The following is a 57,671-nucleotide window of genomic DNA, read 5'->3' on the forward strand; positions in this document are numbered from 1 at the left end:
GGCGCGGGGAACTGCGCGACCAGGGCACGACGTCCGTGCACGGTTGATCGCGCAGTTCCCCGCGCCCCTGCTGTGGTTGCCCGTGAGCTCACAGCCCCGCGGCCCTGCGGTGGTTGCCCTGGGCTGTACAGTCCCGCGGCCCTGCGGAGCTACTGAGCGGCTGCGCGTTGGAGCGCGCTGGCGAGGAGGGCCAGGTCGGTGGGGCCGTTGCCCAGTTCCCGGACGGGGCGGCGGGTGGGCGGGGCGCCCAGTTGGGAGCGGTCGACCGCGACGACCGTCGGGCGCAGTGTCGCGGTGCGGGGGATGCGGCCGCTGACCCGGGCGGTCTGGAAGGCGGTGACCCCGCCGTCGGGGCGGCGGAGGTAGCCGCGGCCGGGGGTCCCGTCGGCGAGGGCGGCGGCGTCCGAGAGGTGGATCAGCAGGTCGGAGTCGGCGGGTTCCGCGGTGCGCAGCGCGATCCGCAGGAGCGCCGCCTCGTCGACCTCGCTGCCGGCCGTCTCCTCCGGGGCGCCGGTCGCGGCCACCAGGTGGATCCCGAGCCGTCCGCCGCGCTGGGCGACGGCGGCCAGCGCGCGGGCCAGCGGGCGCCCGGCGGGGGAGGTCGGGGAGAGCAGGACGTCGTAGTCGTCCACCACCACGACCAGCCGGGCGGGCGCCTCGGCCCGGGCCTCCGCTGCCTTGCGCGGCCCGGTGACCCGGACCGCCAGGCTGCCGACGGCGGTGCCGCCCGCCGCCACCAGCGAGGATGCGGGGGCGGTCCGGAGCTCGCGGACGGAGTGCCAGGAGGCGAAGTCGAGCTCGCCGAGCAGTTCCTCGCGGTGTGCCAGTTCGTCGAGCAGGGCTTCCGCGGTGAGCAGCGCGCGCCGGGGGTCGGCCGCCGCGTCCACGTGGGTGGTGACGTGCGGCAGGTCGGTGCAGCCGTGCAGGCCCGCCGGGTCGTCGGGGCCGTTGGAGCCGCGGCCCTCGATGACGGTGACGGTGAGCCGCTCGGGGCGTTCGGAGACGGCGAGCGAGGCGATCAGGGTGCGCAGCAGCTCGGTCTTGCCCGCGCCCTTGGCGCCGCCGATCAGCAGGTGCGGCCCGCCGCTCTCGCCCGGTGTGCCGAGGTCGGGGTCGGCGAGGTCGATGGTGCAGAGGTCGTCGCGGGTGGTGCCGAGCAGGGCCGTCGCGGTGCCCGGGGTGACGGGCAGCGCCGCCCAGCGGGCGGAGAGCTTGGCGGGTGTGACGGTGTCCAGGTGCAGCAGGTCGAGCAGGCGCAGGGTGCCGGGCAGCGGGCCGCGGGTGCTGGGGGTGGCTTCCCGGAGCGGGGCGAGTACCCGGGCCAGCCGTTCGGCCCAGGCGGCGGAGACGGCGTCGAGGGCTATGTCGGTCGCCGCCTCGTGCCCCGGCCGGGTGAGGGTGAGCTGGGTGGAGACCTCGCCGGTGATCACCGCCGTCGCGCCCAGCCCGGCGGGCAGTTCGTCGGGGTGCTCGGCGAGGCAGACCGGGAAGACGCCGAGCGCGGGGCCCGCGGTCAGCAGCCGCTCCAGTGCCTGGCGGGCGGCCGGGCTGCCCGGGTCGCCGTCCAGCAGGACGACGGTGGCGGGCGGCCGGGCGGTGGTCTCCGGTGCGGTCAGTTCGGCGAGCCGGGCCTCGGCCTGGGCCGGGTCGAGGCCGACCAGCAGCCGGCAGTCCTGCCCGTGGGCGGGCCGCAGGTGCGGCAGCCAGAGCGCCCAGGGCCAGTCGGCGGCCCGGTCCTCGTCCGCGCTGATCAGGACGGTGCTCAGGCCGCTCGGCGGGTGCAGGGCGGTGAGCTGCGCGAGGACGGCGCGGGCCAGGCCGAGCAGGCGTTCGCGCGGGCCCGCCAGGCCGAGGCCGCCGGCGGTCCGCAGGTCGACGGTGACGGGGACGCCGGGCAGCAGGGTGCCGGGCGTGGTGCCCGGGCCGCCGGGCAGGTCGGCGGTGCCGAGCCGGACGGTCAGTGCGTCGGGGTGGCCGGGGCCGCGCTCCCAGAGCCGGGCGCCGGGGCCGAGGGCGGTGAGCAGCAGGGCGGCCGGGTCGGGCCAGCGGTCGCGCTGGGCGGCGGCCTGCCGGGTGCGGGCCGCCGCGTGCTGCTGGGTCGCGGTGGGCTGGGCCTGCTCGGGGGAGCGGCCGAGGCGGCGGGAGAGCAGGGCCCGGGCCCGCCCGGGGGCGGGCGGCTGGGGCGCGGGCTCGGGTGCGGGCAGGGCGGGGGCCGTCCTGGCGGGCGGCGCCGGGGCGAGCTGGAGGTGGCCGAGGCCGTCCGGTGCGGCCTGCCGGGGGCCGGCCGGGTCGGGCGGTGCGACCAGCAGGGTGGACTCGCCGACCCGCAGCAGGCCGCCCTCGGGGAGCTCGGCGCCGGTGTCCCGCAGGAACCGGCCGTCGAGCGTGGTGCCGTTGGTGGAGCCGAGGTCGCGGACGGTCACCCTGCCGTCGGGGCCCAGGTGCAGCGAGAGGTGCAGCCGGGAGACGTCCGGGTCGTCGAGCGGGACGTCGGCCTCGCTGGAGCGGCCGACCCGGATCTGCTCGCCGTGCAGCCGGTGCACGCCGCCGGCGTCCGGCCCGCCCACGATCCGCAGCTCGGCGGTGGCGGGGTGGACGGTGTCGTCGGCGTCCGGGTCCGGCTCGTTCAGGGAGAGGACGGCGCCGTCGAGCAGCGGGGGGTGGCCGAGCAGCGCCTGCTCGTCGACCCGCCGGGTGCCGGCGAACAGGTGCACGTGGGTCGCCGAGCGCGGGCCGCGTACGCCCACTGCGCCCGCGAGCGCCCCCGCGACGGTGCCCAGTGTCGTCCCTATCGGGGCGGTGACCAGCACGTCGGTGGAGGATCCGGCGGCTGCCGGGCCGCTGCGCGGTCGGAGGACGGTCAGCCGGATCTGCATCTCGCCCGTGGTCCCTTCTGGCTCTAGGGCCTGTCTGACAATTCCCGCCGGGTCCGGCCCGCCCGGCCTGATCCGACGCGAATTGTCAGACAGGCCCTGCCGCTGTGTCCCAAGGGGCCACACGTGTGGTTCTGCCATCCTGCCACCCGGTACCGACCGCCCGCGCCCGGTACCGGATTTGACGATCTTGCGATGATCGCCATGGTGGAGCCGACGGGCAGTCAGGTCAACCCGGCCTCCCGGGAGCCGCTCCGAGGGCACGGAGGCCGTACCTCGGAAAGCGTGCCCCGCACGGTTAGAGTTGCCGGAACATGGGTCCGGCATGCGCCGCGAGCCACTGTTGAGGCTCGCGGCGACAATCAGGAGTTCACAGGTGCGGCCAGTCGGCAGCAAGTATCTGCTCGAGGAGACCCTCGGGCGCGGAGCCACCGGCACCGTATGGCGTGCCCAGGTGCGCCCGGACGTCCAGGTGCCCGGGATCGAGCCCGGCCGGCCGGTGGCGATCAAGATACTGCGTGAGGAGCTGGCGGCCGACCCGGACGTCGTGATGCGCTTCCTGCGCGAGCGCTCCGTGCTGCTGCGGCTCACCCACCCCAACATCGTCCGGGTCCGGGACCTGGTGGTCGAGGGCGAGCTGCTGGCCCTGGTGATGGACCTGGTCGACGGCCCCGACCTGTTCCGCTACCTGCGGAGCAACGGGCCGTTCAGCCCGATCGCGGGCGCCCTGCTGATGGCCCAGATCGCCGACGCGCTGGCCGCCAGCCACGCGGACGGCGTGGTGCACCGCGACCTCAAGCCCGCCAACGTGCTGCTCGCCTCCACCGAGGTGGACGGCGGCGAGCAGATGCACCCGATGCTCACCGACTTCGGGATCGCCCGGCTCGCCGACTCCCCGGGCATCACCCGGACCCACGAGTTCGTCGGCACCCCGGCGTACGTCGCCCCCGAGTCCGCCGACGGCCGGCCGCAGACCGCGGCCGTGGACGTCTACGGCGCCGGGATCATGCTGTACGAGCTGGTCACCGGCCGCCCGCCGTTCCAGGGCGACAGCCCGGTCGCGATCCTGCACGCGCACATCGCGCAGGACCCGGAGCGCCCGCGCACCATGCCCGAGCCGCTCTGGACGGTGATCGAGCGCTGCCTGCGCAAGAACCCGGACGAGCGCCCGAGCGCCGTCTCGCTGGCGGGCGCCCTGCGGGTGGTCGCGGCGGGTGTCGGCGTGCACGCCTCCCCGGCGGCGGTGGACGCGGCGCTCGCGGTCGGCGCACTGCTGCTGCCCGAACCCCGCCCGGTGCCGCAGCCGGAGCTGCTGCAGACCTGGTCCGACCCGACCCAGGTGCTCCCGACCGGCGGCTACGACCCGGCGGCCGCCACCCGGATGTTCGAGGGCGCCGAGGACCGCACCCAGCTGATGGGCTCCCAGCAGCCCGCGCCGGACCCGACCAGGATGATGCCGCCGGTGCCCGCCGCGCCCGCGGTCGCCCAGAGCGAGGCGCCGCACCCGTGGCAGACCCAGCTCCGGGCCGCCCGGGACCGCAACCAGCAGACCGAGGTCGGCTACTTCGACGCGCAGGAGCTGGGCCCGCCGCAGGTCGCCCCGCGCCCGTACCAGCCGTACCAGCAGCAGGCGCCGCAGCCCTACCAGCCGTACCCCCCGCAGGACCGCCGGCCGCAGCAGCAGGGCCAGCAGGGACGCCGGCCGGACCAGGGCGGCTACGCCCAGCGCCCGCAGGCCGACCGGCCGCCGTACGGGCAGCAGCAGCCCCCGCAGGGCTACCAGGCGTACCCGCCGCCCGCCGCGCCCCAGCCCGCACCCGTGCGCCGCCCGGAGCCCGCGCCGCAGCACCGCCCCGAGCCGCCGGCCCCGCGCCCGCGCGAGCGCGCGCCGGAGCCGGTGCGGGAGAGGGAGCGCGAACGGGAGCGCGAGCCCCGGCGCCGCAGCCGGAACCGGATGTACATCCCGGGCCTCGGCTGTCTCAAGGGCTGCCTGATGGTGCTGCTGATCCTGGCCGTGGCCGGGGTCGCGCTGTGGAACTTCACGCCCCTCCCGCAGTACTGGGACGACGTGCACGGCTGGTACGACAGCGCCGTGACCTGGGTGAGGAGCGTCACCGGCAAGTGACCGGCCGGGCCGCCGCCCGCCGGTGTTTTTGCCGCTTTGTCGACTCTTCGCGATATTTCTCCGCAGCCGGTGCCGCCCGGAGGCCCTTCAGCGGCCCCCGGAGGGTCCCGGGGCGCGTAGGTTGGTGGCTGACGCACCGACACCGAGCGCACCGACGGCCGTGCGCTCCCGCCGCCTACGGAGCATGAGCTTTGGCACGCAAGATCGGCAGCCGGTACACCGTCCACCAGGTGATCGGCCGGGGTTCCGCCGGGACCGTGTGGCTCGGCGAGGGGCCGGACGGGCCGGTGGCAGTCAAGCTGCTGCGCGAGGACCTGGCCTCCGATCAGGTGCTGGTGGGCCGCTTCGTCCAGGAGCGCGCCGCCCTGACCAGCCTCGACCACCCCCGGGTGGTCGGCGTGCGCGACATGGTGGTGGACGGCGACGACCTGGCGCTGGTGATGGAGCTGGTCCAGGGCACCGACCTGCGCTCCCGGCTCGAACGGGACGGCGTGCTCGCCCCGCAGGACGCCGTCTCGGTGATCGCCGACGTCGCGGACGGCCTCGCCGCCGCGCACGCGGCCGGGATCGTGCACCGCGACGTCAAACCCGAGAACGTGATGCTGGACCTGGCCGCGCCGCCCGGCCAGGGCGGCGCCCCGCGCGCCAAGCTCACCGACTTCGGCATCGCCCGCCTGGTCGACGCCCCGCGCCGGACCAGGGCCACCCGCATCATCGGCACCCCCGACTACCTCGCCCCCGAGATCATCGAGGGCCTGGAACCCCGGGCCGCCGTCGACATCTACGCCCTCGCCACCGTGCTGTACGAGCTGCTCACCGGCTTCACCCCGTTCGGCGGCGGCCACACCGGCGCGGTGCTGCGCCGGCACGTCACCGAGAGCATCCCGCCCGTCCCGGGCCTGCCCGACGGCCTCTGGCGGATCATCGCCGAGTGCCTGGCCAAGGCCCCCGCCTCCCGGCTGCGCGCCGCCGAGCTGGCCGACCGCCTGCGCGAGCAGCTCCCGGCGCTCGCCGGACTGCCCCCGCTCGCCGTCCCCTCGCAGCGCGCCCCCGCCGAGGAGGTGCCCACCCCGGGCGAGGCCGTCTACGCCGAGGCCGACGCCGGCACCGGCACCCACCGCCGCCGCCGGGGTCCGGCGGTACCGCTCGTCCCGTCGCCGTCGCCGGACTCCACCCGGGACACCCACACCAGCCTGCGCCGCCCGTCCCCGCACGAGCTCGCCTCCTACGCGGCCGAGTCGCAGGCCCAGCGCAGCGCGGCGCCCGCGGTCAGCCACCGCCGCCGGACCCTGGTGCGCCGCCGCCGGATGATCGCGGTGCTGCTCGCCGTGGTGCTGCTGGTGGCGGGCGCGGCGGCGGCCTACGCGGCGTTCGGCGGCGGGGGCCGGGAGGGCCGGCACGGCCCCGCCAGGGGGTTCGTCCCGCACTCCCGGACCTCTCCCGGACCCCCGCTGTAGCCGAGCTCCCTCCCGGAGCCATTAGGCTGGTCATGTGGCAGCCGTCGATCCTTCCGAAGAGCTCAAGTCCCTCGAAACGACCATGGGGTCGATCGAGGCCGTCCTCGACCTGGACAAGATCCGGGCCGACATCGCGTCCCTGGAGGAGGAGGCAGCCGCTCCGAACCTGTGGGACGACCTCGCGAACGCGCAGAAGGTCACCAGCCGGCTCTCCTTCCTGCAGGGCGAACTGCGCAAGGTCCTGCACCTCCGCGGCCGGGTCGGCGACCTCGCCGTGATGTTCGAGCTGGCCGCCGACGAGAACGACGCGGACACCCTCGCCGAGGCGCTGACCGAGCTGACCTCCGTGCAGAAGACCGTGGAGGAGCTGGAGGTCCGTACCCTCCTCTCCGGCGAGTACGACGCCCGCGAGGCCCTGGTCAACATCCGGGCCGAGGCCGGTGGCGTGGACGCCGCCGACTTCGCCGAGCAGCTGATGCGGATGTACCTGCGCTGGGCCGAGCGGCACAACTACCCGACCGAGGTGCTCGACACCTCGTACGCGGAAGAGGCCGGCATCAAGTCCGCGACCTTCTCCGTGAAGATCCCGTACGCCTACGGCACGCTCTCGGTCGAGCAGGGCACGCACCGCCTGGTGCGCATCTCCCCGTTCGACAACCAGGGCCGCCGCCAGACTTCCTTCGCGGGCGTCGAGGTGCTCCCGGTCGTCGAGGTCAGCGACCACGTCGAGATCGACGAGACCGAGCTGCGGATCGACGTCTACCGTGCCTCCGGCCCCGGCGGCCAGGGCGTCAACACCACCGACTCGGCGGTCCGGATCACCCACCTGCCGACCGGCGTGGTGGTCTCCTGCCAGAACGAGCGCTCGCAGATCCAGAACAAGGCCTCCGCGATGAACGTCCTCCAGGCCAAGCTGCTGGAGCGGCGCCGCCAGGAGGAGCGGGCCCTGATGGACTCGCTCAAGGGCGAGGGCAGCTCCTGGGGCAACCAGATGCGGTCCTACGTGCTGGCGCCGTACCAGATGGTCAAGGACCTGCGGACCGAGTACGAGGTCGGCAACCCGCAGGCCGTGCTGGACGGCGACATCGACGGCTTCATCGAGGCGGGCATCCGCTGGCGCAAGCAGCGCGAGACCGCTGCCGAGTAAGCAGCGCCGAGCACGACAAGGGGCGCGGGGAACTGCGCGAAGCGGAGGTCGTAGCCTTCCGGATTCGCGCAGTTCCCCGCGCCCCTGTTGTGCTTGCTCGTACGCGGAAAAGTGTCAGGCCAGCGCCTGGCGGGCGATCAGGGCCACCGCCAGCAGGGCCACCAGCAGCGCGATGAGGGTGGCCGGGGACAGGGCAGCGAACGGGCCCTGCTGCTCCTGCAGCCGGGCGCGGTTGGCGCGGCACACCGGGCAGCGGCCGTCGCTCACGCGGCCGTTGCAGTTGGCGCACACCAGTTGGTCGCAGGTCATGCGATCTCCTCCTTGCTGCTACAGCCAACGCACCGGGTGGGCATCTGGTTCCTGCCCATGCCCTGTGCGGGGTAGCGGCCAAACCGAGCCGCTCTGCTGCTACCACTGCCACCTACTGTGCCAGGTTCGCGCGAATCCGGCTGCCGGGCGGGGGGAGCAGGGGGCCGCCGGGGCTTGGAAAGCAGGGGTGGCGGCTGTGAAATGGCTCGCATTATTCGGGTCATACCGGGACATGCTTCGCCAATTGCCCGGGTGTTCGGCGGGTGGCACCTGCGAGCGCGAGCGGGATTCGCGTATGGTCCCTGGCTGGAGGGGTGGCAGACGGCCGCTCCCGCCGTCCGCTCCAGGCCTGGTGCAGGGGCGGTACCGACCGAGGAACGGCGCCGCGCGGCCGCGACCTCCGGCCTCGAAGTAACGATCGGGTCACGGAAGTTCGGCAGGGTGGTCCGCCATTCCGCCTAGGATGGCCTCCGTGATGCAGCCGTGATCAGATTCGACAACGTCTCCAAGACCTATCCCAAGCAGAACCGTCCCGCCCTGTCGGACGTCTCGCTGGAGATCGAGAAGGGCGAGTTCGTCTTCCTGGTCGGGTCCTCCGGCTCGGGCAAGTCCACCTTCCTGCGGCTCTGCCTGCGCGAGGAGCGCCCGAGCACCGGCGAGGTGCACGTCCTGGGCAAGGACCTCGGCAAGCTGTCCAACTGGAAGGTGCCGCACATGCGGCGCCAGCTGGGCACCGTCTTCCAGGACTTCCGCCTGCTGCCGAACAAGACCGTCGCGCAGAACGTCGCGTTCGCGCTGGAGGTCATCGGCAAGCCGAAGAGCGCCATCAACAAGGTCGTCCCCGAGGTGCTCGACCTGGTCGGCCTCGGCGGCAAGGAGGGCCGGATGCCCGGCGAGCTCTCCGGCGGTGAGCAGCAGCGCGTGGCGATCGCCCGGGCGTTCGTGAACCGCCCGATGCTGCTGATCGCGGACGAGCCGACCGGCAACCTCGACCCGCAGAACTCCGTCGGCATCATGAAGCTGCTGGACCGGATCAACCGGACCGGCACCACCGTCCTGATGGCCACCCACGACCAGGCCATCGTCGACCAGATGCGCAAGCGAGTGATCGAACTCGACAAGGGGCTGCTGGTCCGCGACCAGGCCCGCGGTGTCTACGGCTACCAGCACTGAGCCGGCCCCCGGCTCCGAGCTGCTGCCGCCGAGACACCCCGTCCGCCGGATCGCCCCACCTGCATTGACCCTGGAGTGAGAAAAGCATGCGCGCCCAGTTCGTTCTGTCGGAGATCGGTGTCGGTCTCCGCCGCAACCTGACGATGACCATCGCGGTGGTCGTCAGTGTCGCGCTCTCGCTCGCCCTCGCCGGTGCCAGCCTCCTGGTCCGGGACCAGGTCAACTCGATGAAGGGTTACTGGTACGACAAGGTCGAGGTGAGCATCTACTTCTGCACGAAGTCCGACGCCAAGACCTCCGCCCAGTGCGCGAACGGTGTCGCCACCGACCAGCAGGTCAAGGACGTCAAGACCCTGCTGGACAACATGACGCCGCTGGTGCAGAGCTCGACCTTCGAGAGCTCGGCCGACGCGTTCAAGCGCTGGAAGGACACCAACCCGGACAACCCGCTGCTGGCCGCCGTCGGCCCCGAGGCGATGCCGCAGTCCTGGCGGGTCAAGCTCGACGACCCGACCAAGTACGACGTCATCCAGAGCGCCTTCGCCGGGAAGCCGGGGGTGAAGTCGGTCGAGGACCAGCGGAAGATCCTGGAGAACCTCTTCGGGCTGCTCAACGGCCTCCAGACGGCGGCCTTCGTCATCATGGTGCTGATGCTCTTCGTCGCCCTGCTGCTGATCGTCAACACCGTCCGGGTGTCGGCCTTCAGCCGACGGCGTGAAACCGGCATCATGCGCCTGGTCGGTGCTTCGAACTTCTACGTGCAGATGCCGTTCATCGCGGAGGCCGCCTTCGCCGCGCTGCTGGGCGCCGTACTGGCCTCCGGCCTGCTGCTGCTCGGGCACTACTTCGTGCAGCACTTCCTCGCCCAGCGGGTGCAGTTCATCCAGTTCATCGGGCTCTCCTCGGTGCTCGCGGTGATACCGCTGCTGATCGTGGTGGGCATGGCGATGGCCGGCGTCGCGGCCTTCTTCACCCTCCGCAAGTACCTGAAGGTCTAGGAACCGCCCGGGAGCTCCGGGAGCTCACGGGACGCTTCGGCCTCGAACAGCCCCGGACGGCACTGCGCCGTCCGGGGCTGTCGTGCGCCTGCTGCGCCCGTTTCGGCGTCCGTCCGGAGCGCGCCCTCTAGACTCCGGTCCATGCCAGCAATGCCGTGCCAGGTACGTCAGGGAGCCACGCTCACCTTGGTGTTCGGTGCGGTGCTGCTCGCCGGGGCGGCGACCGGGGCGTGGGGCGAGCCCGCGTCCGACCCGAGGCCGCCGTCCTCGGACAGTGCCGTGGCGGGCCTGCCCGCCGGGCGCGACCCGGCCGGCGCCCAGCTCTCCCGGCAGCAGGCGGAGCAGCTGGTCAGCTCCAGCGGCGACCCCTGGGCCGCCTACTACAGCCCGCAGGCGTACGCCGACTTCACCAGCGGCCAGTACCTCGGGGTCGGGCTCTCGGTGGACCGCGCGCAGGACGGCAGCACCGACGTCTCGCAGGTCCGCGCGGCCGGCCCGGCCGCCCGGGCCGGAGTCGCGGTCGGCGACCGGCTGCTGCACATCGACGGGATCCGGGCCGACCGGCTGCCGGTCACCGAGGTGGTGGCCCGGCTGCGCGGCGGGCCGCAGGGCCTGCCCGAGGGTTCGACCGTGGCGCTGGCCGTCCAGCGGGCCGGCGGGCCGGTGCGCGAACTGGTGCTGCGCCGCACGGTGCTGGACGCCGAGGAGGTGACGGTGGACCACCCGGCCCCCGGCATCGCCCGGATCGCGGTGCACGGCTTCACCAGCGGGGTCGCCGCGCAGGTCCGGGCCGCCGCGCGCGGTGCCCGCGGCGTCCTGCTCGACCTGCGGGGCAGCTCCGGCGGGCTGGTCGAGGAGGCCGCCGGGACCGCCGCGGTCTTCCTGGACGGCGGCCCCGTGGGCTCGTACGAGGCCAGGGGCGTCTCCCGCCGGCTGACCGCGCCCCCGGGCGGTGACACCGCGACACCGCTGGTGGTGCTGGTGGACGGCGGCACCATGAGCGCCGCCGAACTCCTGGCGGGCGCGCTCCAGGACCGCTGCCGCGCGGTGCTGGTCGGCTCCCGCACGTTCGGCAAGGGCAGTGTCCAGCAGCCGAGCCGGCTGGCCGACGGGTCGGTGCTGGAGCTGACGGTCGGCCGCTACCGCACCCCGGCCGGGCGGTCCCCCGACGGCACCGGGCTGGCGCCCGACGTGCCGGCCCAGGACCCGTCCGGTGCGACGGAGTTGGGCCTGCGGGTGCTGGCGGGCCTGGGAACGCGCGGCTAAGACCGACCGGCACATGGAGGGCGAGAGCCATCGGCCCTCGACGCCGCCCTCCATGTGCCGGTCGGTCTAAATAGGGCTGCCCGGCACGCCGCCGGGATGCGACAATGATCGGCGCTATGGCAAAGGAAACCGGACAGAAGCTGATCGCGCAGAACAAGAAGGCGCGGCACGAGTACACCATCCTCGACACCTACGAATGCGGCATGGTGCTCACGGGCACCGAGGTGAAGTCGCTGCGCGAGGGCCGGGCCAACCTGGTCGACGGCTACGCGTACATCCAGGGGCACGAAGCCTGGATCGACAACGTCTTCATCCCGGAGTACACCCAGGGCACCTGGACCAACCACTCCGCGCGGCGCAAGCGCAAGCTGCTGCTGCACAGGCTGGAGATCCGCAAGCTGGAGGCGAAGACCAAGGAGACCGGCCACACCCTGGTGCCGCTCTCCCTGTACTTCAAGGACGGCAAGGTCAAGCTGGAGCTGGCGCTCGCCGTCGGCAAGAAGCTGTACGACAAGCGGCAGACGCTGCGCGAGCAGCAGGACACCCGGGAGACCGCCCGCGCGGTCGCCGCGGCCCGGCGCAGGCAGCGCTAGGCCGCGGGCGGCGCCGAGGTTCCGGGCGGCGCCGGGCTTAATGAGCTGGACCGCCGTCGGTCACAGCGCGTACCATGGCTCCAGCAACACCGGGTAGGGGTAGCCCTGCACGGAGATGTTTCTTAAAAAAACATGGGGATGATCGGTTTCGACAGGGGAAGTCGAAACAGGAGAAGCGAGCCGAGGAAGGCGACAATGATCTCGTAAACCATCTGTCGCAAAAAAATAATCGCCAACACTAAGCGCGATTCCTTCGCGCTCGCTGCCTAAGCAGCGAGTAGCGTGGTGTCAGCCCGGAGCGTTCCCGATCCGGATCCTGGCATAATTTAGGGAACTCAACCGTCCACCCGGGCTGCGAGGGTGGGCGGGAAACCAAACAGCAGCTGGGCCTGTTGGCGGCTTGTCCGCGTGACTGCCAGGGCCGAGAAAAGCACAGCGGACTGCGCTCGGAGAAGTCCTGAATCCACTCCACTGGACCCGGGTTCGATTCCCGGCATCTCCACCACCCCATGTTCAGCTCAACCATCGAGAGCCGCCCTCCGGACCGGAGGGCGGCTCTCGTGCGTCCGGGGCGTGCCGCGCGGAACGCCGCCGTGCCGAACGCCCCGCCGAGGCGCCTGTGCCGGGACGCCCCCCGGCGCCCCGCTCTCCGGCCTGACCCTTTTCGTACGCGGGGGCAGAGGCGCGGGCGGGGGTGCGGGGCGTAGGATCATCTGTCCGCTTCTTTCGGGAGGCGGCGATCCCACCACTCGCAGGACGCACCTCAGGGGGCTCTTTGGGCGCGCACGGCTCAGCCCAGCAAGACACCGCCGCAACCAACGAGGCCATGCACAGCACCGTCATGCAGACCAGCACAGTCACCGGCACCAGCGCCGGCACGCCAACCCCGGCCTCCCCGGGCGCGGACGCGGACACCGTCCGCGACCGCGAGATCGCCGAGGAGCAGCGCCACCTCGACACCGTGTACCACCGGCTGGAGGAGAAGCTCGCCGAGGCCGAGTACATCCTGGAGGACGCCGCCAAGCGGGTGCAGGTCGGTACCCCCGGCGCGCTCGCCGAGCGCGACGCGCAGGTGTATCGGGCCGGCGCGCACCTGCACCGGCTGAACAGCGAGTTCGAGGACTTCCTGTTCGGTCGGATCGACCTCCAGGCGCCCGATGCGCCCGAGGAGCACGGCATCCCGTCCAACACCCCCCTGGACGCCGCCGACCCCGCCGTCGCCGAGACCCTGCACATCGGCCGGCTCGGCGTGCTCGACGCCGAGTACGGCCCGCTGGTGATCGACTGGCGGGCGCCCGCCGCCGCGCCGTTCTACCGCTCGACGCCGCTGGAGCCGGGCCGGGTGATGCGCCGCCGGGTGATCCGCTCCAAGGGCCGCAAGGTGGTCGGTGTCGAGGACGACCTGCTCCGCCCGGACCTCGCGCCCACCCTGGACGGGGTGGAGCTGGCGGTGGTCGGCGACGGCGCCCTGATGGCCTCGCTGGGCCGGGCCCGCAGCCACTCGATGCGCGACATCGTCTCCTCCATCCAGAAGGAGCAGGACGAGGTCATCCGCGCGCCCGCCGCCGGGGCCACCCTGGTCACCGGCGGCCCCGGCACCGGGAAGACCGCCGTCGCCCTGCACCGGGCCGCCTTCCTGCTCTACCAGGACCGCCGCCGCTACGCGGGCGGCATCCTGGTGGTCAGCCCGACCGCCCTGCTGGTCTCGTACACCGAGGGCGTGCTGCCCTCGCTCGGCGAGGAGGGGCAGGTGGCGATCCGCGCGGTCGGCAGCCTGGTCTCCGGCATCGAGGCGGGCCGCTACGACACGCCCGAGACCGCCCACGTGAAGGGCTCGGCCCGGATGGTGCAGCTGATGCGCCGTGCGGCCCGCGCCGCGCTGGAGCTGGACGCGCCGACCGAGCTCAAGGTGTTCGCCCGCGGCGAGGCGCTGCGGCTGGACGCGGCCCGGCTCAAGACGGTGCGCGCCAACGTGGTCGGCAGCGGCGGTACCCCGCTCAACCTGCTCCGCCCGCGCGCCCGCCGCCTGCTGCTGGACGCGCTCTGGTCCGAGCTGGTCAGGCACCTGCCCAAGGCCACCGACCACTACGCCCGGGAGCAGCGCCAGGAGGAGAAGGAGGCCTTCGACGAGTACGTGTCGGACGAGGCGGCCTTCCTGGACTTCCTGGACGCCTGGTGGCCCGCCGTGACCCCGCGCAAGGTGCTGGCGACGCTCAAGCAGAGCCGGCACACCAACCGGATCGCCCGCCGCGCCGTCACCCCGGAGGAGGCCCGTCTGCTGGCCGCCTCCTGGCGCCACCTGTCGGACCGCGGCGAGGGGGCGCTGTCCGCCCACGACGTGGCGCTGGTCGACGAGTTGCAGCTGCTGCTCGGCGAGCCCGCCCGGCCGAAGGTCCGCGAGGTCGACGCCGTCGACCTGTTGAGCGGCCTGGACGAGGTCACCACGTACGCGGACCGCAACTCCCGGCAGCGCGAGCGGGGGCCGGTCGAGCGCACCGAGTACGCGCACGTGATCGTGGACGAGGCGCAGGACCTCACCCCGATGCAGTGGCGCATGATCGGCCGCCGCTCGCGGATGGCGACCTGGACGATCGTCGGCGACCCGGCGCAGAGCTCCTGGCCGTACCCGCAGGAGGCGCAGGCCGCGCTGGACGAGGTGCTGTCCGGCAAGCCGCGCCGCCGGCACACGCTGACCGTGAACTACCGCAACCCGGCCGAGATCGCCGAGGTGGCGGCGAAGGTGCTGGCGCTGGCCGCGCCGGGCACCGCCTCGCCGCGGGCCGTCCGCTCCACCGGCATCGAGCCGAGGTTCGCGGCGGTCACCTCCACCGACCCGGCGGCCTTCGCCGGGGCCGTCCGCGCCGAGCTGGCCCGGCTGCTGGCGGAGGTGGACGGCACGGTCGCCGTCGTCGTGCCGATGGACCGCCGGGCCGAGGCCGAGGGCTGGACCGAGGGCCTCGGCGAGCGCGTGGTGGCGCTCGGCAGCCTGGAGGCCAAGGGCCTGGAGTACGACGCGACGGTGGTCGCCGACCCGACCGGCATCGCCGGCGAGTCCGAGGCGGGCCTGCGGGTGCTGTACGTGGCGCTGACCCGCGCCACCCAGCGCCTGACGGTGCTCTCCGGGCCGGACGACCTGCCGGACGCGGACGGCGTCCCGGCGCTGCTGCACGGCTGACCTGACGGCCGGTCACGGCGAAGGCCCCCACCGCCTGGTGGGGGCCTTCGCGTTACGTAGGTGACACCGACCCGCCATGCTCGCCTCGCGGCAAGTGGTCGCTCGAAGCGACTAAGGTTGGGCCCGGGGGCTTGGATCGAGCCGGTGTCTCGTCCAATGTAACCCATCAGCTCCGTGAGGCAGTCCGGTGGCGAGAGATTTTCACGATGCCGACGGCGGGACGGGACGTCCTGTTGTCGGGTCCGTGCAATCAATGAACGTTATTTCTGAGTACTCGCTGGTAGGTGCGACGATCGAGGTCTAGCATGCGCTGAGCAAGCGCTTCAACAATCTGTTGAACTAGTGGACGGAAGAAGGACGTCGATGGCGACGGTGCCCAGTGTCTCGAACTCGATCACGGTGCGGCTGGAGGTTCCGGCCACGGGCAACGCAGTGAGCTCGATCACCACGGCGGTCGAGTCCTCCGGTGGTTCGGTCACCGGCCTGGACGTGACCGCGTCCGGCCTGGCGGCGCTGCGGATCGACGTCACCGTCGCGGCCACCTCGGTCGCGCACGGCGAGGAGATCGTCGAGAAGCTCCGTGCGATCGAGGGCGTCACGATCGGCCGGGTCTCGGACCGCACGTTCCTGATGCACCTCGGCGGCAAGATCGAGATGTCCTCGAAGCTGCCGATCCGCAACCGTGATGACCTCAGCATGATCTACACCCCCGGCGTGGCCCGGGTCTGCATGGCGATCGCCGAGAACCCCGAGGACGCCCGCCGCCTCACCATCAAGCGCAACAGCGTCGCCGTGGTCACCGACGGCTCCGCCGTGCTCGGGCTCGGCAACATCGGCCCGCTGGCCGCGCTGCCGGTGATGGAGGGCAAGGCGGCCCTGTTCAAGCGCTTCGCCAACATCGACGCCTGGCCGATCTGCCTGGACACCCAGGATGCCGACGAGATCGTCGCCATCGTCAAGGCGATCGCCCCCGGCTTCGCGGGGATCAACCTGGAGGACATCTCCGCGCCGCGCTGCTTCGAGATCGAGGCCCGGCTGCGCGAGGCGCTGGACATCCCGGTCTTCCACGACGACCAGCACGGCACCGCGATCGTGGTGCTGGCCGCGCTCACCAACGCGCTGCGGGTGGTCGGCAAGGACATCTCCGGGATCCGGGTGGTGATGTCGGGCGCCGGCGCCGCCGGTACCGCCATCCTCAAGCTGCTGCTGGACGCCGGCGTCGAGCACGCCACCGTCGCCGACGTGCGCGGTGTGGTCCACCTGGGCCGTGACGACCTCAACGACAGCCTGCGCTGGATCGCCGAGCACACCAACCGCTCGGGCCGCACCGGGACCCTCAAGGAGGCCGTGGCGGGCGCCGACGTCTTCATCGGCGTCTCGGCCCCGAACGTGCTGGACGGCGACGACATCGCCACCATGGCCGAGAGCGCGATCGTCTTCGCGCTGGCCAACCCGGACCCGGAGGTCGACCCGGCCGTCGCCCGGCAGACCGCCGCCGTGGTCGCCACCGGCCGCAGCGACTTCCCGAACCAGATCAACAACGTGCTGGTCTTCCCCGGCGTCTTCCGCGGCCTGCTGGACGCCCAGAGCAAGACCGTCAACACCGAGATGATGATCGCCGCCGCCCGCGCGCTGGCCACCACCGTCGCGGACGACCAGCTGAACGCCAACTACATCATCCCCAGCGTCTTCCACCCGGACGTCGCCAAGACCGTCGCGGCCGCCGTCCGCGACGCCGCCGTGGCGGCCCGTGGCGAGGGCGAGCAGGCCCCCGCCCGGCCCACCCCGGGCTGCGTCGGCACCCTGGACACCACCGCCTCCTTCCCGGCCGTCCGGCTCTGAGCCACGGCCGGCCGGTCCGCGCGCGGGCCCGGCGCGGACCGGCCCGCTCCGGTTCCGGGAGTGTCGCCGACGCTGTCAGGAGTCGCCCGAAAGGTCACTCCTGGTGTGCCGTCGGCTCGGTCACCTGACCGATTGACGGACCCGCCGGGCGAGACACGCCCCTTCCCCTTGCGACACAAGGGGAAGGGGCGTGTTTGGGCTTGTCGGTGGCAGGGCGTACGGTAGCCCTGAACGGGTGGGCGTGTCCGACAAGTACGGAACGTCCCCCCGGCCTTTCGGCGTGTCGTCCCGACCGCCGCCCACGCCGGTCCGCCGGAGTCGACGGAGCGTCACAACTCCGCCGGGAGGGCGCTGTTCGGGTCAGTCCGCCAAGGCCCGATTGGCTTTCTCAGTGCCGGTCGGGGCAGGATTCGTACCCAGGCAGTGCGGTTTGAGGCGCTTCGGGGTGCAAGCCCGACCCCTGACCAACCCTCGCCTGAATGAGCACAGTGTGTGCGGACCAGCGGCCCACCCGGGTGCCCCCGGAGGGACGACCGATGGGCCCCCGCATGCCGCAACGCGAACAGACCACAGGAGTACACATGAACCGCAGTGAGCTGGTGGCCGCTCTGTCCGAGCGCGCCGAGGTGACCCGCAAGGACGCCGACGCCGTTCTGGCCGCCTTCGCCGAGGTCGTCGGCGAGGTCGTCGCCAAGGGCGACGAGAAGGTCACCATTCCCGGGTTCCTCACCTTCGAGCGCACCCACCGCGCCGCCCGCACCGCGCGCAACCCGCAGACCGGTGACCCGATCCAGATCCCGGCCGGCTTCAGCGCCAAGGTGAGCGCCGGTTCGAAGCTCAAGGAAGCCGCCAAGGGCAAGTGACGCCGGGCTCCTCGGAGCCGCGTACGGATTGACGGCCTGTGGCCGGTCCCCCCTCGTGGGGGACCGGCCACAGGCCGTTCCGGGCTTCGTCCACGGGCAACCGGGGACGCACCCAAGGGGCGCGGGGAACTGCGCGAATCGGAAGGCAGCGGTCCGCAGTCTTCCGGTTCGCGCAGTTCCCCGCGCCCCTGTTGTGGCTGAGCCAGTGCCTGTCAGGCCGTGACGAGCTCCTCGCTGGGCAGCTCGACGTGGGCACCGAGGTCACGGAGCTTGTCCATGAAGTTCTCGTAGCCGCGGTTGATCAGGTCGATGCCGTGCACGGTCGAGGTGCCCTCGGCGGCCAGGGCCGCGATCAGGTACGAGAAGCCGCCGCGCAGGTCGGGGATGACCAGCTCGCCGCCCATCAGCTTGGACGGGCCGGACACGACCGCCGAGTGCAGGAAGTTGCGCTGGCCGAAGCGGCACGGGGTGCCGCCCAGGCACTCGCGGTACAGCTGGATGTGCGCGCCCATCTGGTTCAGCGCCGAGGTGAAGCCGAGCCGCGACTCGTACACCGTCTCGTGGACGATGGAGAGCCCGCTCGCCTGGGTCAGCGCGACCACCAGCGGCTGCTGCCAGTCGGTCTGGAAGCCGGGGTGCACGTCGGTCTCCAGGGCGATCGCCTTGAGCTCGCCGCCCGGGTGCCAGAACCGGATGCCCTCGTCGTCCACCTCGAAGGCGCCGCCGACCTTCCGGAAGGTGTTGAGGAAGGTCATCATCTCGATCTGGCGGGCGCCCCGGACGTAGATGTCGCCCTTGGTCGCCAGCGCCGCGCACGCCCAGGAGGCCGCCTCCAGGCGGTCCGGCAGCGCGCGGTGGGTGTAGCCGCTGAGCTCGTCCACACCGGTGATCAGGATGGTGCGGTCGGTGCCCATCGAGATGATCGCGCCCATCTTCTGCAGCACGCAGATCAGGTCGACGATCTCCGGCTCGATGGCGGCGTTGCGCAGCTCGGTGACGCCCTCGGCGAGCACCGCCGTCAGCAGCACCTGCTCGGTCGCGCCGACCGAGGGGAAGGGCAGCTCGATCTTGGTGCCGCGCAGGCGCTGCGCCGCGACCAGGTAGGTGCCCTGGGGGTGCTTCTCGATGGTGGCGCCGAACTGGCGCAGCACCTCGAAGTGGAAGTCGACCGGCCGGCCGCCGATGTCGCAGCCGCCCAGGCCCGGGATGAAGGCATGGCCGAGGCGGTGCAGCAGGGGGCCGCAGAACAGGATCGGGATCCGGGAGGAGCCCGCGTGCGCGTCGATGTCGGCGACGTTGGCGCTCTCCACGTGCGAGGGGTCGAGGATCAGCTCGCCCTCCTCGTCGCCGGTGCGCACGGTCACGCCGTGCAGCTGCAGCAGGCCGCGGACGACCTTGACGTCGCGGATGTCCGGGACGTTGCGCAGTCTGCTGGGGCCCGTGCCGAGCAGGGCGGCGACCATGGCCTTGGGGACCAGGTTCTTCGCACCGCGGACGCGGATCTCGCCTTCGAGCGGGTTTCCGCCGTGGACCAGCAGGACGTCGTCGGTCATCGTTCTCGCAATCCGGGATGCCAAGGGAAGGGGCGGAGCCAGTGCGGTGCCACTGGGCTGCGTGCTGCTGCGGTGTCGCTGTGCGGGTGGCGCCGTGGGCTGGTGACCGGGCACGGTCGAGCCTCGGGGGAGTCCCGGCCGGATCAAAGGGCCACCACCACCTGTAGATGGTAATGGCCGGTCGAATGGTTCCTTTCCGCCCTAATAGGTGATGGTGCTCTCTTCGGGGCCGGCCCGGCCGTCCGATTCGGCCGTACGGGTGTTCGGTCCGGCCGCCCGGGTTTCGTGTTGGGGGCCCCTCGCGGGCCGGACTGCGGGATCATGTGGTCATGACCCCGGCCCTCTCGCACACCGGCCGACTGCTGGTCGCGACCCCCGTACTGACCGACCCGAACTTCGCCCGGGCGGTGGTGCTGCTGCTGGACCACGACGTCCAGGGCGCGCTGGGCGTGGTGCTGAACCGCCCGACCCCGATCGAGGTGGACCGGGTGCTGAACGGCTGGGCCGAACTCGCGGGCCGGCCCTCGGTGGTCTTCCAGGGCGGTCCGGTGGCACTGGACTCGGCGCTGGCCGTGGCCGTGGTGCCCGGCGAACCGGGGCAGGCCGAGCCGCTCGGGTGGCGGCGGGTGCACGGCGCGATCGGCCTGGTCGACCTGGAGGCGCCGCCACAGGTGCTGGCCGGGGAACTCGGCGGCCTGCGGGTCTTCGCCGGCTACTCGGGCTGGTCGCCGGGCCAGCTGGAGACCGAGGTGGCCGAGGGGGCCTGGTACCTGGTCGACTGCGAGCCGGGCGACATCTCCTGCCCCGACCCGGAGCGGCTCTGGCGTTCCGTCCTGCGGCGCCAGCGCGGCCCGCTGGCGATGCTCGCCACGTACCCGGACGACCCGACGCTGAACTGACCGCCGGCCGTCGTGCGCCGGCCGTCGCCCGCCGCTCGCTTCGAGGGGGTCGCCGCCCGCCTCCCGGCGGGACTCCCGCTCGCCGGTGCTGGCCCGGTTCCGAGCGGCCCCCATAGACTTGGCACCCATGAGCACTCTTGAGCCCGAGCGCGGCCTCGGCACCGGCACCCTGGTCGAGCCCGTCCCCCAGGTGTCGCACGGGGACGGCGACCACGAGCGCTACGCGCACTACGTCCAGAAGGACAAGATCATGGAGAGCGCGCTCTCCGGCACCCCGGTGGTCGCGCTCTGCGGCAAGGTCTGGGTGCCCGGGCGCGACCCGAAGAAGTACCCGGTCTGCCCGATGTGCAAGGAGATCTTCGAAGGGATCGACCAGCCCAAGGACGGCGACAAGGACAAGTAGTCCGAACTTCGATATTGGTCTATGCCAATCGTGGCTGGTCGGGGCAGGATGGCCGGATGGACCTCATCCCGGCCCCGCTGGCCGCGCAGTACGTCGAGGAGTGGGCCGTCCCGCTCGGCCGGGACACCCCGCTGACCGCCGGACCCGGCGCCGAGGCGGCCGGGGCCTGGCTGCGGTCCGCCCTCGGCGCCGCGACCGGCCTGCCGTTGCCGCCCTCGGGCGGTGACGGCATCGAACTGGCCGTCGACCCCGCCCTCGCCCCCGAGTCCTACCGGATCAGCGTGCGGGACGGCCGTGCCGTGGTGCGCGGCGGCGACCCGGCAGGGGTCTTCTGGGGTGCTCAGACCCTGCGCCAACTGCTCGGCCCCGACGCCTTCCGCCGCGCGCCGCTGCGCCGCACCGGCTGGGTGCTGCCCGGCTGCGAGATCGAGGACACCCCCCGGTTCGGCTGGCGCGGCGTCCTGCTGGACGTCTCCCGGCACTTCCTGCCCAAGTCGGACGTGCTGCGCTTCCTCGACCTGATGGCCGCACACAAGCTCAACGTCCTGCACCTGCACCTGACGGACGACCAGGGCTGGCGGATCGAGATCAAGCGCTACCCCCGGCTGACCTCGGTCGGCGGATGGCGGGAACGCTCGATGGTCGGCTACCGGGGCGGCCGAACCGAAGGGCGCGCCGACGCCGAAAGCGACGAGCGACAAGCGACCGACGAAGGAGGGAGCGCCGGAGGGAGGAGTGTCGGCGTCGGGTCAGGAGCGACCGGAGGTGAGGCCGCATGTCGGGGCGGGGAGCGGCGCGATGACCGTCCGCACGGCGGCTACTACACCCAGGACGACCTGCGCGAGATCGTCGCGTACGCCGCCGACCGGCAGATCACCGTCGTCCCCGAGATCGACCTGCCGGGCCACGCCCAGGCCGCGATCTGCGCCTACCCCGAGCTGGGCAACACCGACGTGGTCGACACCGCCGCGCTGGGCGTCTGGACGGACTGGGGGGTCAACCCCAACGTCCTGAACGTCTCCGACGCCACGCTGCGCTTCTTCGAGGGCGTCCTGACGGAGCTGCTGGAGGTCTTCCCGTCCGAGTTCGTCCACCTGGGCGGCGACGAGTGCCCCAAGGACCAGTGGCGGGCCAGCCCGGCGGCGCAGGCCCGGATCAAGGAACTGGGCCTGGCCGGCGAGGACGAGCTGCAGAGCTGGTTCATCCGGCACTTCGACCGGTGGCTGACCGCGCGCGGACGCCGCCTGATCGGCTGGGACGAGATCCTGGAGGGCGGGCTCGCGCCCGGCGCGGCCGTCTCCTCCTGGCGCGGGTACGCGGGCGGGGTGGCCGCCGCGCGGGCCGGGCACGACGTGGTGATGTGCCCCGAGCAGCACGTCTACCTGGACCACCGGCAGGCCGTCGGGCCGGACGAGCCGATCCCGGTCGGCTACGTCCGCTCGCTGGAGGACGTCTACCGCTTCGAACCGCTGCCGCCGGACCTGGACGGCGAGGCCGCCCGCCGGGTGATCGGCACCCAGGCCAACCTGTGGACCGAGTTCGCGGACGACGCCCGCGACATCGACTACCGGGCCTTCCCACGGCTGGCCGCCTTCGCCGAGGTCGCCTGGTCCGAGCTGCCCGCCGCCGGCGACCGCGACTTCGCGGGCTTCGAACACCGGATGGCCGCCCACTACGCCCGGTTGGACGCGCTCGGCGTCGAGTACCGCCCGCCCGGCGGCCCGCACCCCTGGCAGCGCCGCCCTGGCGTGGCCGGCCGCCCGTCCGACGGGCCGGTGCCCACGGTCTGACCTGCCCCGGCGGGTGTGGCCTGACCTGCCCCGGCGGGTGCGGGCGGTGCCACGGCGGCCCGGGCGGGCCGCCGTCGGTCCGGGCCGGGTCCGGGCGGGTCCAGGCGGGTCCACCCGGTGCGTCCTCCCGGGTGAGGGTGCCCCGGGAACCCTCGTGGGCGGCCGAGCGTCAAGAACTGGTGAACTTCTGGTTCCGTATCGAGCGGGTCGGATCGGAAGGCGCCCGGATTCGTCCGGGATTCGCCCGCGTTTGCCGGTGACCCGCGAGTTGATCACCGAGCATTGTGTGCCAGAGTTGCCCAACCCGCACCGATCGCCCGTACCCTACGGGCCAGGCCGCAGTGCCGATGGGGGTGCCCACGGCCGAAGGCCTGGGACGGGTGGTCGGCGATGAGCAAGTGGAGCACGGTGGAATCCAGGTGAACCGGACGATCATGCTGCCGGCCTCTCTCGACGAGGCCGTCGAGGCGCTCGCCGCCACTCCCGGCGCGGTGCCGGTGGCCGGTGCCACCGACCTGATGGAAGCCGTCAACGCCGGACGGCTCCGCCCCGCCGCCCTGATCGGCCTCGGCCGGATCACCGAGCTGCGCGGCTGGCGCTACGAGGACGGCGGCACCGCCGTCCTGGGCGCCGGCCTCACCCACGCCCGGATGGACCGCCCCGACTTCGCCGCGCTGATCCCCGCGCTCGCCGACGCGGCCCGCACGGCGGGCCCCCCGCAGGTGCGCAACGTCGGAACCCTCGGCGGGAACATCGCCACCGCCTCCCCGGCCGGGGACACCCTCCCCGTGCTCGCCGCGCTGGAGGCCACCGCGACCCTGGCCCGCGCCGGGGCCACCCGCGAGGTGCCGGTCAGCCACCTGCTCACCGGCCTCGACCCGCTGCGCCCCGGCGAACTGCTGACCTGGGTCCGGGTACCGCTGCTGAACGCCCCGCAGGTCTTCCTCAAGGCCACCGGCCGCAGCGGCCCCGCCCGCGCCACCGCCTCCGTCGCCCTCGTCCTCGACCCCGCCCGCCGCGCGGTGCGCTGCGCCGTCGGCGCGGTCGCCCCCGTACCGCTGCGGCCGCTGGAGGCCGAGGCCTGGGTGGCCGGCTGCATCGACTGGGACGCCCGCGGCGAGGAGGGCGCGACCGTCATCGACCCGGCCGCCGCCGCCGCGTTCGGCGAGTACGTCGCCGGGGCCTGCGTCCCCGAGGTCCTGCCCGACGGTGTGAACGAGGGGTTGGCCGTCGTCGCGGCGCGCGTGCGGCGTACCGTATCGGTGCTGGCCCGACGGGCTCTGGGAAGGGCGCTGAAGTGACGACAGAATCGATCGGCTTCGGCCACGTCGACCTGGGTGCGGACCCGCTCGGCGGCGACCCGCTCGGTACCGACCCGCTCGGCCACGGCGCGTTCGGCGCGGACGCCCGGCCCTGCGCCTCGTACACGCTGCGCGTCAACGGCTTCGAACGGCCCGTCACCGACGCCTGGATCGGCGAGAGCCTGCTCTACGTGCTGCGCGAGCGGCTCGGCCTGGCCGGCGCCAAGGACGGGTGCGAGCAGGGCGAGTGCGGCGCCTGCTCGGTGCAGGTGGACGGGCAGCTGGTGGCCGGGTGCCTGGTCCCCGCTGCGCTGGCCTCCGACAGCGAGATCGCGACCGTCGAGGGCCTCTCGGCCGGCGGCACCGCCAGCGACGTCCAGCAGGCACTCGCCGACTCCGGCGCCGTGCAGTGCGGTTACTGCACACCCGGCATGGCGATGGCCGTCCACGACCTGCTCCAGCGCAACCACCGGCCCAGCGAGGTCGAGGCCCGGCAGGCGCTCTGCGGCAACCTCTGCCGCTGCACCGGCTACCGGGGCGCGCTCGCCGCCGTCCAGGCCGTCGCGGAGGCCCGCGGCGCCGGGGACGAGCCGGCCGGGCCGGCTGAGCCCGCCGCGCCCGCCGCCGGCCCCGAGGCCCCTGCCGCGCCCGCCGACGCCACCGGACCCGCTGTCGCCGCTGTGCCCGCGCAGGCCACGGCACCCGCCCAGTCCGCCGCCGACCTCCCGCTGGCCGGCGAGATGCCGCTGTACGCGGACTCCGACGCCTGGGTCGAGGCCGAGCAGCCGGTCCAGCCGACCGCCGCCGGCACCGGCGTCGGCCTCGGCATGGACTACCCGGCCGCCGCCACCAGCCATCAGACCGGCGTGTACGAGCCGGCCGGCTACCCGCCCTACCCCGCGGCCCCGCCGTACGACCCTTCGTACGACGCCTCTTACGACGCCTCGTACGAAGCGGCGTACGAGCAGGGCCGCTACGAGGCCACCCCGGCCCACGGCACCGCCCACGACGGCCCGCCCTATGAGGGCACGCCCGCCCACGGCACCCCGTACGGGGTCCCGACCCCCGCGCACGGCACCCCGTACGAGAGCACCATCTACGAGAACTACGGCTACGACGGCGGCACGCCGGCTCATGGCACCCCGGCTCATGGCACGCCGGTCCATGACCTCCCGGCCCATGACACCCCCGTCTACGGCACCCCGGCCCACGGCACTCCGCTCCCCGAGGACGACCACGCATGAGCTCGCCCACCGACATCGCGTCGGCAGCGGCCGCCGCGCAGTCCGCCACGCAGTCGGCCGCGCTGTCCGCAGCCGAGGACGAGGCGCAGGCTCCCGAACCGTTCGGCCTCGGCACCTCCGCGCCGCGCAGTGACGCGCTCCCCAAGGCGCTCGGCATCTACCCCTACGCCGCCGACCTGTGGGCCGAGGGCCTGCTCTGGGGCGCCGTACTGCGCGCCCCGCACCCGCACGCCCGGATCGTCTCGGTCGACACCTCGGCCGCCCTCGCCCTCCCCGGTGTGCGGGCCGTGATCACCGCCGCCGACCTGCCGCCCGGCCCCGACGGCACCCCCGACGGAGCGCCGCACGGCCCGATCGTCGCTGACCGTCCGATCCTCGCCTCCGGCGTGGTCCGCCACCATGGCGAGCCGGTCGCCGCCGTCGCCGCCGACCACCCCGACACCGCGCGGCTGGCCGCCGCCTCGATCGTGGTCGAGTACGAGGTGCTGGAACCCGTCACCGACCCCGAGCAGGCGTTCAGCGCCCCGCCGCTGCACCCCGACGGCAACCTCTTCCGCCACCTCCCGCTGCGCACCGGCGACCCCGAGGCCGCCGGCGAGATCATCGTCGAGGGCCTCTACCAGGTGGGCCGTCAGGACCCGTCCCCGATCGGCGCCGAGGCCGGCCTCGCCGTGCCCCGCCCCGACGGCGGCGTCGAACTGCACCTCTCCAGCACCGACCCGCACGGCGACCGCGACCGCACCGCCGCCTGCCTCGGCCTGGAGCCGGACCGCGTCCGGCTGGTCGTCACCGGCGTCCCCGGCGCCACCGCCGACCGCGAGGACCTCTCCTTCCAGGTCACCCTCGCCCTGCTCGCCCTGCGCACCGGCCGCCCGGTCAAGATGACCCTCACCCGCGAGGAGTCCTTCCAGACCCACACCTCCCGCCACCCCGCCCTGCTGCGCTACCGCCACCACGCGGACGCCGAGGGCCGGCTGGTCAAGGTCGAGGCGCAGATCCTGCTGGACGGCGGCGCCTACGCCGACGTCTCCTCGGAGGCGCTGGCCGCCGCCACCGCCTTCTCGGTCGGCCCGTACGTCTGCCCCAACGTCTTCGTCGACGCCTGGGCCGTCCGCACCAACAACCCGCCCGCCGGGCGGATGCGGGGCGAGGGCGCGCTCCAGACCTGCTTCGCCTACGAGTCCCAGCTCGACCAGCTCGCCTCCCGGCTGGGCGTCGACCCGCTGGAGATCCGCCGCCGCAACGCCCTGGCGACCGGCGACCCGATGCCCACCGGACAGGCCGTCACCTGCCCCGCACCGGTGGCCGCACTGCTCGACGCGGTCTCCGCCTCCCCACTGCCGGCCCTGCCGATGGACGACCCCGAGGGCGACTGGCTGCTCCCCGGCGGCCCGGGCGGCGCCGGCGACCCGGCGGCCGTGCGGCGGGGCATCGGGTACGCCGTCGGCATGGTGCACATGCTCGGCGCCGAGGGCGAGGACGAGGTCTCGACCGCCACCGTACGGGTCAGCGGCGACCACGCGACCGTCATCTGCGCCGCCGTCGACTCCGGGCAGGGCTTCGCGACCCTGGCCCGGCAGATCGTGCAGGACGTGCTCGGGGTGACCGAGGTCTACGTCGCCCCCGTCGACAGCGACCAGTCGATCGCGGGCCCGTCGGCCCGGGGGCGGCACACCTGGGTGTCGGGCGGCGCGGTCGAGCGCGCGGCGCTGATGGTCCGCCACCAGCTGCTCCAGCCGATCGCCGCCAACTTCGGCATGTCGGTCGAACTGCTGTCGATCGCCGACGGCAAGATCACCTCCTACGACGGCGTGCTCGGCATGCCGGTCGGCGAGGCCCTGGAGGGCAAGGAACTCTGGGCCACCGCCCAGTGCCGCCCGCACCCGACGGAGCCCCTGGACGAGGCCGGGCAGGGCGACGCGTTCGTCTCGATCGCCTTCTGCGCGATGCGGGCCGTCGTCGACGTCGACATCGAGCTGGGAACCGTCCGGGTGGTCGACGTAACCGTCGCCCAGGACGTCGGCCGAGCCCTGAACCCGCGCCAGATCGAGGACCGCATCGAGGCCGGAGTCGCCCAGGGCGTCGGACTCGCCCTGCTGGAGGACCTGCGCACGGAAGGCGGGCGGCTCGTGAACCCCTCCCTCACCGGCTACCGACTGCCGACCGCCCTCGACACCCCCGAGGTCCGCATCGCGGCCCTCCTGGAGGAACGCGACGTGGTCGCGACCTTCGGCGCGAAGGCAGTCAGCGCCGCGCCCGCGGTGGTCGCCCCGGCGGCGGTGGCAGCGGCGGTACGCGCCGCGACCGGCCTGCCGGTCGGCCGGCTGCCGATCCTGCCCGAGGACGCGATCGCCGTCTGAGCCGTGTGCGGCACCCGGTACCGCACACCTACCCCACATCTGCTCCACATGACGGGGCCCCACCTCAAGACAACCTCAACTCCGTGGTGCAGAAGCCGTGCAGGGGCGTGGGGGCCTGCCCGCCTGTCACGGTCGGGCGATACGATCGGACACGCCCTGCGTTCGTTCGGGGCCGCAGGATCCAACTGACGGGGTAACGGGGTAGGGATGACGCTGACCAAGACCTTGCGCGCACTCAGCGCGACCGCGCTCGCCGGCAGCCTGCTGCTCACCGCGGCCCCGACCGCCTCGGCGGACCAGGTGCGCGACGCGCAGTGGGTCAACCAGTACTTCAACCTGACGAAGGTCTGGTCGGTGAGCCGCGGCGACGGGGTGATCGTCGCGGTCATCGACAGCGGGGTGGACGCCAACCACGCCGACCTGACGGGGCAGATACTGCCGGGGTACGACCCGAGTGGCAAGGGCCTCGTCTCGCATCCGACTGACCCGCATGGCACCAGCATGGCCAGCGAGATCGTCGGGCACGGTCACGGCAGCGGGGCGGGCATGCTCGGCCTGGCGCCGGGGGCCAAGGTTCTACCGATTTACAAGGCAGGGGCGACTGGAAAGGGCGCTGTCCCAGAGGACATCCACTGGGCTGTGGACAACGGCGCAAAGGTCATCAGCATCTCGCTGAACGGAGAAGCGGATGCGAAGTACTCCGAAGCCATCGCTTACGCGACTCAGCACGATGTTCTGATCGTTGCGTCAGCTGGTAATGAGGGTAAGACGCCTATTGACATCCCAGCGGTCGATCCTGGCGTACTTGCAGTCGGAGCAGTGGATAAGAGTAACGCCATCTGGAGTAAGTCCAATAGCGGGCCGCAGGTGATGCTCTCCGCCCCTGGTGTTGACATCGTGAGTGCTGGCGCTTGTGACGGCCAGCAGTACTGCATGGCGAGTGGTACCTCCGACTCGACAGCCTACGTGTCGGCGACTGCGGCCTTGGTTCGATCCAAGTTCCCAAGTTTGACGGCAGGTCAAGTTGCGAATCGCTTGGTGAAGTCCGCACTAGTTCCACCTGCGCTTGCCGGTGCCCAATTGCCTGACGAGCACTATGGCTACGGCGTGGTCCGGCCATACGAGGCGCTTACGCAGGACATTCCCACGGGTTCCGCTCAGGGGCCGCTCGCTAAGCCCGCCGATTCTGGTGATGTAGGAGGAGGCGCTACGACACCTGCGGGAGCCACCCCTGGTGCCACCAATCCCACCCCTGGCGCGCTGCCGCAGATCGCCGATTCCAGCTCAAAGGTCTCCGGCGTGCTTTATGTGGTGGGCTTCGCGGTGCTGCTCCTCGTGGTGCTCATTGCAGTGATCGTGGTGGTCGCTCGCCGCCGTCGTACCCCTGGCACCGCGCAGGTCGGCCCCACGCCGTACGGGACTCCGCCGGGCTGGCCGCAGGGGCAGCCGCAGTACCCGAACCAGCCCCAGTCGCCCTATGGGAGCCAGCCGCAACAGCCGTACCCGAACCAGCCGCAGCCGCCGTACGGGAACCAGGCGCCGCCGCCGGGCTACCCGCCCCAGCAGCCGTACCAGAATCCGTATGGGCCGGGGGGCAACCAACCGCGTTGAGGGTGTGTCAGCACCCGCCTCGCAAGCGCTACGATCGAATGCCCTAGTCATCTAGCCGCAGCCCGCTCGTTCGGGCGCCTTCATCACCCGCCGGAGCCAGTGCCAGACGGGGAAGCATCGACACTCCAGGGGGAGAGAGCCGTATGTCCGACGGATACCGGGTCAATACCGACGAGTTGGAGGCGGTCGTCAAGCGACTGCGCACACTCCAGCAGAGCCTCGGCCAGACCGCGGACAAGACCAAGTACAACACCGTGCTCGTCCAGGGCGACTTCGGTGGCAGCTTCGTCGAGGCCGAGCAGCTTTACTCGCAGCACGGCGCCATGCAGCAGTCGCTGACCGCCATGGTGGCGAACCTCGACCAACTGATCAACGACTTCGGCGACAAGACCAACACGGTCACTACGTCGTACAAGGGCCTCGAAGAAGATGGCGTGGTCGCCATGAACAGCGAGCAGGAGAGGATCGTCTGACATGGCTTCCTCGAAGACCGAGTTCGACAAGTACGACCTGATCCCGCTCAAGGGCATGGTCGACCACTCGAATCCCGACCGGATCAAGGAGGTCGGCGACCACTGGAGCAACATCCACCAGGAGATCCAGAGCGCCGCCGACGAGCTTCAGAGGGCGGTGCAGCAGGCCACCGCGAACTGGCAGGGGGACGCGGCCCAGGGCTTCGCCACGCGTGCCGGGGCAATCCAGACCAGCATGATGAACACGGCTGCGCACGCGCAGAACACCTCGGTCGCGATGAAGTACGCGGGCGACGCCCTGCACCAGACCAAGACGGCCATGGCCTCGATCCACGTCCCCAGTACTTTGGACAGCGGCCTGAAGCTGATCGGTGACCTCGGTGACCGTTCCGACGTGCAGTTCAAGGCGGACCTGGCGAGCGGAATGGACCGGATCACCGCGGTCAGGAAGAACGCCGACCAGCTGTCAGCGACCGAGATCGCGCACCAGAACGCGATCGGGGTCATGGAGCACCTGAGCCCGCAGTACATCCAGGCGACTACTTACCTTGACCCGCCGCCGCCGCCGACGACGCCGCCGGGGGGCGGGGACGGCGGCGGTGACCACGGAGGCACGGGCTTCCCCCCGCCGCCGTCGACCACCCCGCCGACCGGGACTGCGCCCGACCCGCTCCCCCCCATGCACAACCCCACGCCCCCTCCGTCGACCGGGGGGCCGGGGAACCCGGTCAATCCGGTTGGGCCCGTCAGTACGTTTCCCCCGCCCGTCCCCCAGCCGCCGCCCAACGATCACTACCGCGTGCCGTGGTCGCCGCCTACGCCGACCCCGATTCCGCCGATGCCCCCGATCCACCACAACCCGGTCGGGCCGATCCTCCCGCCTGGTACGGGGCTTGACAGCGTGACGCCTCCGCCGACCCTTCCGCCGGTCACCGGTGGGCCGCTGCCTGGTGGTGGCGGCGGTTTCGGTGGCGACGGTGGCCTTGGCGGCGGTGGTGGCCTCGGTGGGGGCGGTGGCCTCGGCGGCGGCGGTCTGGGCATGATGCCCGGCGGTGGCAGCCTGGCCGGCTTCGGTGGTGGCGGCAGCGGCAGCGGTGGCGGGCTCGGTGGCAGCACGGGCCGCGCCGGTTCTGTCGGTGGTGCGGCCGGCGGTGCCGGCGGTTCGGGTGCAGGTGGCGCTCTCGGTGCGGGCCAGGGCAAGTCGGGTGCGCCCGGTGCCGGTGGCATGCACGCCCCCGGTGGCCTCGGCGGTGCCGGTGGCAAGGGTGCCGGTGCCGGCGGCAAGGGCGGCAGCAGCCTGGTCCGCAAGGGCGGCGGGACGATCGGCGGTGCGCGCGGCGGTGCCAGCGGCGGTGCGTTCACCAAGGGCGGTTCCGGCCTCGGCAAGAACGGTGCCAACGGCCAGGGCGGTGCCCACGGGGTGGGCGGCGCGGCCGGTAACAAGAAGAAGGGCAAGAACGGTCAGCGCCCGGACTACCTCGTCGAGGACGAGGACACCTGGCGTACCGGCGGGGCGAACCCGCCGGTGATCGAGTAGCCGATTCCGTAGGGAAGCAGCAGGACGACCGGTGGCCCGGTCACGTCGGTGGAGCCGACGTGACCGGGCCACCGGTCTGAGCGGGCGTCACTTCTTGCAGAGTCCCAGGGTGAGGATCTGGTTGATGGTGTCGTTCGCGGCGGGGGAGGCGGTGAGGTTGCGGTTGAGCGAGAGGGTGATCTGGCGGGCGCCGTCGGCGGTGGTGAAGCTGAAGGTCTCGTAGCCGGCGACGCTGCCGCTGTGGCCCCAGGCGGGGGTGCCGGCGCAGTAGGTGCGGCTCTCCAGGCCCAGGCCGTAGGCGCGGCCGTCGCTGTCGATCGGGTGCGGGGTGCGCATCTGTGCCAGCAGTCCGGACGGGAGCAGCGAGCCGCCGAAGAGGGCGCGGTAGAAGCGGTTGAGGTCGTCGGCGGTGGAGATCATGGTTCCGGCGCCCCAGACCGCGGAGGGGCTGAACTCGGTGAGGTCGGTCGGTGCGGCGGCCGGGCCGTCGAGCCACTCGTAGCCGTCCAGGTGCGGACCGGAGAGGTGGGCGGTGGTCGGGAACGAGGTGTTCCGCAGGTGGAGCGGGTGGATGATCCGCCGGGTGATCTCCTCGCCGAGGGGGCGTCCGGTGAGGTGTTCGACCATGAGCCCCAGGACGACGTAGTTGGTGTTGGAGTACGCCCAGGAGGTGCCGGGGGCGAACTGCGGGCCGTGGGCGGCGGAGAGGGCGATCAGCTGCTGCGGGGTGTAGGTGGCCGTCCGGGCGGTCCGGATCGGGTCGGGCTGGGACAGCACCACGTTGAGGTAGTCGTAGAGGCCGCTGGTGTGGTTGAGCAGCTGACGGACCGTTATGTTCCGGCCGTCGGCGAGCACACCGGGCAGGTCGCGCTCGATCGGGTCGTCCAGGCCGAGCCTGCCCTCGGCGACCAGTTGCAGGACGACCGTGGAGACGAAGCTCTTGGTCACGCTGCCGACCCGGAACCGGTCCGCGGCGGTGGCCCGCCTGCCGTCGCCGAGGTCGGCCACGCCGCTGGTGCCGCGCCAGGTGCCGTTGCCGTCGCGGACCTCGGCGATCACGCCCGGGATGCCGTCGGCCACCGCCTGGTCCAGCGCGTGCTGCAGGGCCGTCCGGTCGGCGCCCGCGCCGTTGGCGGTACCGGCGGTGCCGGCGAAGGCCGGTCCGGCCAGCGGGACGAGCGTCGCGGCGGCGAGCAGGACGGTGGCCAGGCGGGTGGTGGAGCGGCTCATGGGTGATCGGTCCTTCCGAGGTGATCTCTGTTCTCGACAAGGAAGATCCTGCCCGCCCGGCGCCTGCGGGGGATCGCCGGTGACGGTGAATCAGCGTCTCACCCGTGCGGGGGAGAGAGTCACTCCGGCGGGGTAGGGGAGCGGTGACGGCGTCGCCGCAGCGTGGAGAACACCGGGCCGGCCCGTCCGCCCGGCCTTGGACCGTCGACGGCGGTACCGGCACAGCCGGAGCGGACACCCGGCGGCACGTATATCGGCGGTGCGAAGGAAAGTGGTCCGGGGAAATGGAATGCGGAATTCCCGGGCGGCGAATTGATCGCCGTCCGGGAATTCGAGGGATGGGGCGTGGAGGCCATGACGGGAATCGAACCCGTGTAAACCGCTTTGCAGGCGGTTCCCTAAGCCACTCGGGCACACGGCCGTGGGGTGGAGCGAGGTGGCGAGGCGTCAGAAGGCCTCAGGCGCAGCAGGGGGAGCAACAGGAAGCGTCGCAAGCCCGACAACAGCGGGGAGCGGCACAGGTGCGGGGCACCGCGTGGGCCACCGTCTTCCTGTTCATGGCCTGCTCCTGTCGTCGTGGCGTCCGCTTCGGGCGGCCCGCCGTGCTGATGAATTCATCTTATGCGGCGCGGGGAGGGGTGCGTCAATATCCGGATATGAATTCTGTGTGTCGTGGCGTGCTAGCTTGGAAGGCAGGTGAGCGATCACCCCGGACGAGCGCGTCGTACCCGGTAGGACAAGACGGCGCAGTACACAGCGGCAGCCCTGCCGCGAACTACTGCGGAGGAGTGTCCGTCATGGCCTGGGTCGTGCTGATCGTCGCCGGTGTGCTGGAGACGGTGTGGGCGGTCGCCCTGGAATCGTCCAAGGGGTTCTCGCGGCTGGTGCCCAGCCTGGTCTTCGGTGTGGCGCTCGTGCTCAGCCTGGGCGGGCTGGCGTACGCGATGCGGAGCATCCCGCTCGGTACCGGCTACGCGGTGTGGGTCGGGATCGGGGCGATCGGTACCGCGATCTACGGAATGGCGGCGACGGGTGACCCGGTGACGGCGGCCCGGATCACCTGCCTGACGCTGATCCTCGGCGGTGTGGTGGGGCTCAAGGTGCTGCATTGAGGAGCCCGGCCGGGCCCACCCCGGCTCCGGCCCGCGTCCGGCCCACGCCGGCCCCGGGGTCCTAGGCCGGAAGGGCGAGGCGCCTCCGTCTGCAGGTCAGGAGTCAATCGGCCCCTAGGGCCTTACCATGAGACGCATGACCACAGCCTCCCCCACCTCGGTCGACCACGCCCCCGAGCCGCCGCCCGCCGACCCCGGGGAGAGCGGCGGCGTACTCAGCGGCCCGTACCGGGCGCTCACGCTGGGGATCGTCTCGGTGGTGCTGCTGCTGGCCTTCGAGGCGACGGCGGTGAACACCGCGATGCCGGTGGCGGCCCGGCAGCTGGACGGGCTCGGGTTGTACGCGTTCGCGTTCTCCGGCTACTTCACCAGCACGCTCTTCGCCCTGGTGGTCTCCGGGCAGTGGTGCGACCGGCGCGGGCCGATGGCGCCGCTGTTCACCGGGATCGCGGTGTTCGCGGCGGGGCTGGTGGTGGCGGGGACGGCGGTGGACATGTGGTTGTTCGTCGCGGGCCGGGCGGTCCAGGGGCTCGGCGGCGGGCTGGTGATCGTCGCGCTGTACGTGGTGGTCGGGCGGGCCTTCCCCGAGCGGCTGCGCCCGTCGGTGTTCGCGGCGTTCTCGGCGGCCTGGGTGCTGCCCTCCATCGTCGGGCCGGTGGTGTCCGGTGCCGTCACCCAGCACCTCGGCTGGCGCTGGGTGTTCCTCGCCGTACCCGTGCTGGTCCTGCTGCCGCTCGTGGTGATGGGCCCGGCGCTACGCCGGTCCGAGAGGGCGCAGCCGAGCGCCGTCGGTGTGGCGGTGGACCGCGGGCGGACCGGGCTGGCGGCGACGGCCGCGCTCGGCGCGGGCCTGCTCCAGTACGCCGGGCAGCGGCTGGACCTGCTCGGGCTGGTCCCGGCGGTGGCGGGTGCGGGCCTGCTGCTGCCGGCCGTGGTGCGGCTGCTGCCGCCGGGGACCCTGCGGGCGGCGCGCGGGCTGCCCACGGTGATCCTGCTGCGCGGGGTCGCGGCGGGCGCGTTCTTCGCGGCCGAGGCGTTCATCCCGCTGATGATGGTGACCCGGCGGGGTCTGTCGCCGACCATGGCGGGGCTGACCCTGACCAGTGGCGGCCTGTCCTGGGCGCTGGGTTCCTGGCTGCAGGGCCGGCCGGCGGCGGAGCGGCACCGTGAGGCGCTGATCCGGTCCGGGTTCGTGCTGACCGCCGTGGCGATAGCCGGCGCCGCGCTGGTGCTGATCCCCGCCGCGCCGGTCTGGCTGGCGGCGGCGGCCTGGGCGGTCGGCGGGGTCGGCATGGGCCTGGCGGTGGCGAGCATCAGCGTGCTGATGATGAAGCTGTCCGCACCCGAGGAGGCCGGGCTGAACTCGGCCTCGCTGCAGATGAGCGACGCGCTCGGCAACGTGCTGCTGATCGGCCTGGCGGGGGTGCTGTTCGCGGGCCTGGGCGGGGGTTCGGCGGTGGCTGCGGCCGGCGGCGGGTCGGTGCCGGCGGCCGCGTTCGCGGTGATCTTCCTGGTGATGGCGGGGGTCGCGCTCCTCGGCGCGCTGATCTCTGGACGTACCCGGGTCTCTGGACGTACCCGGGCGTGAGGAGGTAGCCGGGTGTCAGGAGGTACCCGGGGACGCGGCTGAGGCCGCGGTGCCGAGCAGGCCGTCCCAGCCGCCGGCCGGCGCCTCGCCGGGGCCCAGTCCCTGGAGCTTGCGCAGCACGGCCGGGTCCTGCACCTCCAGCCACTGCACCAGCTGACGGAACGACACCAGCTTGACCTCGGGGTGCCCGGCGATCTCGGCCATCGCCGCCTCGACGGCGTCCATGTAGATGCCGCCGTTCCACTGCTCGAAGTGGTTGCCGATGTAGAACGGCGCCCGGTTGGTGCGGTACGCCCGGTCGAAGCCCGCCAGGTACGAGTCGCGGGCCTGTTGCCGCCAGGCGGCCCGCTTGGCCGGGTCGGCCTTGGTGTTGCTGCCGGACTGGTTGTACATGATGTTGTAGTCCATCGACAGCACCTGGAAGCTGTGCCCGGGGAACGGGATCGACTGCAGCGGGAAGTCCCACAGCGCGCCGCCCTGGAACTTCTGCGGCCACACCTGGAGCCCGCCGGGGCCGCTGCTGTCGTACTTCCAGCCGCGTGCGGCCGCCGTCGGCAGCAGGGCGCGCTGGCCTTCCAGGCAGGGGGTGCGGGCGCCGATCAGCTCCTTGCGGTAGTCGAAGGGCAGCGCGGGCAGGTCGGTGAAGCCGGTGTTGGTCTTCCAGTTGGTGACGAAGGACACCGCCTGCTCGATCTCGCTGTCCCACTCGTCCGGGGACCACCTGCCGACCCCGTTGGAGCCGCAGAAGTGCCCGTTGAAGTGGGTGCCGATCTCGTGCCCGTCGAGCCAGGCCGCGCCGATCTGCTGGAGGGTGGCGTGCACGTGCTGGTCGCTCAGGTAGTCGATGTCGCTGGCGCCGACCCGGTGCTGCGGCGGGTGGTAGAGGTCCTTCTTCGACTCGGGCAGCGTGTAGATGCCGCTCAGGAAGAACGTCATCGACGCGTTGTGCTCCCTGGCGAGCTGCCGGAACCGGCTGAACAGCCGGTTGTCCAGCTCGCCGGCGCCGTCCCAGGAGAAGACCACGAACTGCGGGGGCCGTTCGCCGGCCTGGAGCCGTACGGGCTTGGGCTGGTTCGGTTGCGGGCCGGTGTCGGAGGTCGAGCCGTCGCCGATCAGGGTGGCGGGCGGCTTGGGGACGGGGGACGGTGCGGCGGCGCGGGGCGGTGCGGTGGCGGCGGGCGGGGCGGCCTGCTCGCCCTGGCTGCCGCGGGTGGTGCCGCAGCCGGTGGCGAGGGCGGCCGCCGTGGCGGCTCCGGCGGACAGCAGTGTCCGGCGGGAGAGAGCGTCCATGGTCACATCCGTTCCTGGAGGGACGTGCGAGTGCCCGTGCCGTGGGAGGGGCCCGGCGGTGTGCGGTGCGGTGCTGCGGCGAGGTGCGGTGCCGGGTCCGGAACCGTTCCGAAGGGCCGTGGGGCGGCCGGTCGAAGGCCGGTACGGGGTCTGGCACGGGGTCCGGTGCGGGATCCGTGCGGGGCCGGTGGCAGGCCGGGCGGAAAGTCTGATGATTCGTCGAACGGTTTGAATTGGGGCAAAGCATCGCATGATGGACGGGAGCGGGCCCGGTATGACAGGCCGGATGGCGGGTGGCCACACTCCCGTGCGGGTGTCGCGCGACCGTTCGGCGTACTGGCCGGGCCGTCGGCTGGCGGCCCGGACTGATCCGGCGTCAGCTGAGGGCAGTCGCCGCCCCCGCCCCGAAACCAGCCCGGAGGTGTCCGTCCCGTCATGTGGCAGTCGGTGCTCGACGCGTACCGGGAGCGGATCGTCGACACCGGCCGGCAGCCGCTGTTCCTGCTGCTGGTCGGGTTGATCGCCTCCTTCCTGTTCATCCGCTTCAGCGTCCGGATGATCCGGCGTGGCACCAGCTGGTGGCCGGGCAACGTCACCCCGGGCGGACTGCACATCCACCACGTGGTGTTCGGCCAGGCGCTGATGGTGCTCTGCGGGGTCGGCGCGTTCGCCGTCCGGGGTGCGGGCGGGGTGCTGCGCGAGGTGCTGGCCGTCGGGTTCGGCATCGGCTGCGGGCTGGTGCTGGACGAGTTCGCGCTCGTGCTGCACCTGAAGGACGTCTACTGGAGCGAGCAGGGCCGCAAGTCGGTGGACGCGGTGATCCTGGTGGTGGCGGTGATCGGCCTGCTGCTGCTCGGCGAGCTGCCGTTCGGCGGCTTCAAGGGCGGGCTGACGTCCGGCCAGCTGGTCGGCGCGGGCGTGCTGCTGCTCCTGGTGGTGGTGAGCCTGTTCAAGGGCAAGATCTGGACCGGCCTGCTCGGTGTGATGGTCTGGCCGCTCGCGGCGGTCGGCGCCGTCCGGCTGGCCCGCCCGAAGAGCCCGTGGGCGCGCTGGCGCTACCGCTCGCGCCCCAAGCGGCTGGCCCGCGCGGAGCGCCGGGACGCCCGGATCCACCAACGCCTGGTCGCGTTCAAGTCCTCGGTCTACAACGTGCTCGCGGGCGCCCCCGACCTGGTCGAGGAGCCCGTCCCGCTCGAACCCCCGCCGCCGGAGCCGGCACCGGAGCCGTACGTGCCGCCGCCGCTGCCCGGGTGGCGGGCCCGCTGCGCCGTCCTCGCCGAGTGGTACCTGCGGATCGCGGCGCTGCTCAACCTGGTCGCCGGGCTGGTCGAACCCTTCCGGGACCAGGTCAACCGTGCCAACAGCGGTGAGTTCTTCACCCCCGTCCTGATGACCGCGGGTTTCACCGCCGCGCTCTTCGCCGGGCTGCTCGCGGTGATGCTGCGCCGCCGCAAGCGGGCCGCCTGGATCGTCTCGGTCGCCGTCGTCGCGGTGTACGCGGGGCTCTTCCTGCTCGCCCTGGTGGTGCTGCCCGAGGACCGCGCGCACCCGTTCAACTGGGTGTCGGCGGCGCTCACCGTCGCCCTGCTGGCGGTGCTGCTGATCGGCCGGCCCGCCTTCCACGTCAAGGGCGGCCGCGGCAACGTGGTGCTCGGCCTCGCCGTGCTGGTGCTCGGTACGGCCGCGCTCACCGCCCTCGGCGCGGCGCTGGTCCGGCTCAGCTACCCCGGCACCCCGCCGGGCTGGCGGCAGGCCGCCGCCTACGTGCTGTTCCGGCTGGTCACCCTGTCCGGGATCGTCGAGTACACCCCCATCGACGTGGCCGGCTGGGTCGACCTGACGCTCAACGTCCTCGGCGCCGCGCTGCTGCTGCTCACCGTCCGGGTGTTCTTCCGCTCGGTACGTGCCCTGGTGCACCTGGAGCCGGAGGACGAGCGGCGGCTGCGCGCGCTGCTGGACCGGCACGGCGCCCGGGACTCGCTCGGCTACTTCGCGTTGCGCCGCGACAAGTCGGTCTGCTGGTCGCCGTCGGGCAAGGCCGCGGTGCTGCACCGGGTGGTGAACGGTGTCGCGCTGGCCTCCGGCGACCCGGTCGGGGATCCGGAGGCGTGGCCGCAGGCGATCGAGGTCTGGCGCCGGCAGGTCCGCGACCATGCCTGGATCCCGGCCGTCACGGGCGCGGGCGAGCAGGCCGGCACGGCGTACCGGCGGTCCGGGCTGCGGGCGCTGCAGATCGGTGACGAGGCGGTGGTCGAGACGGACGGCTTCAGCCTGGAGGGCCGCTCGATGCGCACCCTGCGCCAGACGTACCACCGGGTCGGCAAGGCCGGGTACCGCGCGGTGCTCCGGCGCCATCGCGACATCCCGGAGGACGAGCTCGCCGAACTGGTCCGGCTCGCCGACGCCTGGCGGCACGGGCGCACCGAGCGCGGCTTCTCGATGGCGCTCGGACGGCTCGGCGACCCGGCCGACGGGGACTGCCTGATGGCCGAGTGCCGGGACGAGAACGACCGGACCTGCGCGCTGCTGAGCTTCGTGCCGTGGGGCGCGCACGGACTCTCGCTCGACCTGATGCGCCGTGACCGGGAGTCGGACAACGGGCTGGTGGAGTTCCTGGTCACCGAGCTGCTGCTGCGCGCCAAGGCGGGCGAGCTCGTGCTCGCCCGGGTCTCGCTGAACTTCGCGATGTTCCGGTACGTCTTCGAGCAGGGCGCCCGGATCGGGGCCGGGCCGGTGCTGCGGCTGACCCGCTCGGTGCTGCGGTTCCTCTCCCGCTGGTGGCAGCTGGAGTCGCTGTACCGGGCCAACGCCAAGTACCAGCCGAGCTGGGAGCCGCGCTTCGTGCTGTACGAGAAGTCCTCCGAGCTGCCCGCCATCGCGGTCGCCAACGGGCTGGCGGAGGGGTTCCTGACCCGGCCCCGGCTGCCCAGTGTCGGCTCGCTCCGGCGGGGGCGGGCGGCCACCCGTTCGGTGCAGGCCGGGCCGGTCCCCGGGGCGGATCCCCCGCCGGTCGGCTGACCTGCGGTCATCGCCGTCGTCCAGCCGATCGGCGGGGCAGAACTCCACCCGGTTGCGGATGCCTGCCGACGATCTTGACGGTTCACTGGTGCGAGTGTGTCTCGGACCGGTCGGTCTTGAACCGGTCGGTCTTGACGCCGGGCCGGGGCCGCAACAGCGCCCGGGCCGAGGCCGGACGGCACCGGCCGGGCCGAGCAGAGGGGACGACGGGTGGGCGGGCAGGACGGCAGGAGCCCCTGGCCGGGCACGTTGGCGGCCGGTGCGGCCCTGGTGCTCGGCGCCTGGATGCTGCAGGACGGCGGCCACCGGCTGCCCCCGGCGCCGACGGCGGACCAGGCGTTCGGGGGATCCCCCGGCAGCGAGGTGTTCGCCCCGCCGCGCCCCAGGGCCGTCCCGACCCGGATCAGGATCCCGGTGCTCCAGGTCGACGCCCCCGTCACCGGGCTCGGCCTGGACGGGGGAGGGCAGCTGGAACCGCCCTCCGACACCGACCGCAACCTGGCCGGCTGGTACCGGGGCGGTGTCACCCCGGGCCAGCGCGGAACCGCCGTGATGGCCGGACACGTCGATACCCGGCGGGGACCCGCCGTCTTCTACCGGCTCGGTACCCTCCGCAAGGGCGACCAGCTGGAGGTCGCCGGCGCGGACCGCGGCTCCGCGTTCTTCGCGGTCGACGCGGTCGAGGTCTACCGCAAGAAGGACTTCCCCGACGCGAAGGTCTACGGCCCGGCCCCCGGTTCCCAGCTGCGGATCATCACCTGCGGCGGGGGCTTCACCGAGCAGAACGGCTACGACGGCAACGTCGTGGTCTTCGCCCACCTGGTGCGTGGTGTCTCCGGCTGACCGGCCGCCGCCCCGCCCTTTCTGCACCGACCTGCCGAGATGTGTGAACGACATGTACGAAGGAGCACGATGAGCCGGCCGATAGCGGCGTGGAATCCGCTCGACTGGCCGCTGACCCACGGGGTGGTTCCGTACGCGGTCCTCGCGGTCGGCTGCGCCGCCCTGCTGGCCCTCGCGGTCTCCCGGGCCCCGCACTGGTGGACCCGCCGCCTCCCGGCGGCCCTGGTGCTGGCCGCCGGGCTCACCGCGCTCGTCCCGGTCGCCGTCGACGACTGGTGGCAGCCCTTCCCGGACAGCCTGCCGCGCAAGGTCGTCTACTGGATCGGCGTCGCCCTGCTCGGCTTCTGCCTGGCGGCCTTCCGGCTGCCCGCCGGCCGCCGGCGCGGCCGCGGCGCCGTCGTGCTGGCCGCCCTGCTGGTGCTGCTGATGTCCTCCTCGCAGGTCAACCGGTACTTCGACCAGTACCCGACGTTCCGGGTGCTGCTCGCCCCCTGGATCAACCCGGCCGCCAAGCTGAGCAGCACGCCCGCCGCGGCCACCGTCACCGTCCCGCCCGGCCGGGTGCTCGCCGAGGTGTGGCACCGGCCCGCCGGGCTGCCCGCCAAGGGCACCATCTCCACCGCGCCGATACCCGGCACCAAGTCCGGGTTCAAGTCCCGCGACGCGTACATCTACCTGCCGCCCGCCTACCAGGCCACCCCGCGCCCGCTGCTGCCCGTGCTGGTCCTGCTGCCCGGGCAGCCGGGCGAGCCCGCCGACTGGGTCAACTCCGGCGGGCTCCAGGCCCAGCTGGACGGCTTCGCGGCCGCCCACGACGGCCTCGCCCCGGTGGTGGTGGTCGCCGACCAGACCGGGGGCCCCTGGAACAACCCGCTCTGCATGGACTCACGGATCGCCAAGTCGCAGACCTTCCTGGCCCAGGACGTCCCCGACTGGGTCCACGCCCACCTGCAGACCGCCGCCGGACGCACCGCCTGGTCGATCGGCGGGCTGTCGCTCGGCGGCACCTGCGCCCTCCAGCTCGCCGTCAACGCGCCCCAGGTCTACGGCTCCTTCCTCGACATCTCCGGACAGGACGAGCCGACCCTCGGCAGCCACGCCATGACCGTGAACGCGGCCTTCGGCGGCGACGAGGCGGCCTTCGACGCCGTCGACCCGCTGCACGTGCTGGCCCGGCAGCGCTTCCCCGACACCGCCGCCGCCTTCGTGGTGGGCGCGAGCGACAAGGAGTACGGCCCGGCGCAGGTGAAGGTCTTCGCGGCGGCCCTCAAGGCCGGGATGAAGGCCAAGGCGAACACCGTGCCGGGCGGCCACGACTGGCACACCTTCCGGGCCGGCCTGGGCGACAACCTGACCTGGCTGGCGCAGCAGACGGGGATGATCCGGTGACCGAGACCATCACGGCGGCCGCGTCCGTCCCGATCACCCCGCGGCCCGAGCGCGGCTGGCACCGCTGGCTGCGCGCGCTGGCCCCGCTCACCGCGCAGCTGCGTGCCGCGCCGCTCACCCTGACGCTGATCGCGGCGCTCTGGACCATCGGCGGTGTGACCCGCAGTATCGGCCAGGGCCCGTCCCAGCAGTTGCTGGAGCAGGTCGGCGTCGGCCTGTCCAGCCTGGACGCGGGCCGCTGGTGGACGCCGGTCAGCTCGCTGCTCTGGTGCTCCGGCATCGGCTCGTACGTCGCCACCACGCTGCTGCTGCTGGTGATCGGAACGGCGGCCGAGCAGCGGCTCGGCACCCGGCTCAGCGCCGTCGTGCTGCTCGCCGGGCAGGTGCTCGGCACGCTGCTCGGCACCGGCGTCGTGCGGCTCGGCATCGCCGCGGACCTCGGCTGGACCCAGGAGATCCAGGACCAGATCTCGATCGGCCCCGCCGTCGGCGGCTTCGCGCTCGCCGCCGTGCTGAGCTTCCGGCTGACCGTGCTCTGGCGGCGCCGGCTGCGGCTGCTGGTGGTGCTCGTCCCGCTGGTGATGATGCTCTACATCGGCCACCTGCAGAGCGTCCAGCGGATGGCCGGGGTGCTGGTGGGGCTCGCCGTCGGCGCGCTGCTGCAGCGCCGCCGCCCGGCCCGTCCGCACCCCGTGTCGCACACCGAGACCCGGGTGCTGGTCGCGCTCTGCCTGGTCGCCACCGCGCTCGGCCCGCTGGTCGCCTCGCTGTACCACGACGCCAACGGCCCCTTCAACACGCTCGGCGACCTCTACTTCTCGCACGTCCCGTCCGCCGACGAGATCGCGCTCGCCTGCGACGACTCCGTCCAGTCCTGCGCCCGGGTGCACTCCGTGGTCCGGTTCTTCGACTCCCCGGGCCGGCTGATGGCCGCCCTGGTCCCCGTCCTGCTGCTGGTGCTGGCCGAGGGCCTGCGGCGCGGGCTGCGGATCGCCTGGTGGATCACCGCCGTCACCGAGCTGCTCTGGATCGGGGTGCTCTGCTGGCTGCTCGTCCTGAACTACCACGACTTCGCGACCAGCGGCGGCGTCTCCTACCTCTACGAGCTGATCGGCGAGTCCCTGCTGCTGCCGGTCCTGATGCTGGTGCTGCTGCTGGTGTCGCGCCGCCGCTTCGACCAGCGGCTGCGGCGCCGCGACACCCGTCGGCTGGCCGCCGTCATCGGCGGCACGCTGCTGCTCGCCTGCGGTGCGTACGTCGGGATCGGCTGGCTGGTCCGCGACCAGTACGAGCCGGCCACCACGCTGGCCCGGCTGTTCGCCGGGCTGCCCTCCGAGCTGCTGCCGCCCGCCTACAGCGACCTGCTGCCCGGCTACCCGATCGCGGTGGGCGGGACGGCGCAGGCCCTGGAGATCTACTGCGGCGTGGTCTTCTGGGCCGTCACGCTCGTCGCGCTGCTGCTCGCCTTCCGCCGCCCGGTGGTGCACGTGGACGCCGAGGCCGCGGCCCGGGCCCGGACGCTGCTCACCCGGTACGGCGGCTCGACGCTCTCCTTCATCAGCACCTGGGACGGCAACCACTACTGGTTCGACGAGGCGGGCGAGGCCGCCGTCCCGTACCGGGTGATCGCGACGGTCGCGCTCACCACCGGCGACCCGTTCGGCGAGCCGGCCGCCCGGCAGCGGGCGGTCGGCGGGTTCGCCCGGTACTGCGACGAGCGCGGCTGGACGCCCTGCTTCTACAGCGTCACGCCCGCCACCCGCAGCGCGGCCGACGCGCTCGGCTGGCGCTCGCTGCAGGTCGCCGAGGACACCGTGGTGCCGCTGCCCGACCTCGCCTTCACCGGGAAGAAGTGGCAGGACATCCGGACCTCGCTGAACAAGGCGGCCAAGCAGGGCATCACCGCCGAGTGGTGGAGCTACCCGGACGCGCCGATCGCGATCAAGGACCAGATCCGCTCCATCTCGGAGGAGTGGGTCTCCGACAAGGGCCTGCCCGAGATGGGGTTCACCCTCGGCGGGCTGGCGGAGCTGGACGACCCGGCCGTCCGGGTGCTGGTCGCCGTGGACGCCGAGCGGACGGTGCACGGGCTGACCAGCTGGATGCCGGTCTACGAGAACGGCGAGCCGGTCGGCTGGACCCTCGACTTCATGCGGCGCCGGGCCGATGGGTTCCGCGGGGTGATGGAGTTCCTGATCGCCTCGGCGGCCCTCGGCTTCAAGGAGGAGGGCGCGCGCTTCCTCAGCCTCTCCGGCGCACCGCTGGCCCGCTCGGACCGGGGCGAGCCGCCCACGGCGCTGCAGCGGATGCTCGACTGGATGGGCAAGGTGCTGGAGCCGGTCTACGGCTTCCGCTCGCTGCTCGCCTTCAAGGCCAAGTTCCAGCCCGAGTACCGGCCGATGTACATGGTCTACCCCGACCCGGCCGCGCTCCCCAGCATCACCCGCGCGATCGGCAAGGCCTACCTCCCGCACCTGACCCCCGCCCAGGGGGTCCGGCTGATGAGGAAGCTCTCGTCCTGACGGCCGGCCCCGCATGCGCTAGCCGAGGAGCTGGGCGAGGGCCCGGTCGGCGTCGACGTGCAGGAGTTCGTCGCCCTCCGGTACGGCCAGGTAGCTGTGCCGGAGGAAGCGCCGCAGCTCGCGCTCGTCGAAGCGCAGCAGGGCCACCCCGTCCGCCGCCCGCAGTTCGACCATGGTGTGCCGGCCGTGCGCCGGGCGGACGTGGACGTCCCCCAGGCCGGACGGCAGGTCGAGCCCGGTGGCGAGCAGCTGCCGGGCGAAGACCCACTCGACCTCCGCCCCGGGCCCGGCCGCGGTCTCCGCGTCCAGCGAGTACTCGGCCGGAAAGCCCATCCGGACGGCGAACGGGTCGGCCGCCCGGTACCGCAGCGAGACCCGCAGCAGCGCGCACCGCCGGGTGGACAGGATCAGGTCGGCCTGGACGGTCTGCTCCACGAGTGCTGCGGGCATGCGGTTTCCTCCTGTGCTGGTGCCGTGCGGCACCTGTGGCTGCTGCGCCGGACGGTGCTCTCGCAGCTTGAGAGTCGGATCCGGCCGGACTCTTACCCGCTTTCCGGCTGCTGTCGCGTGGTCCCGGTCACCCGATAACCCGGTGCGCACGCCGGATGGCTCCGCGTACCCTCCGCTCCATGACCACCGACCCCCAGGACCCGAGCCGGGCCGACCACGAGCACGCCGCCCACCAGGCGCTTCTGCGCGAGACCGCCGACCGCCTCGGCGACACCTGGCGCGAGCTGATGGACCGGCTCAAGTGAGCGCCCGCCACCTGTCGGCCGAGGACGTACTGACGGTCTCCGGGTACGCCTGCGAGGGCGCGCCGGTGATCGTCCGGGACCTCGGGCTGCTGGAGTCCGCCGCCCACCGGCCCGGCGCCGAGATGCTGGGGCAGCCCGCCTACCCCGACGTGTTCGGGCAGGCCGCCGCGCTGCTCCAGTCGCTGCTGGTCAACCATCCGCTGGTCGACGGGAACAAGCGGACCGCGTGGCTTTCCTGTGTGACGTTCCTGGCACTTCGCGGGGTCGAGCTGCGCCCGGACATCGATGCCGCGGAGTGCCTGGTCATCGGTGTGGCGACGGGGGAGATCCGGGAGATTCCGGTGATCTCGGCGGGCCTGCGGGCGCTGCACGACACGCCGGGCTGAGGGGGTCCCAGCCACCGTGTCGGGCGTCGGTCAGGGGCCCGGCCCGGTAGGCTAGGCGGGTTGTCCGACCGCCGCCCGACCGTGGGGCGGGGCCCCTTCTGCGGCCCTGACCTGCGACGATCCCACTCGGAGACCGTGAGTACTGCCGCCGCTTCCCCGATGGCTCCGCTGTTCTCGGATGCCGACCCGCACGCCGCCGTACGCGCCGCCGCAGCGCCCTCGCACCACCTGTCCCCGGCCTTCCCCGGCCGTGCCCCCTGGGGCACCGCGGGCAAGCTCCGGGCCTGGCAGCAGGGTGCGCTGGACCGGTACATCGAGAAGCAGCCCCGCGACTTCCTCGCGGTCGCGACCCCGGGTGCAGGCAAGACCACCTTCGCGCTCACCCTGGCCTCGTACCTGCTGCACAACCACCTGGTCCAGCAGATCACCGTCGTCGCGCCGACCGAGCACCTGAAGAAGCAGTGGGCCGAGGCGGCGGCCAGGATAGGCATCCGGCTCGACCCGGCGTACTCCTCGGGTCCGCTCTCGAAGGACTACCACGGCATCGTGGTCACCTACGCGGGCGTCGGCGTGAACCCGATGCTGCACCGCAACCGCACCGAGGCCCGCAAGACCCTCGTGATCATGGACGAGATCCACCACGCCGGTGACTCCAAGTCCTGGGGCGAGGCCTGCGCCGAGGCCTTCGAGCCGGCCGTCCGGCGCCTGGCGCTGACCGGTACGCCGTTCCGCTCGGACACCAACCCGATCCCGTTCGTCTCCTACGAGGCGGGCAGCGACGGCATCCGCAAGTCGGTCGCCGACTACACCTACGGCTACGGGCACGCCCTCGCCGACCACGTCGTGCGCCCGGTGATCTTCCTGTCCTACAGCGGCAACATGCGCTGGCGCACCAAGTCCGGCGACGAGCTGGAGGCCCGCCTCGGCGAGCCGATGACCAAGGACCTGATCGCCCAGGCCTGGCGCACCGCGCTGGCCCCGCAGGGCGAGTGGATCCCGAACGTGCTGCGGGCCGCCGACAAGCGGCTCACCGAGGTCCGCAAGGCGATCCCGGACGCCGGCGGCCTCGTCATCGCCACCGACCAGAACGCCGCCCGCGCCTACGCCAAGATGATCCGCGAGATCACCGGCCAGGGCGCCACCGTCGTGCTCTCCGACGAGACCGAGGCCTCGCAGCGGATCACCGACTTCGCCGAGGGGGACTCGCGCTGGATGGTCGCCGTCCGGATGGTGTCCGAGGGCGTCGACGTCCCCCGGCTCGCCGTCGGGGTGTACGCCACCTCGATCTCCACCCCGCTGTTCTTCGCGCAGGCCGTCGGCCGCTTCGTCCGGGCCCGCAAGCGCGGCGAGACGGCGTCCGTCTTCCTGCCGTCCGTACCGATGCTGCTCAGCTTCGCCAACGAGATGGAGCTCCAGCGCGACCACGTCCTCGACCGGCCGAAGAAGGAGGGCGAGGGCCTCTTCGACGAGGAGGACCGGCTGCTCGCCGAGGCCGAGCGCGCCAACGACGGCCCGGACGGCGCGGGCGGCGACGAGCTCAGTTACGAGGCGCTCGGCTCGGACGCGGTGTTCGACCGGGTGCTCTACAACGCCATGGAATTCGGCATGCAGGCGCACCCGGGCAGCGAGGAGGAGAACGACTACCTCGGCATCCCGGGCCTGCTGGAGCCGGACCAGGTGCAGATGCTGCTGCAGAAGCGCCAGACCCGGCAGATCCAGCGCAGCAGGTCCAAGCCCGCCGAGGAGGCGGACCTGCTCGAACTCCCCGCCGACCAGCGCCCGGTGGTCACCCACCAGGAGCTGCGCGACCTGCGCAAGGAGCTGAACGCGCTGGTCGCCGCCTGGCATCACCGCACCAACCAGCCGCACGGCACCGTCCACAACGAGCTGCGCCGCCAGTGCGGCGGCCCGCTCACCGCGCAGGCGACGGCCAACCAGCTGAAGGCCAGGATCGCCAAGATTCGTGAGTGGGCGAACAGCTGACGGCTGTTCGTACCCGGCCCGGCCGGTCCCGGCGGTGAACGCCCACCCGCCCCGGACCGGCCGGACCCGGGCTTCGCCGTGGGTTCAGCCGGCGGCAAGGAATTCGTGCAGACGTGCGGTGTGATCATCCGCTACTGTTCCGCATGCCATGGCGCCCGCGGCTCTCCGGGTGGCGCACATCAGGCACCCCCTGAACGCCGAGGCGACACGTCTCGCGATTCGACATGCCGTCACAAGGAGTGCACCACCGTGTCCTACCCCGTCAACGCCGCCGCCCCCGCCCCCGAGCTGTCCGACAAGTCGAAGGTCACCGCCGGTCTGCTGCAGATCTTCCTCGGCGGCTTCGGTGTCGGCCGTTTCTACACCGGCCACATCGGCATGGGCATCGCGCAGCTGGTCACCTGCGGCGGTATGGGCTTCTGGGCCCTCATCGACGGCATCCTGTTCCTGACCAGCGACACCCGCACCGACGCCCAGGGCCGCAAGCTCCGCGGCTGATCAGTGCCCCTGTCGCGCACTCCGCGAGTCGACCCCCGCCCCGGTGACGTCACCCGGGGCGGGGGTGTCCGCGTTTCCCTCCCGGGCCGGCTGCGGGACCGGCTGTGGCTACGGCTGCCGAACCGCGTACGGACCGCCGCCGGCCCGCTGGGGCTGCTCGCCGCCGGGGTGGCGGGCGCCGGCTACCTCTGGAGCCGCGACCCGCACCTGCCCGGGCAGGCACTGCCGTTCTGCCCGTGGCGGCGGCTGACCGGCCTGCAGTGCCCGGGCTGCGGCGGCACCCGGATGGCGTACGACCTGCTGCACGGCCACCTCACGGCGGCCTGGCACGACAACGCCGCGCTCCTGATGGCGCTCCCGCTGCTCGCCGCGCTCTACCTCGACTGGCTGCGGCACGGGCTGGCCGGGCGCCGCCGGCGGCTGGAGCTGAGCCCGCGCGGGATCGCCGTGGTGCTCGGGATCGCCGCGGCCTGGACGATCGGCCGCAACCTCCTCTGACCCGCCGTTGTCGGCCGCTGCGCCGCCGGCCGCCCCGCTGACCGAGTCCGGGCCGGGGCCGGTGTCCGGACTCCGGAATTTATTCGAACTGGTATTCGTGTCAGCGCTGGAATATGCCTCTTTTGTCCATTTTTTCGGCACGGAATGGCATCGATCCAACCCGAATTTTGGACAACTACTTCCGCCGGGAGCCCCTCCTTCACTACCTTCACCCCACGCTCTCTCGCGCCCCCACCCCGAGCCGAGAAGCCCTCGCAGCCACCCCTCCTGCGCGCGTCACCCCTGTCCCGGCCCCGGCATGCCCCGGCGTCGCCGGTGACCGCCGCAGAAAGGAAAGCGCGTCGTGACTGCCGAGACCTCCCAGACCCTGGACCGAGGCGTACGTGTCCTCAAACTCCTCGCCGACTCCGAACGCGGCCTGACCGTCACCGAGCTGGCGGCCCGGCTCGCCGTCAACCGCACCGTCGTCTACCGGCTGCTGGCCACCCTGGAGCAGCACGGCCTGGTCCGCCGCGACATCGGCGGCCGGGCCCGGGTCGGCCTGGGCGTGCTCCGGCTCGCCCACCGGGTGCACCCGCTGCTGCGCGAGGCCGCGCTGCCCGCCCTGCGCAGCCTCGCCGAGGACCTCGGCGCGACCGCCCACCTCACGCTGGTGGACGGTGCCGAGGCGCTCGCCGTCGCCGTGGTCGAGCCCAGCTGGACGGACTTCCACGTCGCGTACCGGACCGGTCTGCGCCACCCCCTGGAGGAGAGCGCGGCCGGCCGGGCGATCCTGGAGGCGCGGGCCTTCCCCGGCCAGCGCCGGCCCGAGCAGGGCTTCGTCATCACCCGCGCGGAGGAGCAGTCCGGCGCGAGCGGTGCGGCGGCCGCGCTGCTCGGCCTCAGCGGGATCGAGGGCAGCGTCGGCGTGGTGATGCTGAACGGGCTGGTGCCCGAGCGGGTGGGCCCCCGGGTGGTGGAGGCCGCGACCGAGGTGGCCGACGCGCTGCGCTGAGGCCGGCGGCGCCCCGGTGTGTTTGGATGCCGGTGTGCCCGATCTGAAGCTGCCCCCCGCCCTGACCGCCCCGAAGGCCCGCGCGCTCGCGCTCTGCGGTGTGCTGGTCGGCTCGCTGTTCGCGGTGGCGGCCTTCGCGCCGCTGCCCTACACGCTCACCTGGCCGGGCTCCACGGCGGACGTCCTCGGCACGTACCAGGGCAGGCAGGTCCTCACCGTCACCGGCGCACCGACCCGGCAGACCGAGGGACAGCTGCGGATGGTCACCATCTCGGCGACCAACCCGGGCGAGCGGACCAGCCTCCTGACGGCACTGGGGGCCTGGGGCAACCCGAACGAGGCCGTACTGCCGTCCGAGGCGGTCTACCCGCAGACCGACCCGGCCAAGGCCCAGCAGGTGACCGCCGAGCAGATGACGCAGTCCCAGGACAGCGCCACCGTCGCGGCGCTCGGCTACCTCCACCTCTCGCCCAGCCAGGTCAAGGTGACGGTCGACCTCGGTGACATCGGCGGCCCCAGCGCGGGCCAGCTGATCGCGCTCGGGATCATCGACCGGCTGGCCGGCGACGGCAAGGGCGGCGACCTGTCCGGCGGCAAGGTGATCGCCGGCACCGGAACCATCGACGACCAGGGCAACATCGGCGCGGTCGGCGGCGTCCCGCTGAAGACCCGGGCGGCGTCCAGGGACGGCGCGACGGTCTTCCTGGTCCCCAAGGGCGAGTGCTCGGACGCCAAGGTGAACACCCCCGCCGGGCTGCGGCTGGTCCCCGTGACCACGCTCGCCGACTCGGTCGCCGCGCTGACGGCGCTGAAGAGCGGCGGCCCCGTCCCCAGCTGCTGACGGGCCAGCTGCTGACGGCCCCGCGCTACTCCCCGGCGGCCTGCTCCACCAGCGGCAGGACCCGGTAGGGCACCGGGTTCTCCAAGGCGATCGCCGTGGAGGCGCGGACGATCCCGTCGAAGCCGACCACCCGGTCGATCACCCGCTGCAGGTCCGCGTTGGAGCGGGCCACGATCCGCACCAGCATGTCCCCCTGGCCGGTGATGGTGTGCAGCTCCAGTACCTCCGGCACCGAGGACAGGTGCGCCCGGACGTCCACCCCCTGCCCCTGCGAGATCTCCAGGGTCGCGAACGCCGTCACGGGGTAGCCGAGCGCCGCCGGATCCACCTGCGGCCCGAAACCGCCGATCACCCCCTTGGTCTGGAGGCGGTCCAGCCGCGCCTGCACCGTGCCCCGGGCGACCTGGAGCCGGCGCGAGCACTCCAGCACCCCGATCCGGGGCTCGTCGCTCAGGAGTCTGATCAACTTTCCGTCGAGCGCGTCGATGCTGTCGTTCAGGGAGTGCACTGCGGCTCCGTCCGATGGGCAACCTGTCCAGCTGGGACTGCTATTTTCCGGCCCGGCCGCGCAGCTTGCCCAGGAGGAAACGGAACAGTTGCGCATCGATGTGCGGGACGCCACGCTCCCTCCACAACCCCGTGGCCCGGGCCCCCACACCGCGCCACGGGGTCCCAGACCCGGGGAGGTTCTCTTGACCGATGTCTTCGCGGAGCCGCTTGTCACTCACCCGGACGGGTTCGGCCCACTCCCCGCGCGGCGCACCGACGCGGTGGTGCTGGCCGTCGCCGACGCCCGCCGGACGGCGTACCACTACGCCGTGGCACTGGCCCTGAACTGCGTCGCCTACTCGGGCCCCGAGACCGGCAACCCCGAGACCGTCTCGTACGTGCTGGAGTCGGGCGGCGCCCGCTTCGTCGTCACCTCGGTGGTCCAGGTGCTCACCGAGCACGGCCGCCTGATCGCCGAGCACGTCGCCGAGCACGGGGACGGCATCCTCGACCTCGCCGTCGAGGTGCCCGACGCCTACGCCGCGTACGACTACGCCGTGGACCGGGGCGCCGCCCCCCTCACCGAGCCGTACGAACTGAGCGACCGCTACGGCACGGTGGTGCTCGCCGTGATCGGCACCGCCGGGACGGGCCGGCACACCCTGGTCGAACGCACCGCCTACGCGGGCCGCTACCTCCCGGGCTACGTCACCCCGCCACCGGAAGTCCTGGGCCGGCCCTAGCGGGCCGCGCACGCTCCGCGGGGTTCACCGGACTTGGGGGCGCGGGGAACTGCGCGAATCGGGAGTGACGCGGGGTTCACCGGACGCGTAGGGCCAACCCTTTGGGGGCGCGGGGAACTGCGCGAAGCCGGAAGTGACGGCGCTGCACCTTCCGCCTCGCGCCCCGCGCAGTCCCCGCGGAGCGGCTCAGCGGACGACGGTCTGCACCTGCGGCGGGTGGCCGTTCCAGGTCACGAACACCGAGTTGGTGCTGTCGCCCTGGGAGAAGTCGAGCCGCATCCACTGGTCCCCGTGCCAGACCTGCATCTGCCAGCCCGGGTCGGGCGCCGCCGAGACCAGGTCGGCCTCGTCCGGCTTCATGTCCAGCGCGACCCGGCCGCCGGTGACCAGGTAGCTGTGGACGGACGTGGCCCCGGTGGGGGCCGGCTTGCGGCTCGCGGTCCGGGTGGGCGACGCGGCGGGGCCGGCCGGGGCCGAGGGCGGCGGGCCCGGGCTCCCGGTCGCCGTGGCGGGCGCCGCCGGCGTGGGCGGGCTCGCGGACGGCAGGGGCGCCGGCAGCCGCAGCGTCCGGGGCTCCCCGGAGGACGCGTCGCTCAGCACGGCGTGCACGCCGAGCCAGGACAGCAGCACCGCCGCCCCGGTGGCCGCCGCCCAGGCGCCGAGTTGTACCAGTCCGTTCCGCATCGCGTGCACATCCTGCCGTACCAGGACAGGTCGCGGATCCGGACCCCCGAGGTACAGACCAATTCAGCCGGATGGCGTACCGTGCAGGGCCATGGCAACAGTGCTCGTGGTCGAGGACGACCCCTTCGTACGCTCCGCCCTCATCCGGCACCTGTCCGAGTCCGGCCACGCGGTCCGCAGCGTCGGCACCGCGCTGGAGGCGCTCCGCGAGGTCGCCCAGGTCGGCTGCGACCTGGTGATCCTCGATCTCGGCCTGCCCGACCTGGACGGCAGCGAGGCGCTCAAGATGATCAGGGGGCTGACCAACGTCCCGGTGATCATCTCCACCGCCCGGGACGACGAGGCCGAGATCGTCCGGCTGCTCAACGACGGCGCCGACGACTACCTCGTCAAGCCGTTCTCGGTCGAGCACCTGACCGCCCGGATGGCCGCCGTGCTGCGGCGCTTCGGCAGCGGCAGCGCGCCGGTGCCGCAGGTCCTGCGGGTCGGCGGACTCGCCGTGGACGCCCAGCGCCGCGAGGCCGTACTGGACGGGCGCCCGCTCGACCTGACCCGCCGTGAGTTCGACCTGCTCGCCTTCCTGGCGGCCCGGCCCGGCGTCGTCGTCCCGCGCCGGGAGATCCTCGCCGAGGTCTGGCGCCAGACGTACGGCGGCGACCAGACCATCGACGTCCACCTCTCCTGGCTGCGCCGCAAGATGGGCGAGACCGCCTCCAAGCCCCGTTACCTGCACACCGTGCGCGGTGTCGGCGTCCGTCTCGAAGCGCCGACGGACCAGCCGGCATGAGGCGGACCGGGGGAGGGCACCCGCTGCGCTGGGCGCTCATCAAGGCCGCCGTCGCGGGCACCACGATGGTCGCGCTGGCCTTCCTCATCCCGCTCGGCCTGATGGTCCAGCAGACCGCCCGCGACCGGGCCTTCACCGCCGCCGAGCGGCAGGCCGCCGCCCTCGGCCCGGCGCTCGCCATCACCACCGACCAGGACGCCATCGCCAAGGCGCTGGCCAGCACCGACGCCGGGGCCCAGGAACGGATCGCCGTCCACCTGCCGCCGCCCGCCGGCCTGGTCGGCCGGGCCCGTGCCGACGCCTCGGCGGTCGCCACCGCGGGCGGTCAGGGGCGCTCGTTCACCGTCCACGTGCCGGGCGGGTTCGCGCTGCTCCAGCCCTTCGCGGTGGAGGACGGCCGGGTCGCCGTGGTCGAGGTGTACGTCGCCGAGAGCGACCTCACCAGAGGCGTCGGCACGGCCTGGCTGGTGCTCTCGCTGGTCGCCCTCGCCCTGGTGGCGATCTCCGTCCTGGTCGCCGACCGGATGGGCGCCCGGATCGTCGGCTCGGCCCGCCGGCTCGCCGCCGCCGCCCGCTCGCTCGGCAACGGCAACCTCGCCGTCCGGGTCCCGGTCGAAGGCCGGCAGGCCGACGGCGCCCCCGACGAACTCCGCGAGGCCGCCCACGCCTTCAACGCGATGGCCGACCGGGTCGTCCACCTCCTCGCCGCCGAACGCGAACTCGCCGCCGACCTCTCGCACCGGCTGCGCACCCCGCTCACCGTGCTGCGCCTCAACACCGCCTCGCTCGGCGAGGGCGACGCCGCCCACGCCACCCGGCACGCCGTCGCCCAACTGGAGCGCGAGGTCGACCAGATCATCCGCTCGGCCCGCCGCACCGCCGACGACGCCCCGGCGGTGGCGATCGGCTGCGACGCCGCGGAGGTGATCCGCGAGCGGGCCGGGTTCTGGTCGGCCCTCGCCGAGGACGAGGGCCGCCGCTGGCAGCTGGCCGGCGCGGAAGGCCCGGCCCCCGTACCCGTACAGCGCGGCGACCTCGCCGCCGCCGTCGACGCGCTGCTCGGCAACGTCTTCCGGCACACCGCGATGGGCACGGCCTTCTCCGTCGACGTACTGGCCACCGAGAGCTCCGTCATCGTCCTGGTCGGCGACGCCGGACCGGGGTTCGCCGACCCCGCCGCCGCCCTGCGGCGCGGCGAGGGCCAGGGCGGCGAGGGCTCCACCGGCCTCGGCCTCGACATCGTCCGCAAGCTCGCCGAGGCCACCGGCGGCGACCTGGCACTCGGCCGCAGCGCGGTTCTCGGCGGCGCCGAGCTCCGCCTGCGCCTGCTCACCCGCCCCGACGGGACCTCCCCGCGGGGGGCGCGCCGCCGCAGGGGCCTTCCCGGCAGGTAGGTACGGTGCCGCACCCGGGTACCCGCTCGGGTAGGGCCCGCCCAGGGGCGTGGGGAACTGCGCGAGTCGGGAGTGACGGTGCGGTGCCTTCCGCCTCGCGCAGTTCCTCGCGCCCCTGAGTGGGCCGCGTGCCTTAAGTGATCCCTAAGGGAGGCGTACGGCTGGTCGATGGCCCCGTTCGGGGCCTGTCGCGGGGCTAGCGTCTGCGGAGCCGGGGCACGGAGCCCCGGTCGGACCGGTCACTTCGCGGAGGTACGCCGACTATGACGACCCACTCCACCCGACGTTCAGGGCACCGCCGACGCAGTCGTAAGGGTGCGGTCATCGGGGCCTCGGCGGTCGCCGCCGCGATCGTCGCGGGCGGTGTGGTGGCGCTGGCCTCCTCCGCCAGTGCGGCTTCGCTCGGGGCGGTCTACACCGCGACCAGCAGCTGGGGCGGCGGTTACACGGGTCAGTACCTGGTGACCAACCCGGACTCGAAGGCGATCGAGGACTGGACGCTCAGCTTCGACCTGCCGGCCGGCGCGAAGATCGACTCGCTCTGGAACGCCACCTTCACCGCCTCCGGTCAGCACATCACCGTCAGGCCCGAGGCGTGGAGCAAGCGGATCGAGGCCGGCCGGGCGGTGGACGTCGGCTTCGTCGTCCAGGGGTCGGGCGCGGCGCAGGCCGAGCCCGGCAACTGTCTGATCAACAACGTCTCCTGCAAGGCCGGCAGCGGCCCGACCCCCGTCCCGTCCGGCCGTCCGACCACCGCCGCGCCCAGCCCCGCGCCGTCCTCGTCCCCGACCCGGACGCCCACGGCGACCCCGACGCCGACCGCGAGCCGGACCACCCCGCCGCCCACCCCGCCGCCGACCCCCACCCCCACCGCGAGCGTCCCCGTCCCGCCGCCCCATCCGGCCGGCGGCGCGCACTTCGCCCCGTACGTGGACACCTCGCTCTACCCGGCGTACGACCTGGTCGGCACCGCCAAGGCGAGCGGCGTCAAGGACTACACCCTCGCCTTCGTGGTCTCGGGCGGCGGCTGCGTCCCCAAGTGGGGCGGTGTCAGCGACCTGTCCGCCGACGCGGTCGCCGCGCAGATCGGCGCGCTGCGCGCGATCGGCGGCGACGTCCGGGTCTCCTTCGGCGGCGCGAACGGCAGTGAGCTGGCCACCGTGTGCTCCTCGGCCGCCGACCTGGCGGCCGCCTACCAGCAGGCCGTCGACGCGTACGGCCTCACCAAGGTCGACTTCGACATCGAGGGCGGCGCGCTCGCCGACACCGCCGCCGACACCCGCCGCGCCCAGGCCATCGCCCAGCTCCAGCGGACCGCCGCCGGCAAGGGCCGGGCACTGGACGTCTCCTTCACCCTGCCCGCGCTGCCCAGCGGCCTCACCCAGGACGGCGTCGACCTGGTCGCGAACGCGAAGAGCAACGGGGTGGACGTCGGCGCCGTCAACATCATGGCGATGGACTTCGGCGACGGGGTCGCCCCCGACCCGGCCGGCCGGATGGGCGGTTACGCGATCGACGCGGCCACCGCCACCCAGGCCCAGCTGAAGGGCGTCCTCAGCCTCGGTGACGCCGCGGCCTGGGCGAAGGTCGCCGTCACCCCGATGATCGGCGTCAACGACGTGTCCTCCGAGGTCTTCACCGTCGCCGACGCCACCCGGCTCGCCGGCTTCGCCGCCACCGAGCACCTGGCCTGGCTCGCCATGTGGTCCGGTACCCGCGACAAGGCCTGCGACGGGGGCGCCAAGACCTACGCCGACGCGACCTGCAGCAGCATCGTCCAGCAGCCGCTGGCCTTCACCCGGGCCTTCGGCGCCTACACCGGCTGACCTGGCCGGACGTTCCACAGCGCCGCCCCCGACCCCGCTCACGGGCCGGGGGCGGCGCCGTGTCCGACCCGTCCGGGCGGGTGTGAGATGGGCCGCCGGGCGCCGTCGTCACGGTGGTGCCGACCACTGCGTCCGGTAATGTCGCAAGCTGGTCGACCGGCGGACGGAGTGGAACGTGACAGCGGCGCAAGCGCAGCGCAAGGCCCCCGAGGGGCCGTCCCGGCAGCCCCGGGAGACCGCCTCCGCCCCTGCTTCCCCGGCCGTTCCGGCCGTCCCTGCGTGGCGCCGTCCGCTGGACGTACCGCTGCGGGCCCTGCGGGAGGCTCCGCGCCGTCCGCTGGCCGTCGCGACCGGGGTGGCCCTGTTCTCGCTGCTGGTGTACGCGGTCGTCCGGCACCTCGTCCACACCTCGATGGTGGACATGGTGGTCTACCGCGCGGAGGGCGCCGCCGTCGCCGGGGGCCACGACCTCTACGCACTGCGCGTCACCGAGTGGAAGCTGCCCGCCACCTACCCGCCGTTCGCCGCGATGCTGTTCGTCCCGACCACCTGGGTCGGCGTCGGCTTCCTGCGGGTCGCGGTCACCGCCGGCAACGTCGCCCTGCTCGGGCTGCTCGCGCACTTCTCGTTCCGGCTGACCGGCTGGCCGCGCCGCGAGCTCCGCCCGGTCGGGGTGGTGCTGGTCGCAGGGCTCGGGGTCTGGCTGGAGCCGGTCTTCACCACCCTGCGCTACGGCCAGGTCAACCTGGCCCTCGCCTGCCTCGTGCTCTGGGACCTCACCCGCCCCGACGGCCGCCGCAGCAAGGGCGTCGCCATCGGCATCGCGGCCGGCCTCAAGCTCACCCCCGGCCTGTTCGCGGTCTACCTGCTGATCACCGGCCGGGTCCGGGCCGCCTTCGTCGCGGGCTTCACCTTCCTGGCCACCTTCGCGATCGGCGCGCTCGTGCTGCCCGACGCCACCTGGGGCTTCTGGACGAAGTACCTCTACGACTCCAGCCGGGTCGGCCGGACCGAGGTGGTCGACAACCAGTCCGTGCGCGGCGCCTTCGCCCGCCTGCTGCACACCCCCGACCCCGGTACCCTCGCCACCCTGGCCGCCGGCCTGGTCGCCGTGGCCGGCCTCGCCACCGCCGCCTGGGCCTACCGCAGCGCCCGCTGGCTGCCCCGCGCCGAGGCGTGGGGCGTCTGCACCGCGGCCGTCACGGCGGTGCTCATCTCCCCGATCAGCTGGACCCACCACTGGGTGTGGTGCGTGCCGATGCTGGTCCTGCTCGCGGCCGAGGCCGCGCACGAGCGCTCCCGTCCGGAGGCCGTACGGCGCCGCCGCTGGCGGTTCGTCTTCGGCGCCACGCTGGTCGCCTTCCTGTCCTTCATGATGTGGATGGTCCCGCGCAAGGGGCAGCTCGTCCTGCACCTGCCCGCCCTGCACCAGCTCCCCGCGAGCATCTACCCCGTGGTCGGGATCTGCTTCCTGCTGGTCTCCGCGCTCCGGGTCCGCGCGCGCCGCCGCGCCGCCGGGGCGCCACTCGTACGGGTACCGCGCCAGCGGGTCCCCGCCGGGGCGGACGCCGTACCGGACGAAGCCGTACCCGCCCCGGCCCGGTAGCCGCCGCCCGGCTGCCGGCGGGCGTGCCGCCTCACGCCAGCAGCTCGGCGAGGGACTGGTCCAGGTCGAGCGCGGCGAGCTCGGAACCGGGCGGCACCAGACGGTGCGCCCGCTCGAGCCAGGCCGCCACCACCGGCAGCGGCGCCTCCAGCAGGGCGTCGCCGGCCGGCGAGCTGAGCGCCAGGCAGAGCACGCTGCGCCGC

At 73.2% G+C, this 57,671-nt stretch carries 44 protein-coding genes, 1 tRNA gene, 1 other RNA gene, 2 pseudogenes and 1 riboswitch (1 of these 49 running past the window's edge); of the genes and pseudogenes, 38 read left to right on the forward strand and 10 right to left on the reverse strand.

Annotated elements, in window-relative coordinates; translation table 11 throughout:
* Window positions 1-149: 149 nt before the first annotated feature.
* Window positions 150-2,876, reverse strand: coding sequence for an FtsK/SpoIIIE domain-containing protein (locus tag ABD330_RS15090; protein ID WP_344465063.1), 2,727 nt, complete (start codon window positions 2,874-2,876; stop codon window positions 150-152).
* A gap of 373 nt (window positions 2,877-3,249) precedes the next feature.
* Between ABD330_RS15090 and ABD330_RS15095 the strand changes: the two genes are divergently transcribed.
* The 3 genes from ABD330_RS15095 to prfB all read left to right on the forward strand — a co-directional run bounded on the left by ABD330_RS15095 (window position 3,250) and on the right by prfB (window position 7,602).
* On the forward strand, window positions 3,250-4,998 hold the full coding sequence (locus ABD330_RS15095; RefSeq protein ID WP_344465065.1) for a serine/threonine-protein kinase: 1,749 nt from the start codon (window positions 3,250-3,252) through the stop codon (window positions 4,996-4,998).
* Between the two features lie 191 nt (window positions 4,999-5,189).
* Window positions 5,190-6,455, forward strand: coding sequence for a serine/threonine-protein kinase (locus tag ABD330_RS15100; protein WP_344465067.1), 1,266 nt, complete (start codon window positions 5,190-5,192; stop codon window positions 6,453-6,455).
* A gap of 34 nt (window positions 6,456-6,489) precedes the next feature.
* Window positions 6,490-7,602: a peptide chain release factor 2 gene (gene prfB, locus ABD330_RS15105; protein ID WP_344465069.1), complete on the forward strand. Its 1,113-nt coding sequence runs from the start codon at window positions 6,490-6,492 to the stop codon at window positions 7,600-7,602.
* A 114-nt stretch (window positions 7,603-7,716) separates the two neighbouring features.
* Here the strand turns inward: prfB and ABD330_RS15110 are convergent, their stop codons facing one another.
* Window positions 7,717-7,911 (reverse strand): hypothetical protein, encoded by a 195-nt coding sequence (locus ABD330_RS15110; RefSeq protein WP_280716746.1) that lies wholly within the window; start codon window positions 7,909-7,911, stop codon window positions 7,717-7,719.
* 483 nt (window positions 7,912-8,394) lie between these two features.
* On the opposite strand from ABD330_RS15110, the gene ftsE reads away from it, so the two are divergent.
* The 8 genes from ftsE to ABD330_RS15150 all read left to right on the forward strand — a co-directional run bounded on the left by ftsE (window position 8,395) and on the right by ABD330_RS15150 (window position 17,821).
* Window positions 8,395-9,084 (forward strand): cell division ATP-binding protein FtsE, encoded by a 690-nt coding sequence (ftsE, locus tag ABD330_RS15115; RefSeq protein ID WP_280716745.1) that lies wholly within the window; start codon window positions 8,395-8,397, stop codon window positions 9,082-9,084.
* An 86-nt stretch (window positions 9,085-9,170) separates the two neighbouring features.
* The gene (gene ftsX, locus ABD330_RS15120) at window positions 9,171-10,082 is read left to right on the forward strand and encodes a permease-like cell division protein FtsX (RefSeq protein ID WP_344465074.1); all 912 of its coding nucleotides are present in this window, start codon (window positions 9,171-9,173) and stop codon (window positions 10,080-10,082) included.
* Window positions 10,083-10,223: 141 nt separating this feature from the next.
* The gene (locus tag ABD330_RS15125) at window positions 10,224-11,348 is read left to right on the forward strand and encodes a S41 family peptidase (RefSeq protein WP_344465076.1); all 1,125 of its coding nucleotides are present in this window, start codon (window positions 10,224-10,226) and stop codon (window positions 11,346-11,348) included.
* Between the two features lie 116 nt (window positions 11,349-11,464).
* A complete protein-coding gene (smpB, locus tag ABD330_RS15130; protein WP_344465077.1) occupies window positions 11,465-11,941 on the forward strand; it encodes an SsrA-binding protein SmpB in 477 nt (158 codons plus the stop codon).
* Between the two features lie 134 nt (window positions 11,942-12,075).
* Window positions 12,076-12,446, forward strand: a transfer-messenger RNA (tmRNA) gene (gene ssrA, locus ABD330_RS15135).
* A gap of 336 nt (window positions 12,447-12,782) precedes the next feature.
* Complete coding sequence (locus ABD330_RS15140) at window positions 12,783-15,116, forward strand: HelD family protein (protein WP_344465079.1); 2,334 nt, start codon at window positions 12,783-12,785, stop codon at window positions 15,114-15,116.
* Between the two features lie 363 nt (window positions 15,117-15,479).
* Window positions 15,480-16,958: an NAD-dependent malic enzyme gene (locus ABD330_RS15145; RefSeq protein WP_344465081.1), complete on the forward strand. Its 1,479-nt coding sequence runs from the start codon at window positions 15,480-15,482 to the stop codon at window positions 16,956-16,958.
* 581 nt (window positions 16,959-17,539) lie between these two features.
* Window positions 17,540-17,821 (forward strand): HU family DNA-binding protein, encoded by a 282-nt coding sequence (locus ABD330_RS15150; protein ID WP_057237508.1) that lies wholly within the window; start codon window positions 17,540-17,542, stop codon window positions 17,819-17,821.
* A gap of 212 nt (window positions 17,822-18,033) precedes the next feature.
* On the opposite strand, the gene murA is transcribed toward ABD330_RS15150, so the two are convergent.
* Complete coding sequence (gene murA, locus ABD330_RS15155; RefSeq protein WP_344465083.1) at window positions 18,034-19,374, reverse strand: UDP-N-acetylglucosamine 1-carboxyvinyltransferase; 1,341 nt, start codon at window positions 19,372-19,374, stop codon at window positions 18,034-18,036.
* Window positions 19,375-19,703: 329 nt separating this feature from the next.
* Here murA and ABD330_RS15160 point away from each other — a divergent pair, with 329 nt between their 5' ends.
* The 9 genes and pseudogenes from ABD330_RS15160 to ABD330_RS15200 all read left to right on the forward strand — a co-directional run bounded on the left by ABD330_RS15160 (window position 19,704) and on the right by ABD330_RS15200 (window position 30,992).
* Window positions 19,704-20,273 (forward strand): YqgE/AlgH family protein, encoded by a 570-nt coding sequence (locus tag ABD330_RS15160; protein ID WP_344465085.1) that lies wholly within the window; start codon window positions 19,704-19,706, stop codon window positions 20,271-20,273.
* A gap of 127 nt (window positions 20,274-20,400) precedes the next feature.
* Window positions 20,401-20,676: a DUF3039 domain-containing protein gene (locus ABD330_RS15165; RefSeq protein ID WP_344465087.1), complete on the forward strand. Its 276-nt coding sequence runs from the start codon at window positions 20,401-20,403 to the stop codon at window positions 20,674-20,676.
* Between the two features lie 56 nt (window positions 20,677-20,732).
* Window positions 20,733-22,466: a beta-N-acetylhexosaminidase gene (locus ABD330_RS15170; RefSeq protein ID WP_344465089.1), complete on the forward strand. Its 1,734-nt coding sequence runs from the start codon at window positions 20,733-20,735 to the stop codon at window positions 22,464-22,466.
* 434 nt (window positions 22,467-22,900) lie between these two features.
* Window positions 22,901-23,767: an FAD binding domain-containing protein gene (locus ABD330_RS15175; RefSeq protein WP_344465298.1), complete on the forward strand. Its 867-nt coding sequence runs from the start codon at window positions 22,901-22,903 to the stop codon at window positions 23,765-23,767.
* 101 nt (window positions 23,768-23,868) lie between these two features.
* A pseudogene (locus tag ABD330_RS15180) lies at window positions 23,869-24,414 on the forward strand ((2Fe-2S)-binding protein); the annotation flags it as partial.
* A gap of 593 nt (window positions 24,415-25,007) precedes the next feature.
* Window positions 25,008-27,371 carry a xanthine dehydrogenase family protein molybdopterin-binding subunit gene (locus tag ABD330_RS15185; RefSeq protein ID WP_344465091.1) on the forward strand — a complete coding sequence of 788 codons (2,364 nt, stop codon included), beginning with the start codon at window positions 25,008-25,010 and terminating at the stop codon, window positions 27,369-27,371.
* A 207-nt stretch (window positions 27,372-27,578) separates the two neighbouring features.
* The gene (locus tag ABD330_RS15190; RefSeq protein WP_344465093.1) at window positions 27,579-28,982 is read left to right on the forward strand and encodes a S8 family serine peptidase; all 1,404 of its coding nucleotides are present in this window, start codon (window positions 27,579-27,581) and stop codon (window positions 28,980-28,982) included.
* A 143-nt stretch (window positions 28,983-29,125) separates the two neighbouring features.
* Window positions 29,126-29,455 carry a hypothetical protein gene (locus tag ABD330_RS15195; protein ID WP_344465095.1) on the forward strand — a complete coding sequence of 110 codons (330 nt, stop codon included), beginning with the start codon at window positions 29,126-29,128 and terminating at the stop codon, window positions 29,453-29,455.
* Window position 29,456: 1 nt separating this feature from the next.
* Complete coding sequence (locus tag ABD330_RS15200; RefSeq protein WP_344465097.1) at window positions 29,457-30,992, forward strand: WXG100 family type VII secretion target; 1,536 nt, start codon at window positions 29,457-29,459, stop codon at window positions 30,990-30,992.
* An 87-nt stretch (window positions 30,993-31,079) separates the two neighbouring features.
* On the opposite strand, the gene ABD330_RS15205 is transcribed toward ABD330_RS15200, so the two are convergent.
* Together ABD330_RS15205 and ABD330_RS15210 are read right to left on the reverse strand one after the other, a co-directional pair.
* On the reverse strand, window positions 31,080-32,222 hold the full coding sequence (locus ABD330_RS15205; RefSeq protein ID WP_344465099.1) for a serine hydrolase domain-containing protein: 1,143 nt from the start codon (window positions 32,220-32,222) through the stop codon (window positions 31,080-31,082).
* A 346-nt stretch (window positions 32,223-32,568) separates the two neighbouring features.
* A tRNA-Cys gene (locus tag ABD330_RS15210) sits at window positions 32,569-32,643 on the reverse strand.
* Between the two features lie 269 nt (window positions 32,644-32,912).
* Window positions 32,913-32,973, forward strand: a riboswitch (guanidine-III (ykkC-III) riboswitch).
* Between the two features lie 46 nt (window positions 32,974-33,019).
* Between ABD330_RS15210 and ABD330_RS15215 the strand changes: the two genes are divergently transcribed.
* Complete coding sequence (locus ABD330_RS15215; RefSeq protein WP_344465101.1) at window positions 33,020-33,334, forward strand: DMT family transporter; 315 nt, start codon at window positions 33,020-33,022, stop codon at window positions 33,332-33,334.
* Window positions 33,335-33,470: 136 nt separating this feature from the next.
* Window positions 33,471-34,922 (forward strand): MFS transporter, encoded by a 1,452-nt coding sequence (locus tag ABD330_RS15220; protein ID WP_344465103.1) that lies wholly within the window; start codon window positions 33,471-33,473, stop codon window positions 34,920-34,922.
* Between the two features lie 15 nt (window positions 34,923-34,937).
* Here ABD330_RS15220 and ABD330_RS15225 read toward each other — a convergent pair whose 3' ends face one another.
* Window positions 34,938-36,212, reverse strand: coding sequence for a polysaccharide deacetylase family protein (locus ABD330_RS15225; protein ID WP_344465105.1), 1,275 nt, complete (start codon window positions 36,210-36,212; stop codon window positions 34,938-34,940).
* Window positions 36,213-36,647: 435 nt separating this feature from the next.
* Here ABD330_RS15225 and ABD330_RS15230 point away from each other — a divergent pair, with 435 nt between their 5' ends.
* The 4 genes from ABD330_RS15230 to ABD330_RS15245 all read left to right on the forward strand — a co-directional run bounded on the left by ABD330_RS15230 (window position 36,648) and on the right by ABD330_RS15245 (window position 43,984).
* The gene (locus tag ABD330_RS15230; RefSeq protein ID WP_344465107.1) at window positions 36,648-39,230 is read left to right on the forward strand and encodes a phosphatidylglycerol lysyltransferase domain-containing protein; all 2,583 of its coding nucleotides are present in this window, start codon (window positions 36,648-36,650) and stop codon (window positions 39,228-39,230) included.
* Window positions 39,231-39,515: 285 nt separating this feature from the next.
* A complete protein-coding gene (locus tag ABD330_RS15235) occupies window positions 39,516-40,073 on the forward strand; it encodes a class F sortase (protein WP_344465300.1) in 558 nt (185 codons plus the stop codon).
* A 69-nt stretch (window positions 40,074-40,142) separates the two neighbouring features.
* On the forward strand, window positions 40,143-41,462 hold the full coding sequence (locus tag ABD330_RS15240; RefSeq protein WP_344465110.1) for an alpha/beta hydrolase-fold protein: 1,320 nt from the start codon (window positions 40,143-40,145) through the stop codon (window positions 41,460-41,462).
* Window positions 41,459-43,984: a bifunctional lysylphosphatidylglycerol flippase/synthetase MprF gene (locus ABD330_RS15245; protein ID WP_344465112.1), complete on the forward strand. Its 2,526-nt coding sequence runs from the start codon at window positions 41,459-41,461 to the stop codon at window positions 43,982-43,984. The genes ABD330_RS15240 and ABD330_RS15245 overlap by 4 nt, the downstream gene beginning before the upstream one ends.
* An 18-nt stretch (window positions 43,985-44,002) precedes the next feature.
* On the opposite strand, the gene ABD330_RS15250 is transcribed toward ABD330_RS15245, so the two are convergent.
* Window positions 44,003-44,434 carry an SsgA family sporulation/cell division regulator gene (locus ABD330_RS15250; protein ID WP_344465114.1) on the reverse strand — a complete coding sequence of 144 codons (432 nt, stop codon included), beginning with the start codon at window positions 44,432-44,434 and terminating at the stop codon, window positions 44,003-44,005.
* A 179-nt stretch (window positions 44,435-44,613) separates the two neighbouring features.
* Between ABD330_RS15250 and ABD330_RS15255 the strand changes: the two genes are divergently transcribed.
* From ABD330_RS15255 to ABD330_RS15285, 7 genes are all read left to right on the forward strand, one after another.
* The gene (locus ABD330_RS15255) at window positions 44,614-44,739 is read left to right on the forward strand and encodes a hypothetical protein (protein ID WP_344465116.1); all 126 of its coding nucleotides are present in this window, start codon (window positions 44,614-44,616) and stop codon (window positions 44,737-44,739) included.
* Window positions 44,736-45,125 carry a type II toxin-antitoxin system death-on-curing family toxin gene (locus tag ABD330_RS15260; protein WP_344465118.1) on the forward strand — a complete coding sequence of 130 codons (390 nt, stop codon included), beginning with the start codon at window positions 44,736-44,738 and terminating at the stop codon, window positions 45,123-45,125. Before ABD330_RS15255 ends, ABD330_RS15260 begins: the two co-directional genes overlap by 4 nt.
* 159 nt (window positions 45,126-45,284) lie before the next feature.
* Window positions 45,285-47,108 carry a DEAD/DEAH box helicase gene (locus ABD330_RS15265; protein WP_344465302.1) on the forward strand — a complete coding sequence of 608 codons (1,824 nt, stop codon included), beginning with the start codon at window positions 45,285-45,287 and terminating at the stop codon, window positions 47,106-47,108.
* A 249-nt stretch (window positions 47,109-47,357) separates the two neighbouring features.
* Entirely contained in the window at window positions 47,358-47,606 is a 249-nt protein-coding gene (locus tag ABD330_RS15270; RefSeq protein WP_344465120.1) for a TM2 domain-containing protein, read from the forward strand.
* Window positions 47,607-47,696: 90 nt separating this feature from the next.
* Entirely contained in the window at window positions 47,697-48,104 is a 408-nt protein-coding gene (locus tag ABD330_RS15275) for a DUF2752 domain-containing protein (RefSeq protein WP_425555543.1), read from the forward strand.
* Between the two features lie 343 nt (window positions 48,105-48,447).
* Window positions 48,448-49,098, forward strand: coding sequence for an IclR family transcriptional regulator (locus tag ABD330_RS15280; protein WP_280716722.1), 651 nt, complete (start codon window positions 48,448-48,450; stop codon window positions 49,096-49,098).
* A 34-nt stretch (window positions 49,099-49,132) separates the two neighbouring features.
* Window positions 49,133-49,939: a hypothetical protein gene (locus ABD330_RS15285; protein ID WP_344465123.1), complete on the forward strand. Its 807-nt coding sequence runs from the start codon at window positions 49,133-49,135 to the stop codon at window positions 49,937-49,939.
* Between the two features lie 25 nt (window positions 49,940-49,964).
* Here ABD330_RS15285 and ABD330_RS15290 read toward each other — a convergent pair whose 3' ends face one another.
* Window positions 49,965-50,447 (reverse strand): Lrp/AsnC family transcriptional regulator, encoded by a 483-nt coding sequence (locus tag ABD330_RS15290; protein WP_344465125.1) that lies wholly within the window; start codon window positions 50,445-50,447, stop codon window positions 49,965-49,967.
* A gap of 184 nt (window positions 50,448-50,631) precedes the next feature.
* On the opposite strand from ABD330_RS15290, the pseudogene ABD330_RS15295 reads away from it, so the two are divergent.
* A pseudogene (locus ABD330_RS15295) lies at window positions 50,632-51,156 on the forward strand (VOC family protein); the annotation flags it as partial.
* Window positions 51,157-51,357: 201 nt separating this feature from the next.
* On the opposite strand, the gene ABD330_RS15300 reads toward ABD330_RS15295, so the two are convergent.
* Complete coding sequence (locus ABD330_RS15300) at window positions 51,358-51,855, reverse strand: hypothetical protein (protein WP_344465127.1); 498 nt, start codon at window positions 51,853-51,855, stop codon at window positions 51,358-51,360.
* Between the two features lie 91 nt (window positions 51,856-51,946).
* On the opposite strand from ABD330_RS15300, the gene ABD330_RS15305 reads away from it, so the two are divergent.
* The 4 genes from ABD330_RS15305 (at window position 51,947) to ABD330_RS15320 (ending at window position 57,468) form a co-directional block, all read left to right on the forward strand.
* Window positions 51,947-52,642, forward strand: a complete 696-nt coding sequence (locus tag ABD330_RS15305; RefSeq protein WP_344465129.1) for a response regulator transcription factor — start codon at window positions 51,947-51,949, stop codon at window positions 52,640-52,642.
* A gap of 23 nt (window positions 52,643-52,665) precedes the next feature.
* The gene (locus tag ABD330_RS15310; RefSeq protein WP_344465306.1) at window positions 52,666-54,036 is read left to right on the forward strand and encodes a sensor histidine kinase; all 1,371 of its coding nucleotides are present in this window, start codon (window positions 52,666-52,668) and stop codon (window positions 54,034-54,036) included.
* Window positions 54,037-54,299: 263 nt separating this feature from the next.
* Window positions 54,300-55,862 carry a glycoside hydrolase family 18 protein gene (locus ABD330_RS15315; protein ID WP_344465131.1) on the forward strand — a complete coding sequence of 521 codons (1,563 nt, stop codon included), beginning with the start codon at window positions 54,300-54,302 and terminating at the stop codon, window positions 55,860-55,862.
* Window positions 55,863-56,037: 175 nt separating this feature from the next.
* On the forward strand, window positions 56,038-57,468 hold the full coding sequence (locus ABD330_RS15320; RefSeq protein ID WP_344465133.1) for a glycosyltransferase 87 family protein: 1,431 nt from the start codon (window positions 56,038-56,040) through the stop codon (window positions 57,466-57,468).
* A 31-nt stretch (window positions 57,469-57,499) separates the two neighbouring features.
* On the opposite strand, the gene ABD330_RS15325 is transcribed toward ABD330_RS15320, so the two are convergent.
* On the reverse strand, window positions 57,500-57,671 hold the end of the coding sequence (locus ABD330_RS15325; protein WP_344465135.1) for an SsgA family sporulation/cell division regulator. Its footprint extends 272 nt past the window's final position; the window shows 172 of its 444 coding nt (coding positions 273-444); its start codon lies off the right edge, out of view; it ends in the stop codon at window positions 57,500-57,502.

Origin of the sequence: Kitasatospora kazusensis, assembly GCF_039529945.1 — a bacterium.
Taxonomy (GTDB): Bacteria; Actinomycetota; Actinomycetes; order Streptomycetales; family Streptomycetaceae; genus Kitasatospora; species Kitasatospora kazusensis.

Bases quoted from the DNA above. Each gene is read 5' to 3' on its own strand.
- ABD330_RS15125 (WP_344465076.1), top strand. From the start codon at position 10,224: ATGCCAGCAATGCCGTGCCAGGTACGTCAGGGAGCCACGCTCACCTTG.
- ABD330_RS15110 (WP_280716746.1), bottom strand. From the start codon at position 7,911: ATGACCTGCGACCAACTGGTGTGCGCCAACTGCAACGGCCGCGTGAGC.
- ABD330_RS15170 (WP_344465089.1), top strand. From the start codon at position 20,733: ATGGACCTCATCCCGGCCCCGCTGGCCGCGCAGTACGTCGAGGAGTGG.
- ABD330_RS15200 (WP_344465097.1), top strand. From the start codon at position 29,457: ATGGCTTCCTCGAAGACCGAGTTCGACAAGTACGACCTGATCCCGCTC.
- ABD330_RS15140 (WP_344465079.1), top strand. From the start codon at position 12,783: ATGCAGACCAGCACAGTCACCGGCACCAGCGCCGGCACGCCAACCCCG.
- ABD330_RS15240 (WP_344465110.1), top strand. From the start codon at position 40,143: ATGAGCCGGCCGATAGCGGCGTGGAATCCGCTCGACTGGCCGCTGACC.
- ABD330_RS15220 (WP_344465103.1), top strand. From the start codon at position 33,471: ATGACCACAGCCTCCCCCACCTCGGTCGACCACGCCCCCGAGCCGCCG.
- ABD330_RS15305 (WP_344465129.1), top strand. From the start codon at position 51,947: ATGGCAACAGTGCTCGTGGTCGAGGACGACCCCTTCGTACGCTCCGCC.
- ABD330_RS15250 (WP_344465114.1), bottom strand. From the start codon at position 44,434: ATGCCCGCAGCACTCGTGGAGCAGACCGTCCAGGCCGACCTGATCCTG.
- ABD330_RS15230 (WP_344465107.1), top strand. From the start codon at position 36,648: ATGTGGCAGTCGGTGCTCGACGCGTACCGGGAGCGGATCGTCGACACC.
- ABD330_RS15300 (WP_344465127.1), bottom strand. From the start codon at position 51,855: ATGCGGAACGGACTGGTACAACTCGGCGCCTGGGCGGCGGCCACCGGG.
- ABD330_RS15255 (WP_344465116.1), top strand. From the start codon at position 44,614: ATGACCACCGACCCCCAGGACCCGAGCCGGGCCGACCACGAGCACGCC.
- smpB (WP_344465077.1), top strand. From the start codon at position 11,465: ATGGCAAAGGAAACCGGACAGAAGCTGATCGCGCAGAACAAGAAGGCG.
- ABD330_RS15235 (WP_344465300.1), top strand. From the start codon at position 39,516: ATGCTGCAGGACGGCGGCCACCGGCTGCCCCCGGCGCCGACGGCGGAC.
- ftsX (WP_344465074.1), top strand. From the start codon at position 9,171: ATGCGCGCCCAGTTCGTTCTGTCGGAGATCGGTGTCGGTCTCCGCCGC.
- ABD330_RS15190 (WP_344465093.1), top strand. From the start codon at position 27,579: ATGACGCTGACCAAGACCTTGCGCGCACTCAGCGCGACCGCGCTCGCC.
- ABD330_RS15315 (WP_344465131.1), top strand. From the start codon at position 54,300: ATGACGACCCACTCCACCCGACGTTCAGGGCACCGCCGACGCAGTCGT.
- ABD330_RS15225 (WP_344465105.1), bottom strand. From the start codon at position 36,212: ATGGACGCTCTCTCCCGCCGGACACTGCTGTCCGCCGGAGCCGCCACG.
- ABD330_RS15160 (WP_344465085.1), top strand. From the start codon at position 19,704: ATGACCCCGGCCCTCTCGCACACCGGCCGACTGCTGGTCGCGACCCCC.
- ABD330_RS15165 (WP_344465087.1), top strand. From the start codon at position 20,401: ATGAGCACTCTTGAGCCCGAGCGCGGCCTCGGCACCGGCACCCTGGTC.
- ABD330_RS15265 (WP_344465302.1), top strand. From the start codon at position 45,285: ATGGCTCCGCTGTTCTCGGATGCCGACCCGCACGCCGCCGTACGCGCC.
- ABD330_RS15215 (WP_344465101.1), top strand. From the start codon at position 33,020: ATGGCCTGGGTCGTGCTGATCGTCGCCGGTGTGCTGGAGACGGTGTGG.
- ABD330_RS15205 (WP_344465099.1), bottom strand. From the start codon at position 32,222: ATGAGCCGCTCCACCACCCGCCTGGCCACCGTCCTGCTCGCCGCCGCG.
- ABD330_RS15195 (WP_344465095.1), top strand. From the start codon at position 29,126: ATGTCCGACGGATACCGGGTCAATACCGACGAGTTGGAGGCGGTCGTC.
- ABD330_RS15150 (WP_057237508.1), top strand. From the start codon at position 17,540: ATGAACCGCAGTGAGCTGGTGGCCGCTCTGTCCGAGCGCGCCGAGGTG.
- ABD330_RS15185 (WP_344465091.1), top strand. From the start codon at position 25,008: ATGAGCTCGCCCACCGACATCGCGTCGGCAGCGGCCGCCGCGCAGTCC.
- ABD330_RS15175 (WP_344465298.1), top strand. From the start codon at position 22,901: ATGCTGCCGGCCTCTCTCGACGAGGCCGTCGAGGCGCTCGCCGCCACT.
- ABD330_RS15090 (WP_344465063.1), bottom strand. From the start codon at position 2,876: ATGCAGATCCGGCTGACCGTCCTCCGACCGCGCAGCGGCCCGGCAGCC.
- murA (WP_344465083.1), bottom strand. From the start codon at position 19,374: ATGACCGACGACGTCCTGCTGGTCCACGGCGGAAACCCGCTCGAAGGC.
- ABD330_RS15145 (WP_344465081.1), top strand. From the start codon at position 15,480: ATGGCGACGGTGCCCAGTGTCTCGAACTCGATCACGGTGCGGCTGGAG.